General features: G+C 49.5%; 54 protein-coding genes and 3 pseudogenes (1 of these 57 running past the window's edge). 14 read left to right on the top strand and 43 right to left on the bottom strand.

The annotated features are described in order from the left end of the window. A protein-coding gene (locus tag AC0LWT_RS08280) for a nitroreductase family protein (RefSeq protein ID WP_474680762.1) crosses the window boundary here: on the top strand, positions 1-626 show its 3' portion. Its footprint begins 37 nt before the window's first position; only the last 626 of its 663 coding nucleotides appear in the window; its start codon lies beyond the left edge, outside the window; its stop codon occupies positions 624-626. A gap of 128 nt (positions 627-754) precedes the next feature. Here the strand turns inward: AC0LWT_RS08280 and AC0LWT_RS08275 are convergent. Beyond that, positions 755-916 (bottom strand): annotated as a pseudogene (locus AC0LWT_RS08275) (ATP-binding cassette domain-containing protein); the annotation flags it as partial. Between the two features lie 180 nt (positions 917-1096). Between AC0LWT_RS08275 and AC0LWT_RS08270 the strand changes: the two are divergent. Further along, on the top strand, positions 1097-1759 hold the full coding sequence (locus AC0LWT_RS08270; protein WP_474680761.1) for a nitroreductase family protein: 663 nt from the start codon (positions 1097-1099) through the stop codon (positions 1757-1759). A gap of 51 nt (positions 1760-1810) precedes the next feature. On the opposite strand, the gene cntE is transcribed toward AC0LWT_RS08270, so the two are convergent. The 5 genes from cntE to AC0LWT_RS08245 form a co-directional block, all read right to left on the bottom strand. Then, positions 1811-3019: a staphylopine family metallophore export MFS transporter CntE gene (gene cntE / locus AC0LWT_RS08265; RefSeq protein ID WP_474680760.1), complete on the bottom strand. Its 1209-nt coding sequence runs from the start codon at positions 3017-3019 to the stop codon at positions 1811-1813. 359 nt (positions 3020-3378) lie between these two features. After that, positions 3379-4353 (bottom strand): alkaline phosphatase family protein, encoded by a 975-nt coding sequence (locus tag AC0LWT_RS08260; protein ID WP_474680759.1) that lies wholly within the window; start codon positions 4351-4353, stop codon positions 3379-3381. A gap of 24 nt (positions 4354-4377) precedes the next feature. Further along, on the bottom strand, positions 4378-4962 hold the full coding sequence (locus AC0LWT_RS08255; protein WP_474680758.1) for an undecaprenyl-diphosphatase: 585 nt from the start codon (positions 4960-4962) through the stop codon (positions 4378-4380). After that, on the bottom strand, positions 4959-6404 hold the full coding sequence (locus AC0LWT_RS08250) for a HAMP domain-containing sensor histidine kinase (RefSeq protein WP_474680757.1): 1446 nt from the start codon (positions 6402-6404) through the stop codon (positions 4959-4961). The genes AC0LWT_RS08255 and AC0LWT_RS08250 overlap by 4 nt, the downstream gene beginning before the upstream one ends. Then, on the bottom strand, positions 6401-7075 hold the full coding sequence (locus tag AC0LWT_RS08245) for a response regulator transcription factor (protein ID WP_474680756.1): 675 nt from the start codon (positions 7073-7075) through the stop codon (positions 6401-6403). The genes AC0LWT_RS08250 and AC0LWT_RS08245 overlap by 4 nt, the downstream gene beginning before the upstream one ends. Before the next feature lie 188 nt (positions 7076-7263). Here AC0LWT_RS08245 and AC0LWT_RS08240 point away from each other — a divergent pair, with 188 nt between their 5' ends. After that, positions 7264-7563: a hypothetical protein gene (locus AC0LWT_RS08240; RefSeq protein WP_474680755.1), complete on the top strand. Its 300-nt coding sequence runs from the start codon at positions 7264-7266 to the stop codon at positions 7561-7563. 26 nt (positions 7564-7589) lie between these two features. Here AC0LWT_RS08240 and AC0LWT_RS08235 read toward each other — a convergent pair whose 3' ends face one another. Beyond that, a complete protein-coding gene (locus AC0LWT_RS08235) occupies positions 7590-7853 on the bottom strand; it encodes an HPr family phosphocarrier protein (RefSeq protein ID WP_474680754.1) in 264 nt (87 codons plus the stop codon). A gap of 150 nt (positions 7854-8003) precedes the next feature. On the opposite strand from AC0LWT_RS08235, the gene AC0LWT_RS08230 reads away from it, so the two are divergent. Beyond that, on the top strand, positions 8004-8960 hold the full coding sequence (locus tag AC0LWT_RS08230; RefSeq protein WP_474680753.1) for an SPL family radical SAM protein: 957 nt from the start codon (positions 8004-8006) through the stop codon (positions 8958-8960). A 107-nt stretch (positions 8961-9067) separates the two neighbouring features. Beyond that, positions 9068-9829 carry a delta-lactam-biosynthetic de-N-acetylase gene (pdaA, locus tag AC0LWT_RS08225; RefSeq protein ID WP_474681036.1) on the top strand — a complete coding sequence of 254 codons (762 nt, stop codon included), beginning with the start codon at positions 9068-9070 and terminating at the stop codon, positions 9827-9829. A 168-nt stretch (positions 9830-9997) separates the two neighbouring features. Here pdaA and AC0LWT_RS08220 read toward each other — a convergent pair whose 3' ends face one another. From AC0LWT_RS08220 to AC0LWT_RS08190, 7 genes are all read right to left on the bottom strand, one after another. Then, positions 9998-11227, bottom strand: coding sequence for an MFS transporter (locus AC0LWT_RS08220; RefSeq protein WP_474680752.1), 1230 nt, complete (start codon positions 11225-11227; stop codon positions 9998-10000). Positions 11228-11321: 94 nt separating this feature from the next. Further along, entirely contained in the window at positions 11322-12572 is a 1251-nt protein-coding gene (locus tag AC0LWT_RS08215; protein ID WP_474680751.1) for an ATP-grasp domain-containing protein, read from the bottom strand. A gap of 2 nt (positions 12573-12574) precedes the next feature. Continuing rightward, complete coding sequence (locus tag AC0LWT_RS08210) at positions 12575-12994, bottom strand: NUDIX domain-containing protein (protein ID WP_474680750.1); 420 nt, start codon at positions 12992-12994, stop codon at positions 12575-12577. 17 nt (positions 12995-13011) lie between these two features. Then, positions 13012-14316 carry a type III PLP-dependent enzyme domain-containing protein gene (locus AC0LWT_RS08205; RefSeq protein WP_474680749.1) on the bottom strand — a complete coding sequence of 435 codons (1305 nt, stop codon included), beginning with the start codon at positions 14314-14316 and terminating at the stop codon, positions 13012-13014. Between the two features lie 18 nt (positions 14317-14334). Beyond that, entirely contained in the window at positions 14335-15057 is a 723-nt protein-coding gene (locus AC0LWT_RS08200) for a P-loop NTPase (RefSeq protein WP_474680748.1), read from the bottom strand. Then, positions 15054-16088, bottom strand: a complete 1035-nt coding sequence (locus AC0LWT_RS08195; RefSeq protein ID WP_474680747.1) for a phosphotransferase — start codon at positions 16086-16088, stop codon at positions 15054-15056. Before AC0LWT_RS08195 ends, AC0LWT_RS08200 begins: the two co-directional genes overlap by 4 nt. An 18-nt stretch (positions 16089-16106) precedes the next feature. Further along, entirely contained in the window at positions 16107-17330 is a 1224-nt protein-coding gene (locus tag AC0LWT_RS08190) for an ATP-grasp domain-containing protein (protein WP_474680746.1), read from the bottom strand. A 387-nt stretch (positions 17331-17717) separates the two neighbouring features. Here AC0LWT_RS08190 and AC0LWT_RS08185 point away from each other — a divergent pair, with 387 nt between their 5' ends. The 3 genes from AC0LWT_RS08185 (at position 17718) to AC0LWT_RS08175 (ending at position 20745) form a co-directional block, all read left to right on the top strand. Beyond that, the gene (locus tag AC0LWT_RS08185) at positions 17718-18578 is read left to right on the top strand and encodes a class I SAM-dependent methyltransferase (protein ID WP_474680745.1); all 861 of its coding nucleotides are present in this window, start codon (positions 17718-17720) and stop codon (positions 18576-18578) included. After that, positions 18571-19602 carry an asparagine synthetase A gene (locus AC0LWT_RS08180; RefSeq protein ID WP_474680744.1) on the top strand — a complete coding sequence of 344 codons (1032 nt, stop codon included), beginning with the start codon at positions 18571-18573 and terminating at the stop codon, positions 19600-19602. Before AC0LWT_RS08185 ends, AC0LWT_RS08180 begins: the two co-directional genes overlap by 8 nt. A gap of 114 nt (positions 19603-19716) precedes the next feature. After that, the gene (locus AC0LWT_RS08175) at positions 19717-20745 is read left to right on the top strand and encodes a S66 family peptidase (RefSeq protein ID WP_474680743.1); all 1029 of its coding nucleotides are present in this window, start codon (positions 19717-19719) and stop codon (positions 20743-20745) included. A gap of 85 nt (positions 20746-20830) precedes the next feature. Here AC0LWT_RS08175 and AC0LWT_RS08170 read toward each other — a convergent pair. Together AC0LWT_RS08170 and AC0LWT_RS08165 are read right to left on the bottom strand one after the other, a co-directional pair. Next, a pseudogene (locus tag AC0LWT_RS08170) lies at positions 20831-20964 on the bottom strand (NCS2 family permease); the annotation flags it as partial. 519 nt (positions 20965-21483) lie between these two features. Further along, positions 21484-21618 (bottom strand): helix-turn-helix domain-containing protein, encoded by a 135-nt coding sequence (locus tag AC0LWT_RS08165; RefSeq protein ID WP_474680742.1) that lies wholly within the window; start codon positions 21616-21618, stop codon positions 21484-21486. 341 nt (positions 21619-21959) lie between these two features. Between AC0LWT_RS08165 and AC0LWT_RS08160 the strand changes: the two genes are divergently transcribed. After that, a complete protein-coding gene (locus AC0LWT_RS08160) occupies positions 21960-23204 on the top strand; it encodes an ISNCY family transposase (protein WP_474680741.1) in 1245 nt (414 codons plus the stop codon). Beyond that, a pseudogene (locus AC0LWT_RS08155) lies at positions 23168-23332 on the top strand (ISNCY family transposase); the annotation flags it as partial. The gene AC0LWT_RS08160 and the pseudogene AC0LWT_RS08155, both read left to right, overlap by 37 nt. Positions 23333-23628: 296 nt before the next feature. Here the strand turns inward: AC0LWT_RS08155 and AC0LWT_RS08150 are convergent. From AC0LWT_RS08150 to AC0LWT_RS08075, 16 genes are all read right to left on the bottom strand, one after another. Beyond that, complete coding sequence (locus AC0LWT_RS08150; RefSeq protein ID WP_474680740.1) at positions 23629-24573, bottom strand: glycoside hydrolase family protein; 945 nt, start codon at positions 24571-24573, stop codon at positions 23629-23631. Between the two features lie 39 nt (positions 24574-24612). Beyond that, entirely contained in the window at positions 24613-25437 is an 825-nt protein-coding gene (locus tag AC0LWT_RS08145) for a carbohydrate ABC transporter permease (RefSeq protein ID WP_474680739.1), read from the bottom strand. Next, positions 25434-26318, bottom strand: a complete 885-nt coding sequence (locus tag AC0LWT_RS08140; RefSeq protein ID WP_474680738.1) for a carbohydrate ABC transporter permease — start codon at positions 26316-26318, stop codon at positions 25434-25436. The genes AC0LWT_RS08145 and AC0LWT_RS08140 overlap by 4 nt, the downstream gene beginning before the upstream one ends. 11 nt (positions 26319-26329) lie before the next feature. Then, on the bottom strand, positions 26330-27622 hold the full coding sequence (locus AC0LWT_RS08135; protein WP_474680737.1) for an ABC transporter substrate-binding protein: 1293 nt from the start codon (positions 27620-27622) through the stop codon (positions 26330-26332). Positions 27623-27745: 123 nt separating this feature from the next. After that, a complete protein-coding gene (locus AC0LWT_RS08130) occupies positions 27746-29260 on the bottom strand; it encodes a response regulator transcription factor (protein ID WP_474680736.1) in 1515 nt (504 codons plus the stop codon). 19 nt (positions 29261-29279) lie between these two features. Beyond that, positions 29280-31118, bottom strand: coding sequence for a cache domain-containing sensor histidine kinase (locus tag AC0LWT_RS08125; protein ID WP_474680735.1), 1839 nt, complete (start codon positions 31116-31118; stop codon positions 29280-29282). Positions 31119-32379: 1261 nt separating this feature from the next. Then, the gene (locus AC0LWT_RS08120; protein ID WP_474680734.1) at positions 32380-32751 is read right to left on the bottom strand and encodes a hypothetical protein; all 372 of its coding nucleotides are present in this window, start codon (positions 32749-32751) and stop codon (positions 32380-32382) included. A gap of 109 nt (positions 32752-32860) precedes the next feature. Then, a complete protein-coding gene (locus AC0LWT_RS08115) occupies positions 32861-33643 on the bottom strand; it encodes an SDR family NAD(P)-dependent oxidoreductase (protein ID WP_474680733.1) in 783 nt (260 codons plus the stop codon). Between the two features lie 27 nt (positions 33644-33670). Beyond that, positions 33671-34609 (bottom strand): DMT family transporter, encoded by a 939-nt coding sequence (locus AC0LWT_RS08110; protein WP_474680732.1) that lies wholly within the window; start codon positions 34607-34609, stop codon positions 33671-33673. 184 nt (positions 34610-34793) lie between these two features. Further along, positions 34794-35633, bottom strand: coding sequence for a 1,4-dihydroxy-6-naphtoate synthase (locus AC0LWT_RS08105; RefSeq protein WP_474680731.1), 840 nt, complete (start codon positions 35631-35633; stop codon positions 34794-34796). Further along, positions 35630-36289 (bottom strand): futalosine hydrolase, encoded by a 660-nt coding sequence (locus AC0LWT_RS08100; RefSeq protein ID WP_474680730.1) that lies wholly within the window; start codon positions 36287-36289, stop codon positions 35630-35632. Before AC0LWT_RS08100 ends, AC0LWT_RS08105 begins: the two co-directional genes overlap by 4 nt. An 89-nt stretch (positions 36290-36378) precedes the next feature. Further along, positions 36379-37224 (bottom strand): carbohydrate ABC transporter permease, encoded by an 846-nt coding sequence (locus AC0LWT_RS08095; protein WP_474680729.1) that lies wholly within the window; start codon positions 37222-37224, stop codon positions 36379-36381. A 15-nt stretch (positions 37225-37239) separates the two neighbouring features. Then, positions 37240-38142, bottom strand: a complete 903-nt coding sequence (locus tag AC0LWT_RS08090) for a carbohydrate ABC transporter permease (RefSeq protein WP_474680728.1) — start codon at positions 38140-38142, stop codon at positions 37240-37242. A gap of 100 nt (positions 38143-38242) precedes the next feature. Next, complete coding sequence (locus tag AC0LWT_RS08085; RefSeq protein WP_474680727.1) at positions 38243-39505, bottom strand: ABC transporter substrate-binding protein; 1263 nt, start codon at positions 39503-39505, stop codon at positions 38243-38245. A 201-nt stretch (positions 39506-39706) separates the two neighbouring features. Then, positions 39707-41305, bottom strand: coding sequence for a response regulator (locus AC0LWT_RS08080; RefSeq protein ID WP_474680726.1), 1599 nt, complete (start codon positions 41303-41305; stop codon positions 39707-39709). Then, the gene (locus AC0LWT_RS08075; protein ID WP_474680725.1) at positions 41302-43083 is read right to left on the bottom strand and encodes a cache domain-containing sensor histidine kinase; all 1782 of its coding nucleotides are present in this window, start codon (positions 43081-43083) and stop codon (positions 41302-41304) included. The genes AC0LWT_RS08080 and AC0LWT_RS08075 overlap by 4 nt, the downstream gene beginning before the upstream one ends. Positions 43084-43430: 347 nt before the next feature. Between AC0LWT_RS08075 and AC0LWT_RS08070 the strand changes: the two genes are divergently transcribed. Beyond that, positions 43431-43733 carry a hypothetical protein gene (locus AC0LWT_RS08070; protein WP_474680724.1) on the top strand — a complete coding sequence of 101 codons (303 nt, stop codon included), beginning with the start codon at positions 43431-43433 and terminating at the stop codon, positions 43731-43733. Positions 43734-44099: 366 nt separating this feature from the next. Here the strand turns inward: AC0LWT_RS08070 and AC0LWT_RS08065 are convergent, their stop codons facing one another. From AC0LWT_RS08065 to AC0LWT_RS08050, 4 genes are all read right to left on the bottom strand, one after another. After that, the gene (locus tag AC0LWT_RS08065; protein ID WP_474681035.1) at positions 44100-44720 is read right to left on the bottom strand and encodes a serine/threonine protein kinase; all 621 of its coding nucleotides are present in this window, start codon (positions 44718-44720) and stop codon (positions 44100-44102) included. 220 nt (positions 44721-44940) lie between these two features. After that, on the bottom strand, positions 44941-45963 hold the full coding sequence (locus AC0LWT_RS08060) for a metal ABC transporter substrate-binding protein (protein ID WP_474680723.1): 1023 nt from the start codon (positions 45961-45963) through the stop codon (positions 44941-44943). A 36-nt stretch (positions 45964-45999) separates the two neighbouring features. Then, on the bottom strand, positions 46000-46908 hold the full coding sequence (locus AC0LWT_RS08055; protein ID WP_474680722.1) for a metal ABC transporter permease: 909 nt from the start codon (positions 46906-46908) through the stop codon (positions 46000-46002). Continuing rightward, positions 46854-47561 carry a metal ABC transporter ATP-binding protein gene (locus AC0LWT_RS08050; RefSeq protein WP_474680721.1) on the bottom strand — a complete coding sequence of 236 codons (708 nt, stop codon included), beginning with the start codon at positions 47559-47561 and terminating at the stop codon, positions 46854-46856. The genes AC0LWT_RS08055 and AC0LWT_RS08050 overlap by 55 nt, the downstream gene beginning before the upstream one ends. A gap of 295 nt (positions 47562-47856) precedes the next feature. Here AC0LWT_RS08050 and AC0LWT_RS08045 point away from each other — a divergent pair, with 295 nt between their 5' ends. From AC0LWT_RS08045 to AC0LWT_RS08035, 3 genes are all read left to right on the top strand, one after another. Continuing rightward, positions 47857-48867, top strand: a complete 1011-nt coding sequence (locus AC0LWT_RS08045; RefSeq protein ID WP_474680720.1) for a CobW family GTP-binding protein — start codon at positions 47857-47859, stop codon at positions 48865-48867. A gap of 68 nt (positions 48868-48935) precedes the next feature. Then, entirely contained in the window at positions 48936-49865 is a 930-nt protein-coding gene (locus AC0LWT_RS08040; RefSeq protein ID WP_474680719.1) for a permease, read from the top strand. Between the two features lie 18 nt (positions 49866-49883). After that, positions 49884-50891, top strand: coding sequence for a TIGR03943 family putative permease subunit (locus AC0LWT_RS08035; protein ID WP_474680718.1), 1008 nt, complete (start codon positions 49884-49886; stop codon positions 50889-50891). A gap of 40 nt (positions 50892-50931) precedes the next feature. On the opposite strand, the gene rpmG is transcribed toward AC0LWT_RS08035, so the two are convergent. The 7 genes from rpmG to AC0LWT_RS08000 all read right to left on the bottom strand — a co-directional run bounded on the left by rpmG (position 50932) and on the right by AC0LWT_RS08000 (position 57024). Then, positions 50932-51081 (bottom strand): 50S ribosomal protein L33, encoded by a 150-nt coding sequence (gene rpmG, locus AC0LWT_RS08030; protein ID WP_474680717.1) that lies wholly within the window; start codon positions 51079-51081, stop codon positions 50932-50934. Positions 51082-51116: 35 nt separating this feature from the next. Then, positions 51117-52349, bottom strand: coding sequence for a GTP-binding protein (locus tag AC0LWT_RS08025; protein WP_474680716.1), 1233 nt, complete (start codon positions 52347-52349; stop codon positions 51117-51119). Positions 52350-52367: 18 nt separating this feature from the next. Further along, positions 52368-52862 carry a Fur family transcriptional regulator gene (locus AC0LWT_RS08020; protein WP_474680715.1) on the bottom strand — a complete coding sequence of 165 codons (495 nt, stop codon included), beginning with the start codon at positions 52860-52862 and terminating at the stop codon, positions 52368-52370. Between the two features lie 30 nt (positions 52863-52892). Beyond that, positions 52893-54098, bottom strand: coding sequence for a GTP-binding protein (locus tag AC0LWT_RS08015; RefSeq protein ID WP_474680714.1), 1206 nt, complete (start codon positions 54096-54098; stop codon positions 52893-52895). 193 nt (positions 54099-54291) lie between these two features. Next, positions 54292-54780: a L,D-transpeptidase gene (locus tag AC0LWT_RS08010; RefSeq protein WP_474680713.1), complete on the bottom strand. Its 489-nt coding sequence runs from the start codon at positions 54778-54780 to the stop codon at positions 54292-54294. A gap of 193 nt (positions 54781-54973) precedes the next feature. Beyond that, complete coding sequence (locus AC0LWT_RS08005; RefSeq protein WP_474680712.1) at positions 54974-55906, bottom strand: manganese-dependent inorganic pyrophosphatase; 933 nt, start codon at positions 55904-55906, stop codon at positions 54974-54976. A gap of 131 nt (positions 55907-56037) precedes the next feature. Continuing rightward, positions 56038-57024 (bottom strand): polysaccharide deacetylase family protein, encoded by a 987-nt coding sequence (locus AC0LWT_RS08000; protein ID WP_474680711.1) that lies wholly within the window; start codon positions 57022-57024, stop codon positions 56038-56040. Positions 57025-57671: the final 647 nt, after the last annotated feature.

Here is a 57671-nt window from a genome sequence, read left to right as displayed (position 1 = left end):
AACTTTTTTTCGATGTAATTCAAGGCCGTCGATCCGTCCGGAGCTATGATCCCGATGTGAAGATTTCGCGCGAGGAATTGACCGAAATATTGCAGCAAGCGACGCTGGCTCCTTCAGGCGCCAACCTGCAGCCGTGGCGCTTTCTCGTCATCGATTCGCCGGAACTGAAGCAAAAGCTGCTTCCGATCGCGTTCAATCAGCAGCAAGTGGTCGAGGCTTCGGCCGTCATCGCTGTTCTCGGGGATTTGGAGAGCGTCAAATTGGCCGAGAAAATTTACGGCCAGGCGGTCGAAGCGGGTTACATGCCTGCGGATACGGCCAAATCGTTCGTCGAGCGCTATAACGCCATGTTCGCCAGCATGCCGCCTGAAGCTATTCGCCAAGGCGCTTTGATTGACGGCGGACTGGTATCGATGCAGCTCATGCTTGTCGCTCGCGCCAAAGGCTACGACACCGTCCCGATGGCCGGCTATGACAAAGCGAAGTTCGCGGAAGCTTTTGCCATTCCGGAACGTTACGCTTCCGTTATGCTTATCGCTCTCGGCAAAGCGGCGAAGCCCGGTCATCCAACGGTAAGGCTGCCAATCGAAGATGTAGCCTTCTTCAACGAAATGCCGAAGGCATAACAATCAACGCATCCCTACGCTGAAAAGCACCCCTAGTAATAGACTCTGGTTAAACACCCGGGTGTTTTCTAACCGATGACTATTATAGGGGTGTTTTTGCTGCGGGACTGTGATGCATCATGGCGATGACCGAACGATTCTTTTAAATCTTTCAGATGAAGCAATATTTGCTTTTGCACGATCATGTCCAAGCTGCTGACCGGTTCGTCCAGCACAATCAATTTCAGCTTAAGCTCGATCGCCCGCGCGATATTGACGCGATGCAGTTGGCCGCCGCTCATTTGCCTGGGCATCTACCGCATATCAACCGCTTGGAGGCCAACCGTCTCTTCGCTAAGAGACTCGATAATTATCGGAATTGACAGTCAGAAACGCGGACGCTATACTGTACTTATATATGTAACAGTTTGGCAATCTTTTTTTACACTATACTGTGTGAATTTACGCACAGAATACAGGAGGAGAAAACCATGTCCGTTTCACAACCGACTCAAGCGTTGGAGCAGCAACTTTTTTTCGATGTAATTCAAGGACGCCGATCCGTCCGGAGCTATGATCCCGATGTGAAAATTTCACGCGAGGAATTGACCGAAATATTGCAGCAATCGACGCTGGCTCCTTCATCCGCCAACTTGCAGCCATGGCGCTTTCTCGTCATCGATTCGCCGGAACTGAAGCAAAAGCTGCTTCCGATCGCGTTCAATCAGCAGCAAGTGGTCGAGGCTTCGGCCGTCATCGCCATTCTTGGGGATACGGAGAGCTTCAAATTGGCCGAGAAGATTTACGGTCAAGCGGTCGAAGCCGGTTACATGCCTGCGGATACGGCCAAATCGTTCCTCGAGCGCATTAACGAGGGGTATTCGAGCATGCCGCCCGAAACAATTCGCCAAGTCGTCTATCTCGACGGCGGGTTGATATCGATGCAGCTCATGCTTGTCGCCCGCGCCAAAGGCTACGACACCGTCCCGATGGCCGGCTATGATAAAGCCAAATTCGCGGAAACTTTCGCCATTCCGGAGCGTTACGTGTCCGTTATGCTTATCGCTCTCGGCAAAGCGGCGAAACCCGGCCATCCGACGGTAAGGCTGCCAATCGAAGATGTAGCCTTCTTCAACGAAATGCCGAAGGCGTAACACAAGCCGAAGACACATACGTCTTCGATATTCGATCGACAACCGGCAGACTCACGGGGCCACCGCCTTTTGCCCGCGATAAAGCAGGGTCAGCACGAGCGAAGCCGCCCCGATGCAGGCTGCTGTGCCCAGCATTGCCGGGTAGGAAAATTGGTCGGCGATCAGGCCCATCACAAAAGCTCCCGAAGAGGTTCCGAAATCGGCCGCGGCAATGAACCAACCGATTGAATAGCCGCGAACCTGCTCCGGAACGACAAAAGTAATGTAAGTCATGAGCGTCGGGTACAGCAAAGACAACGCCAGCCCGTTAAAAACCGCAGCGGCAAGCAGTACAGGCGTGGAAACCGATAGCGACAGCAGTGCCGGCGATAGCGTAAAGCAGCTGATGAGCGCAACGAGCAGCCATTTCGGAAACGATTCGGAGGAAGGAATGTATTTCCGTCCAAAAAAACGGATCACGATCAGTACCGCCGTTTCCGTCAGAAAATAGAGCGGAGCCGAGTGTATCCCCCTGCCCTCCAAATATAAAGGCAGGAATGTGGGCGCCACACTGAACACAATCGACGCCAGAAGCATGACGAGCGATGGAAACACAAGCGCCCTGTTCGCTCTCCTTTTACCGCTGCCGGCTTGGAGAGCGGCCTCTGCCTGCCGCTGTGATTCCACCTGCGGCCCCATTGTCCGGTACAGCCGGAAACCCATGATAATATTGACCAAGCCCATACAGGCGAACAACAGCAGCATGGACGTCATCGATACCTCATTTTTCATAAATAAAACCAATGCGGGCACGAATGTATAAGGCAGCATGGACGAAAGCGAAAGCAAAGAAAGCCCCTGTCCCCTCACTTTGTCGGACAAAAGGTCGATAATGAGCAGGTGAATCGTCATGGAAAAAAAAGCGAGTATCGCACCTTGTAGAGCTCTCATGACGGCAAACGCCCACAAGGTCTCGAACGTGTAGCTGCCCAGCACAATGGTATTCAGCACAAGCGCTGCCAAAAATATTTTTTTCGAGCCAAAACGATCGACAACAGCGCCCGCAACCGGACGTAAAAACATGGAGACGAACATATAGGCCCCCATAATGATGCCGATCTCCGAACGGCCCGCGCCAAGCGCCTGCGAAAAAAACGGCAGCGCAATGATCAGCATATGGTTTGTCGCATAAAACAGAAAGGCAACCGCATACAGCCACACGGCCCGGTTACTGAAGGGGTTTTCTTTGAATCCCGTTTGTTTCAATTCAGGTTGTTTCAATTCCGTTCGACTCCTATTCGCTGCTGGTAACTGCCGACAATCTGGAATTCCAAAGCATTTTCGTATATTCGTTGGCAGGATTCGACAAAATTTGCTCCACAGCCGCTCTCCCCTGCGGAATCCCCGATTGTCATATGTAAATTTCGATAATGATTATCATAATCATCGAAATCGATTCTATAACAAAACGTGTCCATATTACAAGAGTTTTCTGTTTTCGATAACAAAACGCAAAAAAGAGCACCCTGGAAGCAAAATTTTCCGCTTCGGCGGCGCCCTCTTTTGACTGTTCTACGAAAACAGGCTGAGAAATCCCTGGCCTCGTGCTCTCTCCTCTTAGTTTGCCTCTACTTCATTCCTTACGGCAGCTTCCATATGCCTTGAATGGCGGACACGTCTGCCGTGGCGCCCATGTACGGAAGCCGGTACATGTCTTCGAGCGTACGCAGTACGTTCAAATGCGTAATTCGCTGATCGTATTTCGCGTTCTTGATCATCGGGCCGACCATAATCGTCGGAATATGATTATCTTTGGAGGAATCGTCTTCATCCCAGGTGAGAATGAGCATGCTGTTGTTGGTTTTGGCCCATTGCACATAGCCGTCGAGATGCTTTTTCAACCAATCGTCCGCTGCCTGGATCGTGCCGTCATGCATGTCATGATCCAAGTTCGGGATGACGAACGAGACGGTCGGCAGCTTGCTGTAATCGGCGGGAAAGCTTTCAAGCGGCATGTTGGCCTCTTTGGGCACGTTCGTAAAGTTCACCCAAGGGCTGTGTTTTCGCCCGTACTGCTTGTGCGTGCATGCCGTTGAACCGACGGAAGGCAGATCTTCCGAGTAGCCTCCGAATGTGTAATTGGCCTGAAGCAGCTCGCTGGCGAGGTTAGGCGTCTTGAAGGTATGGCCGCAAGAATCGTCCTTAACCCCCTGATTGGAGCCGGAAAAGAGAACCAAATAATTCGGCTGGCTCGGATGTGCGACAGCATAAGATTGGGTGAAAAAAGCCCCCTGCTCGGCCAACGAGTTGATATAAGGCGCGGACGTATTCCCCAGCAGCTTTTCATAGGAGTGGTTCTCTTCGACCACGATCACAACGTGGTCCGGCTTAGCCGCGGCCGCACCTTGGGCCGGTGGAGCCGTGGGCTGCGCAGGCTGAGCAGATGCCGTGGGCTGCGCCGGTTTGACCGGCTGCGGCGTGTTCGCCGGAGCAGCCGTCGCCGTTTGCTCCGGCGCCGTAGCGGCAGGCGCGGATTGCCCGCCCTTTCCGGCTCCGGCGGGGGAACAGCCGGCGAGCAGCAGGATGACCGACAGCAGCCAACAAATAGCTTTCATCTCAATCGGGCCTCCGTTCTTGATTTACATTTTGGAAGAATGGGAAGGTTGATCGTTCGCTCCCAGGAAAGGGAAGCATTTTCGATAAAGCTTTAAAATGAACTGTACCACAGGCTCGAGAAGGCGTTCCGCGCGAATCACGGCGAATGCCGCCAACAGGGCTATGACAGCGCCGCCGGCAATGTCCGCGGGGTAATGGACGCCGACAAATATCCGGCCCAAGCCGATCACAACCGCCAACGCCAGCAGGCCGATGCCCCACTTCCGGTTGGTGCGCCATATGGCAAAAGCAAGTGAAAACGAGGCCAGCGCATGATCGCTCGGAAACGAAGAATCGGCCGCATGCGGGATTAACGAATGCACCGCGGCATCAGCCATAAAAGGGCGCGGATGTGAATATACGGTGCCGATGATTTGCCCGAACAATAAGGCCAGCATTGCCGTAAACAAAGCAAAAATCGTCGATTTTTGATTCCCTTTCAACCAATATACAATTAGCAGCGCGGCCACAAGCCAATGCGCATTTTGCGAAAATACGGCCGCAAACGTATCGAGCGCGGGAAATCGCCCCGTCAGCCCGTAAATCATTTTAAAAATCACGTCGTTCATGATGGTTCCCTGCTTTCTTTATAAAACGTAATGGTGATCGCCGTGCCTTCATTTTCGACACTGGAAATGAGAATTTGGCCCTGGTACAAATCAACCAGCTTTTGCGCAATCGACAGTCCGAGCCCGGTCCCTCCCTGTTCGCGGCTTCTCGCTTTATCCACCCGGTAAAACCGGTCGAATACGCGGGGCAGTTCGTCTTGCGGTATGCCGATGCCATGATCTTTGACGCTGAGATGTACGGCGCTTTTGCTTACGGTTCCTTGAACAAGCACCGATTTGACATCGGCGGAATATTTGACCGCATTGTCGAGCAGTATGAGCAAAATTTGCTCTACATGCAGCGCCGCGACAGGCAATCTCACATCTGCGAGCTCCTCCGCTTCAACTTTAAAAGCAAAATCCGGATATAAAGCCGCAAAACTGTTAACCGTATGAAGAACGACCGGCTGCAGCAGGGCAGTTTCCGGTTGAACCGCCAATCTGTTCGTTTCCGCTTTCGTTAAAGCCAGCAATTCCTGAACGATCCCTTTTAAACGGCGGACTTCCTGAAGCGACGCTTGCAAAGATTCGTCCAAAATCGCGGGGTCCTGCTTGCCCCATCTGTTTAGAAGCGACAAATGGCCTTCCAGAATCGTAACCGGTGTCCGTAATTCGTGCGATGCGTCCTCGACAAACTGCTTTTGTTGATTAAAGGATTGTTCCAACTCACTCATTAATTCGTTGAACATTTGCGCCAGCTTGGAGAACTCGTCCCCGTTCCCGGAGTGATTCACCCGTTCGTGCAGACCTTTTTTCTTGACGTTTCTAATGGCCGCCGCCAACGCCGCGACAGGCCGCATGAATTGTCCGGCTAGCATAAAACCGCCGATTCCGCTTATGAGAAATGCCAATAACCCGCCGATCACCATAACCCAGACCAAACCTTTGTTAAAATGATCGAAAGTTTCAAGATGATTGGAAATTTCTATCGTTCCTTGAAAATGGCTTGTCAGCAGCGGCTTTCGATATACCAGCACGTGATCGTCGTTGATTTTCAACTCCAGCCTTTCCGGGACGGCCGCGCTTTGGGGAACAATCCAGTCCGGACTGAACTTGTCCGTTAACGATATGACCGGATTCGCATTGCGGTCGAGGATCCGGATCATCTGATTGTTTTCCAGCAAATTTTCAATAAAAGGAGCCGCATCCTTTACGGTTGCATCGTTCAATTCCGCTTTTCTTTCTTCAAAATAACTGTCCAGCTGCGACATGGATTGCTGCATAAAGCCTTTTTCCTGAGCGAGCATCCAGTTATTCAATACAAGGTACTGGGCAAAGTTATAGCTGCCGAATAACAAAAAGATGAGCAGAGTCGACCACAAGCTCAGCTTCCATTTGACCGGCAACCGGGAGAGCCGCTGCCGGATCCGCTGAATGACAGAAGGGTGTCCGAAAATGTTCATCGCATTACGTATCCCAGGCCGCGGACGGATTGTATGAAGCTATCCGCTTTATTTTCATCGAGCTTGTTCCTTAAATATCTGACGTACACGTCAACGACATTCGTTTCTACCATCGTGTCATGTCCCCATACTTTGTCGAGCAGCATGTCCCGCGTCAGCACCAGATTCGGGTGCCGCAGGAACATGACCAGCAAATCGAATTCCCTTTTCGTCAGCTCGACCGGCTGCTGCGCTTTGCTAACCGTTCTGGCATCCAGATCGACGCAAATGTCGCGAAACGACAACATGGAATGCAGGCCGCTTTCCCCTGCCTCCGCTCTGCGCCATACGGCCCGCATCCTTGCGAGCAGCTCTTCGATCGCGAACGGTTTGGGCACGTAATCGTCGGCCCCGCTGTCCAAGCCGGATACTCTGTCGACTACGGTGTCTCTGGCCGTCAGCATGATGATCGGCGTTCGTTTGACTGCGCGGATGCGCCGGCACACTTCGATTCCGCTCAGTCTGGGAAGCATAATATCAAGCAAAATCAAGTCCCACTCCTCTTGCAGCGCCAGCTCCAACCCGCTCTGCCCGTCATAAGCGGCCTGGACATGGAACGATTCATGCTGCAGTTCGAGCTCGATGAACCGAACCAAATTTTTTTCGTCTTCAATCAGCAAAATCCGTTTCATTACAGTCTCCTTTGATCTCCGCCCTCATCACTATAATGCAAATAGATGAAAATATGATGAGAAACCGGCTCTGATATTTTGATGAACGGCCGATCGTTTTATGCAAAAAAACCCCAAGCGGCCTGGGGCGTTCATGTTATAATCTGTATACTGCAACCATAAATCGCATAAAGGTGGTCTAATTATCGATGGCTTTCGGAATTACAAAAGAAGAGCTGCGGCGCTGGAAAGAAGCCGTGAGCCGCGGAGAAATCGCCTATCTTACCCACTATTGGCTGGACGACCGGTTTGCCGGCATTCGCACGGTTACGAAGGTCGGCTGCTCCGATCTGGACCGTTTGGCCAGGTGGTGCTCAGCCTACGATTTAGACCCCCGCTACATTCACAACAGGCCTCCTTACCCCCATTTCGACCTGATAGGTCCGAGGCAAAAGGAAATTTTGCAGCTGGAGAACAAGTGGGATCACATCGCAAGATTCAAATTGTGATTCCCCTCCCGGCTTTTCCGCCGCAGCTACGCTTTGTTTTCAAACCAGCCGTGTACAAAATTCAGCGCTTCCTCCTCATCCTTGCCTTTGGTCAGAAGACGAACCGTCGTACCCGATTTAATAGGCAGCAGCAGCATGCCCAGCAAGCTCTTGACATCGACCGTATGCTCGGTGTTGTCCGTTTGAAAAGTAAGCGTTATATCTGAAGCAAAATGGTTGGATATCGTCGATATTTCGGTCAGGTCATTGCGCTCCATGTCCGAATGGATCATAAATTCATGTACTCTCATTGTCTGCAACCCGCGCCTTCTCATAAAAATTTGTTTCCAATATATTCGATTATACGGAATTAATCTTGTACTTCAAGCATTGTCTTCCGGGAAATATTTTGCTACAATAAACAGAACATACATTCGTATTCCTTGGAAGGAGAGGCCGTTTTGAACAGACGCCGCGTCCAATATGAATCCGTTTCATGCAAAACCGTGCTGAATGAAGTGAAAGCTCCTTCCATGCCCTTTGACTGGTCGATCAATCCTTACCGCGGCTGCCAGCATGGGTGCAGCTTTTGCTATGCGCGTTCCACGCATGCTTTTTTGGGCAAAGAAACCGACGATACGTTTCAAAACCATATCTTTTTGAAGTCCAACGCTGCGGAGGCGCTTGACAAACAATTGGCCCGGCTGGCCCGACAAAACGGCGGAGCCGGCAGCCTTATCGCGATCGGCACAGCGACAGATCCGTACCAGCAAATCGAAGGCAAAGCGATGCTGACGCGGGCTTGTCTGGAAGTGCTGGCGAAGTACGATTTTCCGGTAAGCATTACGACCCGCTCCCCCTTGATTCTCAGGGATCTCGATTTACTGAAATCCGTGCCGATCGTTTCCGTTAATATCAGTTTGAACACATTGGATCATGCCATATGGAAAAACATGGAGCCCTCGACCCCTTCGCCCGCCAAACGGCTGGAAACCGTCCGGCAGTTAGTTGAAGCGGGAATTCCCGCGGGCATCTTCATGGCCCCTATTCTTCCTTTGCTGACAGACCGTGCAAGTGACATCGAAGCGCTGATCCGCAGCGCGGCATTGCATCAAGCGAAGTTTGTCATGCCCTCGTATTTGCGGCTCAGCACTTCCGAAGTCAAAGTGTGGTTTTTTCAAACGTTGCAGAACCGCTATTTCGATTTGGTGCCGCAATACGGCAAGCTTTACAGCGAGTCCTCCTCTCTTCCGAAATCGTACAAGGAGCCGAACATGCAGCTCGTTCAAGCTTTATTGCACAAGTACGGTTTAAGCAATCAAGAACCCCGTTATTCTGCAGCTGCAGCTATCCCTCCCCGCAACAATGGCGGGCAGCCTCCGGTTCCCGAGCAGCTCTCCTTTTCTTTTGCGGATTAGGCCGGGCAACATACATAAAAACAGGCTCCGAAGAGAATTATGACAGTAGGTGAACAAACAAGACTGCATCCAACAAGAGGAGTGAGGCTAAATTGCCGCTTAAACGAATGTGCGTCTTTCTGACGGCGCTGCTCATTTTTTTCGGACAGGCCGCAACCATTCATGCGGATGGTACGTACCATTTCGGTTTTAAGAAAAGCAAAAACGGTTCCATGCCTTCCATCGATGAAGAAGGATTTAAACCGCTTTTACAAAAATATGGAGCTGTTTTTACCGGGGATACTTCGAAAAAAGAGCTTTTTCTGACTTTCGATAACGGCTACGAAAATGGGAATACTCCGAGAATTCTCAATGTTTTGAAAGAAAAACAAGTGCCCGCCATTTTCTTTGTTACAGGCCATTTTATTGAAACCCAGACCGAGCTGCTGAAGCGAATGGTCGACGAAGGGCATATCGTCGGAAATCATTCCTGGGGGCACCCCGATATGAGCCAAATTTCCGCAGCCCAAATCGAGAAAGAACTGACTAAAGTGCAAACGGAAGTACAGGCACGGACCGGCCAAAAAGAGATGAAATATTTGCGGGCGCCAAGAGGCATTTTTAACGAACGGTCCCTTGCGGAAAGCAAAAAGCTGGGGTATATTAACGTGTTTTGGTCGATCGCCTACAAAGATTGGGACACCCGCAATCAAAAAGGCTGGCGGTTCGCTTACGACAGCGTCATGTCGCAGCTGCATCCCGGTTCCGTCATTCTGCTCCATTCCGTCTCCAAAGATAACGCCGAGGCGCTTGCCAAAATTATTGACGACGCCCGCCAGCAAGGCTATGAATTCAAAAGCATGGATCAAATGAGCATCCATTTCCCGTAAATTGATCACCCACCGCGACCGTATTGACGATGCAAAACAGCGCTTTTGCATCGTCAATACGGCTTTTTGCTGTCGCTTGATATACTGAGTCTGCATCTGCCTATTCCTTTGTTTTGTGCGACTTATAACATCACAAAATTGCAGATAATTTTTTCATTTAACCCTACGTTAGACTGTCAAGCGCTGATTTTGAGCCAAATAAACTTTAGAAATCAAGAACAAACCAATAACTCCTGTAAGAAAAATATAAAATGCAATATAGTTAGGAGTTAAGACCGCACTAATTATTAAAGTTGATTTTGATAGCAAATTGCCAATTTTATTGGAAAATCCAGCTACTGCTGAATAGGACCCTCTTTTATCTTTAGGAATAATTCTAATCCTTTCTGCGTTGTAAGCAGGGGCATATATCAATTCTCCAATCGTTGCAATTACCATTGAAGATATCAATACATAGACATTAGTTGATAAAATCATGATTGAATACCCTGAAATATATAACAAAACACCAATAATTATTGAGTGGTATGGACTCATATTTCGCGAAATTCGTGAAAATATAAAAGTCATACTAATAACGATACAAGTATTCAACACCATTAGAATAGAAAATAATCTTGCCCCATCAATTGAAAAACCGTAGAATACTACTGTTTTAAAATCCTCTTTTAGTCTAACAATTATGTAAGAAGACATGGATAGCTCGGCCATGATAATAAATGCCAACCCTAACACTAAATTTACATATGCTTTATCCTTATATACTTCTTTATAACTGATCAGCGTATTTTTTAAAAATGATTCATGGTTTTTATGAATTGTATTAATCTTTATATCCTTTAAAAAAAATTTAATAACAATGCTATTTACTAATAATACAACCGTAGCTACTATAAACAATTCTAATTTATAATAATTATATAATGCCCCTCCTATTGTAATCCCTAAGGCCATTGACAAATTATTAATCCAATATTGGATTATAGAATATTCCTTTCGTGTGTCTTCAGTGATAGATTCTATAGTGATAGCGTCTTGAGCCGGTTTCATAATACCATAGATTAGTTGACTACATATGTACAAAAGAGAGAATAAAGTAATTAACCTCTGTTCAGCATAGATACAAATAGTCATGGTTAAAAATATAACTACGTTTACATAAGAATTAATTAAAATGATTCTTCTTTTTGATAAGACGTCACTTATATGACCACCGATCAGGGATGCTAGAAAGTTAACTATTACTCCAATAAGCAAGTAAATGCCAGCAGATATAACCCCTATATAAGCAGACAAATATAAGGACATAAACGGAATTATACTAAACATAATAGAATTTTGTAAAAAACTTGTTAAAAGCCGAATTTTTAAGTTATGATTTAAATTTGCACAAATCAAAATAAGCCTCCTAACATCCTTTTGAAATATAGTAAAATATAACTAAAAAAGAGGTTCAAAAAGCGCACTTTTGTATTGTGCGCTTTCTTCCTGTTCATTGCGAGTGCTCAAGACATTCAAACTTGATGTTATTTTCTATATAAGAAATTGTGTCAATCAATTCTTCATCGCTTTCCCATGTGAAATAAATTTGACATATACTATCGAAAGGATCGAAGGATCGACGTTTATTTTTTGAACCTATTGGTTTGAATGTAATATTAATTATATTGTTAGGTAAAGTATTCATCCCTTGTACGTTTTTAATTGTGTATTCTTTGAATCTAGGAACTGGAATTAAAGATAATGTAAAATTACTTCGATTTTTCAGACAAATTTTTGGTATATTTTCATTTAAATCTAGAAGATAAGCATGTTTATGTAAATCAAATTCATAAGCATATTTATATAGATTCACAATATTGCCACCTGGTGATCTACCAGCTACTTCTAAGAAAATGAATTTATTTTCATAATAAATGACTTCCAAATGAAAAACTGTATCTTGTATATCAAGTTTTTCAAAGCACTTTATAGTGAATTCTTTGGCTCTATTTATTAACTCATTGTCTGAAACTACTGCAGTGGATAAAACATTATAATTGTGTACATAATCATATGCTGTCCCTATCTTTTTACAAACCATAAAATTTATTACTTCGCCATTTTTTATAATACCATCGAAGTGCATAATAGAGCCGCTAATATATTGTTCAATACAGATCTCAACACCTTCTTCCAAAAGTTGGTTTATGTGGTCGATTGCTTCTTGATACTCTGAAACAATATTTACTCCATGGCTTCCAGCTTGATTTGAAGGTTTAATGACAATCTTCTTATATTTATTTATGAATAGCTCAGCTATTGTTTGATAATTCTCTTTTGTGATTTCTGCAAAATCTGCAAGCGGGACAGAATTTTTCAATCGTTCTTTCATTTTTACTTTATCTCGCAGAAAAATAGCGTTAGCACTAGCCAAACCTTTATTTATATTTAGAATACCTCTTAATCTTGAAGCGATCACGACTGTTGCTTCATTTGTTGATATAATAGCTTCTACTTTTCCAAATTGTTTAATTATTTCTTTCGCAATCTCGAGAATACTATCGAATTTATTTTCAAAACAAGAGACATCAAAAGCATCATTTGTATTTATCTCATAAAATTTAATAGAATTTTTTAATTCATTTGATAGCTGTAAGATGTCAAAATTGGAAGTGATTAAATAGTAATTATACTCATTATAATCCAGATATTCTTTGACTTTATGAATATTACCCAAAATTAATATATTCTTTTTGTTCATTTTTAAATTTTCCCTTGTTTTGCTATTTTAACACTATCAACTAAATAAAACGGACAGTTCTCATTGTTTATAATTTCATCAAAAGCCATCCAAATCAATTCAGAAAGCTCATCTTTATCTTTAACCACAGCATCTCCTGATAACCACTCACATGAAAATACTATATTGATTACGTTTATTCCTGATTCTGTGACAAAAGAAGTATTATTAACATATTTAAAATTACTTACTTCCAATCCTGTCTCTTCCATTATCTCTCGCTTTAAATTATTTTCTAAAATATCTTTAGAATTCCCTCCCTGTTCTACCGTACCACCAATTAAAGAGAGTTTGCCTCCAGCATGTTCTTCATTCATACTTCTTCTACCTATCAATACTGTATTGTCTTTAATAATTAGTCCTTCTACATTAACAGCAAACATAATAATCCCTCTTTTCTCTAGATATCGTATCCATAAGCTAACTTAAAAAGTTGACGGAAATGATTGTAAGAAAATATATTATGGACTTTATTGTCTTTAGAATAATATATTTCGGGTAATTTAAAAGCCCAAAGTTCACTATACACTGAGGTATATGCTCCACAGTTCAACACAATTATTTTATTTTCAATTAATTCGCTCGGCAATTCAACACCTTTACATAAATGAGTGGGAGCGCATGTAGCATCGCCTATATTATAGCGTTCCCAAGGTTGATCCTTATCATCTAGTTTATATGGGATTGTATAATATTCAATATTAGGCACTGGTATTAGAATATTAGAGCCTATATCAGTTATTTTCCAATTCGTACCACCATTCTTTTTTTCACTTATAATGGATGCTAATATTACTGCCGCATCCGCCATAATATATCTCCCTGGCTCTAAAATGAGTTCATAATCATAGGGTAGGCTTTTCAATTTTCCGTATGCAATTGTCGCTAAATCATTAATATCAATTTTATTATTTTCCATAAGAAATCTAGTTTCAACCCCCCCTCCAAGATTAATATACTGGAAAGAGTAATCGAACTCTCTATGAACATGTTCTAAGAAAGACTCTATACTAGATAAATAATCTGAATATAAACTGTGGTCTTTTAAGTGACTCATTAAATGAAATTGAATACCGATTATGTCTAGATTACTATTTGTTTCTTTAAACTGCTTTAAAATTTCCATTGCAGTTATAACATCCATACCTAACTTCGAGCTAGGTTTAATCATAACTTCGTCGTGAAAAAAACTCCCAATGTCAGGCAGGACTCTAAGACCTATAGAAATTTTTTTTCCCAAATCTATCGAAAGGGAATTGATTCTTTCAAGATCATATACATTATCAATAAAAATTAACTTACTGTTCTCTAATTCTTTTAATAATTCTTCTTTTGATTTTCCTAAGCCGTTACAAATTATTTGGTTGCTTTTAAATCCATTTTGGAGAGCGATCTGTAATTCGATATTACTCATAACCTCAACACAACATCCAACGCTTAAAAGTGTTTCGATACACATAGGTATATAATTACATTTCATAGCAAAATGGATGCTAACATTTTGAAAATATTTATTAAACGCGTTATAGATTGAGTGATAATTATCTTTTATTCTTTGGTCAAAATAAATCATGGACATAGAGTTATTATGTCCTAATATTTCGTGAATTTTTTTACCATAAAGAGTGATTTCGTTCTCATCATCATATTTTGCGTAATCAAGTGTAGTATGTATATTGAGAATTCGTTTTTTATTAAAGTCCATCGATCCCCCGACATTTCGTTATAATATTTTCACTATCTTTAACAATTCGTTTTCAATATTCGACTCTATGTCCTCAAAAATGCTATCAATATAATTTAATTCGAACGGTAAAACTACGTGGTTTCCTATAGAATACTCACATAATATATTGCTCTCATCTTGTTTAAAAATACTAATCTTTTCATTGCAGTGTGGACAAGTAAAACTAGACATATTTTCAACTAAAGATGTAATTGGTATATTAAGTTGCCTAATCATATTTAAACTTCTTCTTACATCAGCTTTAGACATAGCTTGAGGAGTTGTCACCATAATAACCCCATCAATTTTAGATTCCTGTATTAAATTTATTAATACATCACCTGTTCCAGGGGGAGTATCGATTATTAAATAATCAAGATTTCCCCACGCTACATCATTTAATAATTGCTTAATAATACCTTTTAGTATAACCCCCTTCCATATAAAAGCTTTATTTTTCTCTACAAACATCCCCATAGACACAATTTTTAGGCCATTATTATGATAGGGTACCATTTTCCCATCTTTCACAAGAGGCGGATTACTAATACTAAAAATGTTTGTAATACTAGGTCCGTGAATATCTAAATCTAATAATCCAACTGCATATCTTTGTTTATTTAATACAAAAGCTAATCTAGAGGCAATTGTGGACTTTCCTACTCCACCTTTTCCACTATTCACAACATATATTTTTTTTATACTATTTATTTTACTCAATTGTAGAGCTCCTCAATTAAAACGTTATTTTCATACTGAATAAATAATTTAATTTTATCAATTAACAATTGATTTAATATGAAATCCTTTCTAATTAACCCTAAAGTGACCAATTCTAAAAATACAATTTTAAGCAAACCAGGAAGAAAATATTTCTCTAATTCAGATAAATCAGAGAGATAAGTGTATGCTTTAAAAAACTCTTTAGCATATAGGAAATTATCGCTGCTGTATAAATTTTCTGTAAAGTTAGTACTGTCATTTTTATAGCAAATTACTCCGAATGAAAGAATAGCTTCAGATAAATCACGTATTCTAGGCCCACAATCAATATTATCAAAATCCAATATCCCCAATACTTCATCATTTGATGGATGAAATACTAAGTTCCATTTATTGAAATCACCATGTAGAATTACATCTTTCAAAGTATGAAAACCATTACTTGAAAGGTCATTATTAATTCTATCAATAAATTCTAATAAATATGTTTTAAAATCTGAATACTCACCAAAATCTATGATGTTAATTTGATCCTCAATAATTTTGAAATAATCAGTTTTATTATTCCCTACAGGAATTTCTGAGTTTATTTTTGCTAATGAGAAAGCAGCATTTCTAGCTTCTTCAATTCTCCCAGTAAAACGCTTTCCATTTAAATACTCAAAAACAACAAACTTTTTATTATTCACGTTAATATGGTAGTTTCTTTCTTTGTTTTCAATGATTTTTGCCATGGGGACATTTTTATTATATAAGTTTAATTGATTATTAATAGAAAACTGCAAATCATCCTCACTATCGCAATACCAAGGAATTTGCTTCAGGAAATACTTTCCATTTGTTGTTGTGAATATCATTTTTTTAGAGGTTTCAGATCTCACTTCTAGTAAGTTTGCATACTCTCCATCTAATATAATTGGTTGAACTGCAATAAATTCTCCGATATCGTAGTATTGCTCCACAATTTTTATCAACGAATCATCAAAATCATAAAAATCAATATTGAGTATTTTTTCTTGAAATTTCATTATATTCTATTACTTCCTCTACGTAACTTTTATTTTTAGTTCATTAGTGGTATCCTCTTCAATAACTATAGATGATAGAAATAACTCATTAAATTCATTAAGTTTTGCATTTATTTCATTCATTGAATTTCCTTCGACTGCTATGGCTACTACGCATTCTATACTTATACTAGGATTATTTGCATTATCCCCTTCATGTAAATAATAATCTTTAAAAAACACCCCTTCCGGATAACCTATATCTTTCAACTTCTTAATTCTCCCTACTTTTGGTGGAGGAATTAATATCCAACCGGCAAGTTTATTATTTTGATCTTTAACATTGACAGGTAGATTACATTGGCTCTTTATCCATTCTTCAAGTAAATTTACGCCTGTTACTTTTTCAAAACAATCATTAATTCTTCCTCCACCAACTCGAGAGGCAATTTCACAAAAAACTATCTCATCATCATTTGTATAAAAAAGTTCTAAATGGTAGACGATTGCTTGCTCACTTGAAGAAAGATTATCTAAGATTTTTAATGCCACATCATTCAAACGGCTAAAAAGAGGATGAGAATAATTCAACATAACCGAGCCCAAAAATTTATTTTCTTGATATGCTAAGCAGCCATTGATGTACACGGATGGCCTACTAATTAACAATTCTCCATGTTGATAGATACCATCAACATGGTACATGTCACCTTCAATAAATTTTTCTATCATCATATCTTTATCTAGACCATTTTCTAGTACTTTATATAACCTTTCTTCCGAATCAACAATATATGTATTTAACGAACCTGCTCCTAAAATTGGTTTTATAACAACAGGATAGTCATGCTTATCTATAAATTTTTGGACATCCATAAAACTTTCTATTTTTTTGAATTCCGGTGTCTTTACTACTGATTTCAAATTTTTCTTCATTTTAATTTTATTTCTGAATAATTCTGCCTCCTTGAACTTTTGTCCATATAGATTATACTCGCTTCTCAGTTCACTTAAGGGTAATAAATCTCTTTCAGAAGTCGAAACTAAATATATATTTTCTCCATACTTTTGTTTTTCTTTTATTTTCTTCTGAAGAAAATGAAAGGAAGAAAATTTAAAGTCGCTGAATGTAATTTGTTTATCAAAGTCACTGTATTCTTTACCATGCTTTTCTCTATTAATGAGTATAATGTCTTCATTATTTAACCATTTTTTGTAATCTGTCATTTTTCTTTCTATTCTATTAAATATCCATATCTCCATTTCTATACTCCTTACGGGTTTATTATAATATCATTAAATTTAGGCATTAACTGGAAATCCCCGTGTCTTCATGTTTTAAAATCTACAAAATAGACCTTCCTAATTCTTTTACACTTCTCATCTTCACTCCACCTTCTTCTTACCTGCATAGATACATTAATATCGACTGGCATTATTTAGAATATACAATAATTCATGTTTTTTCAAAAATCAAGAATTATTTGTTATTTTCAGGAATAATTCATGTTGACATATTGTAAATACTGGAATAATATCATCTAAGAATATTCTAAAACTTTACAATTCCTCAAACACCTAGGTGATTATAAGATTATAACTTGAGAAAGGACTTACTCTATGCTAAACCTATCTAATGATCCTCTTTCAATGTCGTACGTAGATTTATTATCTTACATTGAAGAAGTAAATCGATGCCCCGGCGGGAAGCGGACCATTAACAATATCCTGTCCAAGTCTTTATTACCCAACGATCCGAAAATATTGGAAATTGGTTCAAATACTGGATTTACTTCTATAGAAATCGCTAAACTATTGAATTGCAAAGTAATTGGAATTGATGTAAACCCTCAAGCTGTCGAGAAGTCTAAATTCCTCTTATCTAAAGAGCCTCAATTCGTTCAAGATAGAGTTTCATTCCAAGTTGGTGATGCGGCAAACCTCCCTTTTAATGAAAATCAATTCGATTTAGTTGTAACTGGAGGAGCCAACACATTTATTCCAGCAAATGATCGTGAGAAGGCTTTATCAGAATACAAACGGGTACTTAAGCCTTATGGGATACTATCTGTAACTAACCTTTTTTACCACAAACCCGTTCCGGGCAAAGTTCTATCGGATCTAAAAGAAGTGCTTGGGTTCGAAGTTAAACCATGGACCAAATACTACTGGCTAGATCTACTCCTTTCATCCGGCTTAGAGCTTTACACGTATCAAGAAACCGAGATGCAAGCGCGTCCGGAAGAAGTATTACTTAAATATACATCCAACATAATTGATAACTCACCGGCGCTAACTGGTATCGATAGTGCACAAAAAGATAGGTTTAAGAATCGTTGGTTTGAGATTATGAACATATTTAATGAGAACCATCGTTACCTTTCATTTATGTCCGTTCTTTTACGCAACCAATATATAACTGAGCAGCAAGAACTTTTCTTAGAAAAGGGTGCTATTGATCCTTGGAATCTAGATAATCTTAAAATGTGGGAGGTAGACAACATTGAATAACGTAACTAAAACTAAACTATTTCCACCAAAGTCTTGGAGAAATCCAAATAATCATTACAAAGAAGCACTTAAGAGCGAGTGGTATGAAAAACTTGTCATATTGCAGGATGAAGTCAACCATTCTTCTTGGGAATTTTTTAGAAAAAAAGGAATCCGCACGGTAAGTCTCCCAATTACAACTGGCTCGGTTACTAGTCCTATGGGCTTGGGAAGTGACTCCTTACCGGTTAAAGTAAACTTGGAAGGAATTGACACCTATCTATCGGATTCGATGCAATTCCATCTTGAATATCTTTTAAGATATTTAAAGAATGGCGTTCACTATATCATGCCTTCCTTTAGAGGGGAGCAGGCGGATGAGCGCCACCTCTGTCAGTTCTATCACAGTGAGGCTGAAATTGTTGGCGGTCTTGAAGACATCATTAGCTTAGTCAATGAGTATATTTATCAGCTATGCACAGACCTATTAACTAAAATTCCTGAATTAATTCTAGAATTTGCCGGATCATTGGATCACCTTCAAGAAATTATTCAAAAGGATAAGAAGATACCTACTATTACATTTGAAGAGGCTGTTAAAGTTCTGGAAAACAAATCGGAATATATCCAACATCATCCTGAAGGTTTCCGCACGGTTACATCTGCCGGCGAGAAACATCTCATTCAAATGTACAATGGAATGGTATGGGTAACTCATTACGACTACAAGTCAGTTCCTTTTTATCAAGCAACAGATATTTCTGGGCACTATGCAATGAATGCTGACTTATTATTTGGCATAGGTGAGGTTGTAGGTGCTGGAGAACGACATACATTAGGTAAAGACGTGAGGTCGTCCTTACAATTGCATGAGTTAGATGAGAATGAATATGAATGGTACCTCTACATGAAAGATAACTATCCAATGAATACAGCTGGTTTCGGTTTGGGAGTAGAGCGTTTCCTTCTCTGGCTGACACAGCAAGATGACATTCGAGACTTCCAGGTTATTCCTAGATTTAATGGGGTCAATATTACACCTTAATGTGAACCGGCATACGCACACACTAAAAAGGAGGTAAACGATTACCTCCTTTTTAGTGCTTTATACTTAAAAAATCTGTACATTCAGGCTATCTAAAGAGGAGTCTACCATATCATGCACACTATTTTACCACCAGCTCTAGAAAAAGGTGACACGATCGCACTTTTTTCCCCGAGCAGTGCAGGACCAGAAAAATTCCCCCGACAATATGAATGTGGGAAAAGAAGTTTACGAGAACTGGGCTATCATCTATCAGAAGTAAAAAAGGTGGAGAGCGAGAACGATTACCGATCGGCTAGTCCCTATGACAGAGCAGAACAACTGCATCATATGTTTCGAGACCCAAACATTAAAGGAATTATATGTACGATAGGCGGATATAACACTATTGAAATGCTCCCTTACGTTAATTTCGAGCTTATCAGAGAGAATCCAAAATTTGTTTGTGGATACTCCGATAGTAGTGTTTTATTGAATGCTATTACCTATAAGAGTAATATTGTTACATTTCATGGTCCTATGGTTATACCAAATTTTGGCGAATACCCTAGCCCGTTCGATACCACGATTGAATATTTCCAAGCTATGTCTCAGCAAAAACTTCAAATTCCCCACGAATTTGATTACCCTAAAGAGTGGACTGATGAATTCATAGAATGGACAGGCTCTAATTGGGGAACACGTCCACGGACTCTTTATAAAAATAAAGGCCCAATATGGTTACAAAAATCGTTAACCGTAGAGCAAGGCATTTTGGTCGGGGGAAATACGGATAGCCTAGTGAATATTATTAATACTGACTATTTTGAAATTCCACAAAACTCAATATTATTTATAGAGGACACTTCTGTTTCGTTAGAAAAATGGGCTATGATGATTTGGACGCTTAAAATTAGGGGGATTTTTAAAAAGATCAAGGGTCTCCTTATAGGAAAAGTTGAGGGAATGCCCGCTGTTACAAAATTAAAAATGAAGAATATCATTTTAGAAGTTCTACACTCAGAAAACATCAATATTTCTGTAGTAGCTGAACTAGACATTGGACACACATCTCCAATGCTAACCCTACCTATCGGATCTACGGTTGAAATAGATTCAATAAGTGGACACATAAGACTTATCCGTTTATGTGCGACAATATAATTACCTATTAAATTCTTTTATAGAAATGAAAAAACCGCCCAAAGAGCGGTCAGAATAATGAGAAAGGCCTAGTCTTTAAGCCTTGAACGCTCACCGTGACCGCCGTGAGATCCCTCTACCGCCGACGGCAACACCCAAGCTGGACTCGATGTACGCTGTTGTCGGGCTTGTTCCGAGCAGCGCTCCCGCCGTTGTGCCCAAAGCATCCTCGACCAGAGCGCTCCACGAGCGCTAGATTTAGAAAAGTCCAGAAGGTAAAAATAGTCCCTTTCGAGATTGCCCCCGCCACCCCATACCACGATATTTTCGCTGAGTCAGCTTTAATCTTTTAAGCCGCTCCAACTTCATAAAATTCAAAGACTTAATTTCATCTGGTATTACCTGATGGTTAACTCTATAGCAGACTATGAATTTATTCTCATAGTATATATAAGATGCGAGATTTATTCTTGGTTCTAAGATATACTGGAGCCCGGCCTCCATTATATATTGCTTTTGAAAACCATTGCTCCTGTATAGCTTGAGGACAAGAATAATAAGTTGCCTGATACATGATGCCAAGCTCAGTCACTACTGCGAATCTAGTAAAAAACTCCGAATAAGTAATATGGATCACCTCTTATCTCTTGATCAGATACATTAACACCAAATAGTTCATTCTTAAGTACAGGCTCCTAGTCTGTATTGATAAGCCAATTCAGATCGCACTTAAATGCCTTTCTAAGGGCAAGGATGGTTTCATAAGAGGGGAAGGCCATTTCCACGCTCAATATCGCTTAGAGTACCCTGTGAAACGCCAATGCGATCAGCAAACTCTTTTTGGTTCAATTGATTGGTTTTCCGGATGTATTTGACCTTTTCTCCTAACTGCATCTATAGCCCCTCCTAAATACAAAGAACCCCGAAATTATGAAATCCATAATTTCGGGATTCAAATACATTGATGTAGTTTCACAGTCTAATACTTTATTATTCAGTCTAAAACATTATTATTTGCGGACACCAAAATGAACCATTTTACGAAAAAAACCTGCACTTTCAGTTACTACTTAGTTTCCCCTGAAAAAGTCGGGGGTTTTGCGCAAAATAATAAAAGGAATTCGTAACCTCGAATGGAATTAGTTATTGTCCAGATAACCAAATCCCGAGGGGCGAATTCCCATGTCTATGAAGTTCAACATCCCCCTCGGAAATCCTTTTTTTAGGTGAAGAAAATGTTGAGACTTCGTGACGAACAAATGACCCTTTGGGATGCAATTCTACCGGAGGCGGTCAGGAAACTGCCGACTGAACTGGCACTGATTGATGAATTGCTTGATGACGAGTGCTTTATGCAGCCCTTTGTTGACAAGCATCCGAGTAAATCCAAGATGGGACGACCAACGTATCCAATCGAGGGATACCTGCGCCTTATGGTGCTGAAACGCAAATACAATTTGGGCTATGAATCTCTCATCAAAGAGGTTGGCGACAGCATTACCTGGCGTCTGTTCTGCCGAATTGCCATTGATAAACCGATGCCCGATCCCACAACACTCATCTATACCCGAAAGCGTTACGGTGAAGAGATTGTTGAAGAACTGAACGAAGCGCTCTTGGGGAAGCTGAAAGAAAAAGAGATTCTAAAACACCGTAAATTTCGTACGGACACCACGGTAGTCGAAGCGGACATCCATCACCCTACTGATGCCACCTTGCTGCAGGACGGTGTCAAGGTGATCACCCGTCTCATGCAAAAGGTTCGTAAAGTCGCTTCTCACGCTGCGCAAGGTTTCGAGGATCGTACCGCTGAAGTTAAAGAGAAAATCCTATCCATCGCCAAGGTACTTCGCCGTCGTACACGCGAGACTTGGGAAGAAGTCGATCAGATTACTCAGAGCGTCATTGAGACGACGGAAGCGGTGGTTAGCCAAGCGGCCAGCGCCATAGAGAAGCTTCAAGACAAGGGACGTCAGGCGATTCAGCAGACGAAGCAATGTTTGACGAACGCTGTGGAATTAACCACCAAACTGATGAACCAAGCCAAGCAAGTCGTCTCTGGAACGCGCATTATTACCGAACGGATCGTCAGTTTTTTCGATCCGGAAGCCAGGCCGATCAAAAAAGGCAAACTCTCCAAAGGGACCGAGTTCGGCTACAAAGCACGCATTGACGAAACGGAAAGCGGCTTTGTTACTGGCTATGAGGTGTATGAAGGCAATCCGTCCGATGACGATTTGCTTGTACCCACCGTGGAAGCCCACATGAAACGATTTGGAAAAGCACCGAGTGCAGTGGCGACCGACGCGGCTTTTCCGGCAAAAGAAACGAAACTGCATGAACGGAATTGGGCGTCGGACGATGCAGCTTACCCCGAAAAGGCAAGAAGGGCCAGGCACGAGGCGAACATGAAAATCAACATTGGTTTAAAGACTTACAGCACTACCGTGCAGCCGGCGAGGCGAAGATCAGTCTGCTGAAGCGAAAGTACGGTTTGAGCCGCAGCAGGTATCGGGGCCTTGCTGGCTCTAAAATCTGGGTCGGGTTCGGAATTCTGGCCCATAACCTCCAAAGAGCAGCAAAAGTGCTCAAAATGGAGGCGAAATAAGGGATACATTGGAAAATGGTCCCGAAGAAAAATCTACGGGAGAGAGTAACCTTATCAAAATCGACTTTTTCAGGAGTAACTAAGTAATAACCACTTTATGCGAAAATAGAACGAAGTAGGCCTGATTATTTTCATTCTGTGGGGTGACGTCCACGACGTAATGGGAGTTTTCGCAGGTTTTTTCCATGCCAAACCGCCTTGCGCCCCCTCACTTCAGCGCCGCAACCCGTGCGGAAAGGTATGGGTTGCGGAAGAGCGGCTGCGCTCCTCCGACGAAGTTACTTTTGTGCAAACCCCTAGCCCGTTGCTTCCTCGCCGTTCAGCCGCAGTTCGAACTGTTCGTCCCGGTCGCACAACAGCACGCCGTCCTTGACGTCAAGCCTCGCGACCTGAATGGACGTTCTTCTTTCCCGGTAGGTACGCTCGGGCTCGAAGCGGCCGTCCGCCTCTATACGCTCCGGATGCGTAAAGTAAAAAATGTACGCCTCGTCGCCCTGGACGACTACGTCCGCATGCAGCCCGATAACCCGATCGTCTTCCCGGGTTCCGGGCTTGTCGAGAATAAGGCCATTGCGCTCCCAGTGCATCAAATCGCCGGATTTGTAAACGCCCTGCCCTCTCCACTCGTCGACGATCATCCAATAGGCGTCTTTAAAACGGAACACATTGGGCCCTTCGTGCGGCCGTCCCGTGATGACGGGTCCGACTACAGTCCAATGGTACAAATCCGGGCTATCCGCCGCATAGGTTGCAGATTGATTCGCCTCGTCCTTGTACCACATCCGGAAACGCCCGTCCGGCAGCGGGTACACGCAAGCATCGATGACGCGGTCGGAGCTGAGCGGCAGGACAGAGCGGAACGTCCATTCGATCAAGTTCCAGCTCGTATAGTGCACGATGCTGCGGCTATGGCCGGGCCAGTTATCCGGCACTCCCCGGATGTAGCTGACGTACATATGATAAACGCCCTCGTGCCAATAAATTTCCGGCGCCCAAAACGTATTGCGGCCCCATTCGAAATTGAGCCCTTCCAGCGTTCCCCTGTACAGCCACGAAGCACCTCCGTCCGCAGAAGAAGCTATGCCGAGGTCAGTGCCGTGAATCCAGGCGTAATCCTTTCCCTCCGCCGAAGCTCTACGGTTCGTGTACACCATCCACCATTCCTTCGTTTGCCGGTTCCAAATGAGTACCGGATCAGCAGCCCCGTCATAGATCGGATCGCGAAATAAAGGTGCTTTCATCTGCGTTAGTGCCCTCTTTTCATCGTTTTTATGATTAGCTTAACCTTTGACCGCTCCCCCGACAATACCCTTTACGATTTGCTTTTGCATAACGATAAAGAAAATAAAGATCGGGATCAGGGCAATGACCGTCAACGTCATGAACATCGGCCAGTTGACCGAAAATTCGCCCTTCGCTTTGTAAATTTGCAGGACGAGGGTAGCCTTGCTCTGCGAATTGAGAAACAGCATCGGAGCTAAAAAATCATTCCAGATCCACATCGTCTGATAAATGATGCTCGTCACCGTAATCGGCTTAAGCAGCGGCAAAATGATGCGCCAGAAAATGCCCCAAACGCTGCACCCGTCAATGATCGCCGCCTCCGTCAGCTCGCGGGGAATCGTCTTCATGTAGCCCATCATCAAAAAGAAGACGAACACCGAACCGCCCATATAAAGCAAAATCAGCCCGGACAGCTTGTCGGTAAGATGGAAGCTCGTCATCAGCTCGAACAAAGGAATAAGCGTCGTCTGGAACGGGATCAGAAATCCCGCCAGCAAATACGTGGTGATCCATTTGTTCAGCCGGTTCGGATTAAAAACGACCGGATACGCCGCCATAGCTCCGATCAGCACCATCAGCAGGACGGAAATGACCGTCAAAATCAGGCTGTTCTCAAAGCTGCGCAGCAGCGGCGTTTCTTTAAATACTTTCACATAATTGGTGAAATCCAGATGCGAAGGCAGGCTCATCGGGCTGCGGGCCGTTTCCTGCGTGCTTTTCAACGTGTTGACGATGATCAGGTAGAACGGGAAAAAGGTGATAACCCCTACCGGCAGCATCAAAATGTCGAGCAGCCACACTCTTTTGTTCGATGACGTCATTGGATTTTATCCTCCCGCTTTTGCATCCACGTCACCTGGATATAAGTCAGAACCAGAACGATGAGGAAGAAAATAATCGACATCGCCGAAGCGAGCCCGTAGTTCGTTTCCGAAATTCCGCGAAGCACGATCACTTGCGTAATCGTGTACGTCTCAAAACCCGGGCCACCCTTCGTCAGGGCAAACGGAATTTCAAACACTTTGAGCCCTCCGGTTAGCAAAAGCATGACGCTCACTGTCATGCCGGGAGCGAGCAGCGGCAGCGTAATGTGGCGGATTTGCCGCCAGCGGCCCGCCCCGTCGATAGCGGCGGCTTCGTAATAATCCTTCGGTATGGACTGCAAAAAGGCAAGGTACAGCACGGCGTGCCAGCCTGTTCCCGCCCATACCGAGACGACGACCGTCGACAGCTTCGCCAGCAGCGGGTCGGACAGCCAAGGCTGCGGGCCGGCATGAAACAGTTTGCCCAGCACCGTATTCACCACGCCGGACGAGATCGGGGCCAAAATAAATCCCCAAATATAAGCCAAAAGCAGCCCGCTTGGAATGGAGGGAAAGAAAAAAATAGCTCTGTACACATTTTTCGAAAAAAAGTTTTGATCCAGAATCAAGGCGAGCGGTATAGCCAGAATCGTAATCAGAACGGTAGTAGCAATCGCGTAAAAAAGCGTATACGACAGTCCCGACACAATGGCGTCGTCGACAAAAATTTTCGTATAGTTTTTCAGCCCGATGAAGTTGAACGCTTTGGTGTAGCCGTTAAAATCGGTCAAGCTCAGGAAAAACGACTTGATCAACGGATAAATCGTAAACAACGTGTAGACAAACAAAATCGGCAGCAAAAAAACTTGATATTGAAACTGTCGGATGAATTTGACCACATCTGCCTCCTTTATTTCTTATCCATTTCTTTCATCTTCTTGTCGATCGATTTGGCGGCATCTTCCGGCGTGATTTTGCCTACGACCATGTCCTGGGTCGAAATCGTCATCTGGTTGCGCAGCGCCTCCTGATTGCGGGACCAGGAAACCATCGGCAAATAAAACTTGCCTTTCAATAAGCCTTCCTTGTACGCTTTCTCGATCGAAGGATGAACTTTGCTCTCGTATCCTTTTGCGGTAATGATCGCTCCGGTGCCTTCTTCGAACTTTTTCAAGCCTTCCGGCGAGGCCAAGTAAGCGATGAATTTCAAAGCTTCGTCTTTATGCTTCGTCTTGCTGTTCACGGCAAACCCGACGCCCGGCGCTCCGGCATAATAGTTGCCGCCCGGCTTCGGCCCGGGAATCGCCATCATGCTGTACTCCAGATTCGGATTCGCCTGTTGAATCGTATTGATGCTCCAGGGCCCGCCCGAGAACATGGCGACGTTGCCCAAAGCGAATTCGTTGACGATTTGATCGCCTGTCAAACCGATCATGTCCGCCGTCAAAATTTTGTTGTCGAGCAGCCCTGTTTTGAAAGCCTTCAGCGGTTCGGTCCAGCCCTGCTCGAACGTTTTTTCGCCTTTGAATATTTTGGCGTCGAAGTCGGGGTCCGTATTCAGTGTCATATTGGCGTACAGTCCGTCGTGCAGCATCGTGACATCCTGCATATTGTCATAGATCGGGATAATGCCTGCGGCCTTCAGCTTCTTGCAAGCGGCGATGAATTCATCCCATGTCTGAGGCTCCTGCTCGATTCCCGCTTTTTTGAACAGCGCTTTGTTGTAAAACAAGCCCCCGACCCAGCCCGTTTGGGTAAAAGCGTATACTTTCCCGTTTTTGCTGAGCATCGGCTTGTTGCCGTCGAGCATCGTTTGGGTGAACGGCTGATCGGTCAAATCGAGCGCATAGCCGCCGTCAATAATTTCGTTGCGGTTCTCGGCGGCGATAATAAAGAGGTCGGTCGCGGAATCCGACAGCAGCATCGTCTGCAGCTTGGCGATATAATCTTTTACCGGCGGCGCGGTTTGGAAATCGAAGGAAATGTTCGGATTTTGCGCCATAAAGCCGTCGATGACCGGCTTCATCTCCTTCTCGTTGTTCCAGGACAAAATGCTCAGCTTCATCCCTTTTTCGGACCCTTTGGCCGCACTTCCCCCGCCGCTATCGGTTCCGGCTCCGGTCCCGCCGCCGCTGCTGCAGCCGGATGCCATTACGGACAGGCCCACTAGTCCCGTCATCGTCAATTTCCATGCTTTTTTCATAAGCTTTCATCCCCCGTTTGCAATGTTTGTAAGCACTTACAAATCGATTGTAACTCCCGGCACGGTCTGGATTGAATTCATATCGTTGCACGAATCGTTGCCAATTGTTGCACGCTTTCATTTTCATGCCTCCCGGCTTTCCGTGTGTCTTGTCCGGTATTCCTTCGGCGTCAGCTCAAAATATTTTTTGAATGCACGGCTGAAATGGCTCTCGTCCACAAAACCGGTACGCTCCGCAATGACGTTGTTTTTCCAGTTCGTCTCTATCAAAAGATGGGCCGCTTTCTCCATACGGATTTTGGTGACGAAAGCCCAGTAATTCGTCTGGAACTGCTGCTTGAACATCCGGCTGAGCTGGTACTTGTCGATGCCGAACCGGTCCGCGACCGCAGTCAGCGAAAGATCCCCGTCGGCCCGGCATTCGACGTATTCCTTAATTTCGCGGACGATGCGCTCCAGCCTGGAGGCTCCGTCGCAATCCGTGCAAATAACGGTGTCCAGCCTCTCCCGGAGCAAGCTTTCAAGCTCGTCGATCCGCTTGCAGCCTCTCAGCTCGGCGGCAGGCAGAGCCTGATGCGCAGAAGAGGCGAACGGCGTGCCGAACAGCGCTTGGGCAGCGATCAAAAAATACCTGCCGCTTGCCTGGCAGGCGACGTCAGGCTCGACCCGCTCCTTGCGGAACCAGGCCAGCAGCTCCGTCAAATCGTTTCTCGCTTCCGCCGGCGTCAGCCCTCCCCGCGCTTTTTCCTCCAGCTTTTGCTCCAGGGCGCGCAGATGCTGTGAAGCGGATTCGCCGGCAAAACCGCGGCCGTCATAAACATGAACGGCGTTGGGCGCATAAAAGCTTAACCGGGCCGCTTGCCCGCTCTCGGCCAATCGGAGAGCCAGCTTCCCGGCGTCCGTCTCGATCGCGCTGCAGCCTATCGTAAGCGGGAGGTCTGGCTCCACCGCTTGCCACGCCCGCAGCGCCGCTTCGCCCAGCTCCCTGAGAGCCTCGGGGCTGAAACGCTTTTTCATCCCGATGCACACAACCGTTTTGCCGCCGGCCTGCACGGCATCGAACAGATGCAGCTGCCCTTCCGTCTCCGGGCCCGGCCGCCACCAATCCGCGACGGACACGGGCGCGCTGCAGGTCAACGTCCATACGGCATACTGGACAATGCCGAGCATTTGAAAGCGATCCTGCAGCATGGACAGCTCGCCGCCGGACAACGGAAGCTGCAGCTCCGCTTTTTCCAGGCAGCTTTTTATCGCCATGCGGGTTTCTGTGTAAATCTCCTGTACAAGCTCCCGGATGACGGCCTCCAATTGACGCGTATCCACGGGCTTCAGCAAATACTGCGAAACTTGCAGCCGCAGCGCATCCCTCGCATACTCGAAATGGTCGTAGGCGCTGAGGATGACGGTCTTCGGTTTTTTGCCCAGCGTTTGCAGCCGTTTCAGTGCGCCGATTCCGTCCAGCAGCGGCATGCGGATATCGATGAGCAGCAGATCGGGCTTGTAGCCCGCCGCACGGGAGGCCGCCTCTTCGCCGTCGTATACATGCATGACGTCGCTGATGCCGAGCGCCGCCCAATCCATCATTTTATCCAAAAAAGTGTGAAGCGACGTTTGATCGTCCGCAATCATCAGTTTCATTAGGCACACACTCCTTAATTTATGGCCGAAACGGCAGCACCACATATACGCTCGTAAACGAATGTTTGACACTGCTGCGGATGCGAATGCCGTATTCCGCTCCGAATTTCAGCTTCAACCGCTGATTGACGTTATATAATCCGATATTGCCCCCGGACGATTCGGTATTGGCCAATTGAACGGCGAGCGCCCTTAATTGATCCCGGGTCATCCCTTTTCCGTTGTCCTTCACTTCGATCAGAACGCCTTTTTTCACCGGCACGATGCGGATGCTGAGCTTCGCGCTGCGCGGATTTTCCTCGAATCCGTGAACGATCGCATTTTCAAGTATCGGCTGAATAATTAATTTCACGGTCTTGCTTGCCAGCAGTCGCGGTTCCGCAATACGCGTATCGATGGCGATGCGGTTGTCGTATTTGCGGTTGACGATAAAAAGATAATCGTTCGCGTTCTGAAGCTCCTGCCGAAGTTCGACCGTATCGTCGGAACGTTTCATGGAATACCGCAGCAAATTGCTGAGCGAAAGCACCAGATGGTTGGAATCCTCCGTGTTGCCGCAAACGATTTCCGTTTGCAGCAATTGGAGCGTATTGAACAGGAAGTGCGGATTGATTTGCGATTGCAGCGTTTTGAGCTCCACTTCCTTCATCGCGATTTGAGCGACGTAATTTTGCTTGACCAGCAGCTCGATCCGGCCGACCAGTTCCTTGAATTTGTTGCCGATCACGTTCAGCTCCCGGTATTTATAGTTTTTGGAGACAACGAACAAGCTGTCCTCTCCCGTGTTGTCGACGGTGGTTAGCAGCCGTCTGAAAGGACGGGCGATATGGATCGTGATGAGGATCGAGGTAAGCGCATTCAGAATGAGAAACAAATACAAAAATCCGATCAGATTCGCTTTGAGCTGCGACGACTGCAAGCTGATTTCCGACATCGGAATCGTAGAAATCATGCGCAGCCCTTTGACAGCCGTCGTGTGGTAAATGACAAGCTGCTCCTTCCCCTCGATCGTCGAAATAAAACTGCCGGAGTCTTCCTTATAAATGCTGCCGATACCGGGAAAATCCAGCGTCTGGCCGATTGCGTCCTTGCTTTTGTGAACCATGATCGTCCGATGCTCGTCGACTATAAAAATATTTTCGTTTTTTTGATACGAATTGAGCTCGAACATTCCGTTGATTTTGTTCAAATCGAGGTTCGCGACGACAGCGCCGACCGTCGTTCTACCCGAATCCGTGACCGGAATCGCAATCGATAAAGTCGGCTGATTGTACTTGGACACGCTCGTCGTCAAATAATACTCTTGCTTGTGCAGCCCCAGCGTTACAAACCCTTTGTTCGGATTCGCCGCCACCGCCTCCCGGAACCACGGCTGCCGAGTGAACGGATAGTCCCAGCGCAGCGTCTTGCGCCCGTCCAGATTGTTGACGTATCCATTTTTGCCAAGAATCAAAATATCGCTGATCAGCGACTGGAACGACGTGACGCCGAACGCCAGATCGGCAATGTTGCGCTCGTGCTGGATGCGCTCTTCGGCCGACACTTTATCGCCGTAAGCCATCAAAGTGATGACCGAATAATGACCGGCCAGCAGAACGAGCGGGCGGGTCGCTTCATCGAAATTGAAGCTGAGCCCCCTTGCCGCCTGCTCCATCAGCTTATAGCTCGATTGGGTCATCTCCCGCGTCAACGCCGCCGTCGAATCGCGCACGGACAATAGGCCGAGAAGCGCAAGCAGCAGCACGTTCGTCCCCAAATAAGATAAAAGAATAGTGCGGATAATCGTTCTTTGCAGCAGCGAGCGAAACAAAAAAACGATCGCATCATGGAAGCTGATGCCGCGAAGCTTAGCTATCATCGTACTCACCCCATTTAATTAATAAATATATTAACTTATATGCATTTTTATTAATATGTTTATCATAAAAGCTGCCCCCCCATTTGGCAACTATGAAAAAGGGAGATGGGAAAGCCAACATGCGAGTGAGAATCGAACACATCCATCTGGAAAAATGGATGACCAACAGCACTAGCTGGGCGTGGGAAATCTACGAATGACAAGCATCAGCAGCTCGGTGTGGAAAACCTGCGTATGACAGACATCAACAGCTTGACTACAATCTCCAGTTGGGCGTGGGAATTCTGCATACGACCACCATCTCCAGCTTGGCGTGGGAAATCTGCATACGACCATCATCTCCAGCTTGGCGTGGGATATCTGTATACGACCATCATCTCCAGCTTGGCGTGGGAATTCTGCATACGACCATCATCTCCAGCTTGGCGTGGGAATTCTGCATACGACCATCATCTCCAGCTGGGCGTGGGAATTCTGCATACGACCATCATCTCCAGCTGGGCGTGGGAATTCTGCATACGACCATCATCTCCAGCTGGGCGTGGGAATTCTGCATACGACCATCATCTCCAGCTGGGCGTGGGAATTCTGCATACGACCATCATCTCCAGCTGGGCGTGGGAATTCTGCATACGACCATCATCTCCAGCTGGGCGTGGGAATTCTGCATACGACCATCATCTCCAGCTGGGCGTGGGAATTCTGCATACGACCATCATCTCCAGCTGGGCGTGGGAATTCTGCATACGACCATCATCTCCAGCTGGGCGTGGGAATTCTGCATACGACCATCATCTCCAGCTGGGCGTGGGAATTCTGCATACGACCATCATCTCCAGCTGGGCGTGGGAATTCTGCATACGACCATCATCTCCAGCTGGGCGTGGGAATTCTGCATACGACCATCATCTCCAGCTGGGCGTGGGAATTCTGCATACGACCATCATCTCCAGCTGGGCGTGGGAATTCTGCATACGACCATCATCTCCAGCTGGGCGTGGGAATTCTGCATACGACCATCATCTCCAGCTGGGCGTGGGAATTCTGCATACGACCATCATCTCCAGCTGGGCGTGGGAATTCTGCATACGACCATCATCTCCAGCTGGGCGTGGGAATTCTGCATACGACCATCATCTCCAGTTGAGCGTAAGAAATCTGCATACGACCACCATCTCCAGTTGGGCGTGGGAAATCTGCCTGAAAGCCTGACGGTTGAGAAACTCGCACACAAAGCGGGATCGCCCGGCAGCCTAGCTGCCTAATTGCCTGGCTGCGCGGAGAAAGCCTGCAAAAGTGCAGGTTTTTGCTCGTTCGCACGCTGAAAACGAAAAATTCCTGCAATTGTGCAGGCTTTTTGCCGCGCACAGGGGCTCAGATTCATTTTCATCGAAAATTCCTGCACTTTCGCAGGCTTTTCGCCAAAATGAATCATTTCCTCAGAAAATTCCTGCACTTTCGCAGGTTTTTCCCCTGACCTGCCTGCCAAGCCGCCTCGTGACCGCCCGCCGTGAAACGCTACACCCCGCGCCGGGAGAGGCGCATTGGGAAAGAGCCGCTGCGCGACGCCAGCACCACCGTTTTGGGTTGGCCGTGCAAAAACGCCCTGGTGGCGCTGGAATACCTCTATCATGACGCCGGATCGCCGATGTGCATCGATTTTTCGCTTGCCAAAGCCCAAATGCAAAAAAAACCCGTTACCGACGAAAACGTTTCTTTCGATAACGGGCTTGATTATACAGTTAAAGAGCGGCGCCTTTGCCGCCGTCTACATTGACCGATGTTCCTGTTACGTAAGATGCTGCATCCGAAGACAGGAACGTAATGACTTTGGCGGCCTCTTCCGCATTGCCGATGCGGCCCAGCGGAATAGCGTGCCGCGGGTCGCTGGCAAACTGCTCCCACGTCAGCTCGGGAGCCTGCTTCTTCCACCATTTCTCAATCTGGTCGCTGCGAATGGTGCCGATGCATACCGTATTGACGCGAATCCGATCGGCCGCGAGATCCTTGCTCATCGCATTCGTGAGCGCCAGTCCGGCGGCGCGGCTTACCGATGTGGGCAGCGACGATGCCGGCGGCGTTTTTGCGGCCGAGGTCGTAATATTGACAATCGAGCCGCCGCCGGCTGCGCGCATGTAAGGCACCGCATACCGCGAGCAGTTGATGGCTCCGAACAGTTTCAGATCAAGATCGTTCCGCCAAGAATCGGTTGACACCAGCTCGAACGGCATTGCCGACGAAGTGCCGGCATTATTCACGAGTATGTCGAGGCGCCCAAAATGCTCCGCCGCCCGCTCCACGGCTCGCTTGCAATCCTCTTCGTTGCTGACGTCAGCCTCGACGAAGTAAACCTCGCCGCCGCCCGCTTCAGCAATGCGCGCCGCCGCTTCCCGCAGCTGCTCCGCGTTCCGTGCGCAGATCGCAACGCGGGCGCCTTCCAGTGACAAAGCCAGAGCCGTCGCGTATCCGATCCCTTTGCTCCCTCCCGTAATCAACGCTGCTTTGCCTTGCAAACCTAATTCCATCGCGTTTAGCTCCTCTTTTGGCTTATTTTAGACGGGCGTGCTCAACTCGGCGCCGTCTGCGTTGCGAACGGCTTTCTCCCGCGGCTTCTCCAGGCTGATCCATATAAGCCCGAGCGCAATCAAAACCCCGCCGGCGATCTGCCCGGTATTGATTTGCTCATCGTACATCACAACGCCGGTGACAAGCGCCGCAGCCGGGACGACGTAGCGGAAAAAGTTCCCCCGCGCCGCGCCCGCTTTCAGCATGCAGCTGTTCCATACGACAAAGGCGATGAACGTGCAGAAGAGCACATTGTACAGAACGACGAAAATGTCCAGCGTCTGGATTTGGCCCCATGCCACCTTGCCCCAGCCCGTCAGCGTAAAAGGAGTCAGAAAGACGACTCCGAACAGAATGTACCAACTGCTGACGCGCAGCGGTGAATACTTTTTCATCAGCGGCATGCAGGCCAGATTCGTTAATGCGCCGACTATGCTGACGCCGAGCGCCAGCAAATTTCCGAGCATATGCTCGGATTTGAAATCCAGGCTTTGTTCGCCGCCCGTAATGATCAGAACGACGCCGGCCATGGCGAACAGACCTCCAAGCAGCAGCCTGCGGGTAATGGCCTCGCTCGTGAAGAACGGCGTGAACAAAGCGGCGAAAATCGGCCACGGAGCCACGTTCAGCAGCGAGGAATTGGCGAGCGTCGTAAATTTGATCGAGTACATAACCGCCATTTCAAGCACCGTAATCGCAAAAAAGCCAATAATCATCAGCTTCCAGATGTCTTTTCGCTCTACGCCGACCGACTTTTCCTTCACTTTCAAAAACAGGAACAACAATGGAACCGCTAACGAAAAACGCAAAAAAGTGGACAGCTCCGGTCCGAAAGTCCCCATCGCCAATCTGGATACCCCGAAATTGACTCCCCATATCGCGGAAACCAAAATAAGTCCCGCATAAACCAGTATGCGTGCGTTCATCTTTCCCCATCCATCCATTCTATCGATTGTCTCTCTTTATCCGCTGGCGCACAACTTATCGCCGCACTCCTTCATAGTGTACGATGCGCGTCGGCTCCTGTCTATGAGAGAATAGCCGCACGGCGGCGCGAACAACCCCTGCCGATGTTCGGCAGGGGCTGTTCCATGTTCCAAGGCATGTTTATCACCGCAGCGCCGCCAGATCGAATTTCGGCACGAGGCCTTCCTCCGCCGCCCGGCTGAGCAGCGCATGCACAGCCGCATAGCCGCTTTCTCCCAAGTCCGCGGTAAACTCGTTGACGTATAAATCGATGTGGGCTTGCGCGACGTCCGGAGACAGCTCCTGCGCATGCCGCATCACGTACTCTTTCGATGCCTCGGGATTCGCCCAGGCGTACTTGACCGAGGCGCGAATCCAGCTGGAAATGAAAGCCGTATCCAGCGACCTGCGGGCGATGATCGCCCCGAGCGGAATCGGCAGGCCAGTGTCTTCCTCCCACCAGCTGCCCATGTCGGCCACGAGGCTCAGCCCGTACGACGGGTACGTGAAGCGCGCTTCGTGGATGACCAGGCCGGCGTCGATCAGGCCGTCCCGCACGGCAGGCATAATTTCGTGGAACGGCATGACCACGATCTCGCCTACGCCGCCGGGCACGCGCTGCGCCGCCCACAGGCGGAACAGCAGGTAGGCCGTCGATCGCTCGCTGGGCACGGCTACCCGTTTGCCGGCCAGCGCCGCAGGATTGCCGGCGCTGCTCTCTCCACCGCGCGTCAGCACGAGCGGGCCGCAGCCCCGGCCGAGCGCGCCGCCGCAAGGCAGCAGCGCATACTCGTCCAGCACCCACGGCAGTGCGGCGTACGAGATTTTGAGCACTTCCGGTCCGGCGCCGCTGGCCGCCAAACCGTTCGTGATATCGATATCCGCATAAGTGACATCGAGCTGCGGAGCGCCTTGGATCAAGCCGTGAGCCCAGGCATGAAAAACAAAAGTATCGTTCGGACAAGGTGAATATGCGATTTTCATGATAAAACCTCCTGTAATACCGGGCCGGCCGCTTCGAGCGCCGCCAGCGCATCGCCGATCCGCCAGGCGGACCGGTCGCGCGGCCCGACTGCATTGGAGATCGCGCGGATCTCCAGGAACGGCACGCCGCGGAACTCAGCGGCAGCGCCTGCGCCGTAGCCCTCCATCGCCTCGGCCGCAGCCCCGGGCACGCGCGCGGCCAACGCCGCGGCGGTCGCCGCGGTGCCGGTCACCGTCGACACGGTGAGCACCGGCCCCGTCCGGGCCGCCAGCCCGGCCTGCTGCAGCGCCGCGCTGAGGCGCTCGGCGAGGGCCGCTGCGACCGGCACGCGCGCGGAGCCAAAGCCGAGCTCGTCCAGGCTGACGAAGCCGTCCGCGGTCTCCGCGCCCAGATCGGCGGCGATGACCTCGCCGGCCACGACGAGCGAGCCGATCGCGGCTTGTCCGGCAAAACCGCCGGCGATCCCGGCCATCACGACAAGCCCGTATTCGCCGGCGGCGAGCGCCGCAGCCGTATTCGCCGCGGCTGCGGCGGCGCCGACTCCCGCCGCGATGACGTCAAACCGGCCGGCTCCGCGGAGACCGCGCAGGACGGCTTCCTTTTCCGCATCGACGGCGGTTATGACAAGTATGCGCTTTGCTGTATCGAACTCCATTTCCCCAAACTCCTTCGTGTACATCCTGTTAGTTCCCTTACACAAAGGTATCTCGTTCTGCACATAAAGTAAAGAGCAACAGCCTGAGCCTATCCCTTCAGCCCCGAATTGGCGATGCCTTCAACGAACCATTTTTGACAAATAAATACAACGATAAGCAGCGGTACAAGACCCGAAACGGAAGCGGCCATCACAAGCGGATAGTTCGTGCCGAATTCGTCCGAATAGTTCGTGAGCCCGAGCGGAATCGTGTACAGCGCTTTGTCCCGCAAAAAAATGAGCGGATTCTCGAAATCGTTCCAATGCCACGTAAACGTCAAAATGAGCAGCGTGACGAGCGCGGGCTTCGTAAGCGGCAGGCACACCCGCCAAAATATGCGGAAGTAACCGGCCCCGTCGATTCGCGACGCTTCCAGCAGTTCCTGCGGAATCGTGCTGAAAAACTGGCGCATCAAAAACGTGCCGAACACCGTAAAAATGCCGGGCAATATGAGCGCTTCATGCGTGTTGATCAAACCGAGCCAGTCAAACACGATAAACCTCGGCACCAGCAGCACCTGGGACGGAATAATCATCGTCGCCAAATAGAGCAGAAAAATCGCTTCGCGTCCGGCGAAATTGATTTTGGCGAAAGCAAATCCGGCAAGCGAGCTCGTCAGCAAACTGCCGGCGACCGTCAGCAGCGTGATTTTGACCGAATTCCCGTAATATACGTAAAAAGGCGTCTTGCCTCCCCATACCGTCTCGTAATTGTCCAAATGAAACGTTGCGGGAATCCACCGGACCGGGAAGGCGAATATTTCTCCCATCGTTTTGAACGACGCGGATATCATCCAGACGAAAGGAACAATCATCAGCACGCCCAAACCCAGAAACAGCAGCGTCATGCTCAGCTTTACCCAGATTGCGGCGCGCCCTATCGTTGCTTCCTGCATTGTTCTCCCCTCCAGCTACATGATGTGCTGCGATTTCTTCTGGCTCTGCCACTGCAGCAGCGTAACGATAAAAATGATGACGAATAAAACCCATGAAATAGCCGCCGCATAGCCCATTTTGTTATACTGAAACGCCATCAGGTAGATGTGATAGGAAAGCACCAGCGTGGCGTTCATCGGCCCGCCCTGCGTCATGACCGCGACCGCGCCGAACACCTGAAACGAAGCGATGACGAGCGTGACGGCGATCAGAAAGCTGGTCGGCCGGAGCATCGGCACGGTAATTTGCAGCAATTGCCGCAGCTTGCCCGCCCCGTCCATGCCTGCGGCTTCATACAGATCCCGGGGAATTCCCTGGAGCCCGGCCAAATAAATAATCATCGTGTAGCCGATATACATCCACACGGTCATGATCATGATCGCCGGAAGCGCCCAATGCGGACTCGCCAGCCAGCCCGGCGGATCGCCGATGCCGACGGAGCGGAGCCATTGGTTGATCGGCCCTTCTTTGGCGTTGTACATGACGCTCCACACGATGCCGACGGCGACGACGCTGCTGACGTAAGGCAAAAAAAACAACGTGCGGATCAATTGCTTCAAATACACATATTGATTCAGCAGCACGGCAACGATCAGGCCGACGACCATTGCGGCAGGGACGGTTACGGCTGTAAACACGACCGTGTTCGTCAGCGATTTCGCGAACCAATCGTCCTCCGCCATATGGGCGAAGTTGCCCAGACCGATCCATTCCAAACCTTTTAACCCCTTCAAATAATCCCACTCCGTAAATACGAGAATCATGCTGAACGCAATCGGCACCAGAACGAAGCAAAGAACACCGAGCAAATTCGGCAAAATAAACAAGTAGCCGGCCAAGTTCTCCTCCATCCGGCGCCGCTTCCATACACGACGCATAGGCGTCCCTCCAGTACTATTCGCGCAGCCACCGGCTTCCGCCAAGGTGAAAAAAAGCGCCTTCCAGTCTCTTGACCAAAAGGCGCGATGAGCTGCCTGATTATTTTTTGGCCGTTTGAATCGCTTTATCCGCGCGCGTTTTTGCCGCTTCGACCGCCTGGTCCAACGTTTGCGCGTTCATGACGTATTTCTCGGTTTCTTCCTTCAAAATCTTTTTCAGCTCCGGCAAAGCCGTCAAGTTGGTCCGGTCCACAAAGGTGTATTGTGCGGACAAAAACGATTTCAGCGAGTCCATGTCGAACAGCTTCGCGGAGTCGCCGACCAGCAGGCTGACGACTTTGTCGGCATCGGCCTTTTTGTTGACGGGGAGCCGTCCGCCGGCAACCATCGGCATGCTGCCTTCCGTTACGTACCAGCTTATAAATTTGAATGCGGCGTCAGCGTTCGGCGTATTTTTGTTGATAGAAATATAATCGCCCATGCCGCCAATGTTGTTGTTCGTGCCTTTCTGGAATTGCGGTTCAGGAGCAAAAGCGACGGAAAAATCGCGGGGGAAACTTTTCACGTCCTTCACATAGCGGATCAGGAAGTTGCCGCCGTAGACCATCGCCGCTTTGCCGGTGAGCAGCTCATTTTGGATCGCCAGCTTGCCTGCGAGCGCATCGGCCCATTTGACGGTCAAGCCTTTGTCCTCCATCTGCTTTTGCAGTTCCATCCCTTTGCGTACGGCGGCATGGTTGAAATTCGACGAGCCGTCCGCCGCAAAATAAGGGTCTTTCGGCTGCGCAGCCGTCAAACTGTATTCCGCGATCGGATCGAATCCGGGGTTGACGAAAGCGCCCTTGCGGTCGCCTTTGTTCAGCTTCCCGGCCAGCTCCGCGAATTCGTCCCACGTCCAGCCCGCCGCCGGCACTTTGGCGCCGATTTCATCGAGGGCCGCTTTGTTGAACAGCACGCCGTTAATATTTTTCGTCGCCGGCAAATAGTGCAGGCCGCCATCGATCTTTTTCACATTGGCGCTGCCGATAATGCCGTCCAGATCGAAATTTTGCTTGGCGATGTAGTCATCCAGCGGCTTTGTAATTCCCGCCCGGACGCGTTTCACGAGCCGGTCGTCGCCGTAGCTGATGAAGATGTCCGGCGTATCCGACTGGGAAATGAGCGCGGTGTCGAGCTTCGTGTTGCCTGCATCGTCATTGACGTAACGCACATACTGGATCTGGATGTCCGGGTTCGCTTTATTCCAGTTCGCTACGACGTCGGCCGGACCGCTTTCTTCGGGAACGCCGCCCCACAGCTTTAACGTAACAGGCTTCTTCGCCTCGACAGTAGGCTGCGCCGACGGTTCCGCACTGGATTTCACCGCTTTTTCTCCTGTGCAACCGCTTACCAACAAGGATATCGAAAACATAGCCGATAACCAGACTGCCATTGACCTTCTCATATTCGGGCTCCCCTTTTCACGCTTTAATTTTTCACCTTCATGAAGTTGATTTTATTGTAGAGGATCGGCCTGTTTGCAGGAATGGCATTTTCTCAGCGAAATCAGGCCATTTGTAAGGTGTTAGTCGCGCTGCAAAAACAGCTTTCTAAACTCGGTCGGGTGCATGCCTTCGATTTTTTTGAACAGCTTGCTGAAATGATTCGGATCGGCATACCCTACCTTTTCCGATATTTCATATATTTTGAAGGCGGGATCTTTTAGCATTTCCCTTGCTTTCTCCAGCCTCACGCGGGTCATGTAGTCGATGATCGTCTCTCCGGTTTCTTTCTTGAACAATCCGCTTAAATAATTCGGGGCAAAACCGGCTTCCTTCGCCAAATCGGGCACTTTAAGCGGCAAATGGTAGTTGTGCCGGATGTTTCGGGCTATCGCTTGTATTTCCGGCTTCCATCGTTTGCCTGCAAGATGTTTGACATATTCCACATAGATAGGAATCCAGCCCTGGAACCATTGATGGATCTCTGCGAGGGATTGCGCGCGGCGGACTGCACGGTGGGGGTAGATGTGCCGGTAAGGGGGAACGGAGTACAAGTCTCCGCCATGCTTTTTGCAATAGGCGCCGAGCATGTGCAGCAGATTCATCCAACGCTCCCGCACGGCTTCCGGATGGAGCGGCGGATGCCGCGGCAAATCTGCGACCGAATCGTCCAGCGCGCGGATCATGTCGGCCGCCTGATGCCGGTCCAGCATGCGCTCCCATGCGGCTGCATCCCAGAGCTGCCCGGACGCTGCGCCGGCGAACGGCTGCAAACGCTCCGACCAAAGCACGGTGCCAGGGCCTTCGTAAAACCGGTGCTCGAGCGCACGCGCCGCTTCCGCCGCAATGGCCGCCACCTGCCGGATATCGCGGCATTCCGGCGAAATGCCCATGCTCAGCGATAGACGCAGCAGCGTGGCAATGGCGCTGCCCATCTCTTCCGGCATGACCGGATGAAAGCGCTCTTGAAGAATCGCGTATTGGCCCGCGTCGATTTGCACAAGCTCGCCTTTGCCGTACTTCTTCATAATCTCCTGCAAAATGTTCGTCACGCTGTAATTCAGCAGCCGTTCGCTTTTGAACGTATTGTGCTCGACGACTTGATCGTAATCGTCAATGACCGCATACACCAGCCGGTATGCATCGTGCAAACCCGGAAGGTCGAACTCCGTCCAAATTTCCCGGATTTCTTTGCCCGAGCATTGCTGGGTCAGCAGGTCGCGCAGCCGGTTTTCTTTCACTTCCCGGCCGTACTGCTTCATTTTGAACGTCTGGTACGATTTGTCTATCGCATCCTGCCGCTCGTCGATCAGCTCCCGCTTGACGCGGTCCAGCTTGGCCAGCAGCTCGGTCGGCTCCATGGTCAGCTTCAGCATGTAATCGGAAGCCCCGCATTGCAGCGCTTTTTGTACATATTCGAAATCGTTGTGATTGCTGAGAATGATCACCTTGGCCGAATCGCCGGACGCCTTGATTTGCTGGAGCAGCGCGAGGCCGTCCATCTCCGGCATGCGGATATCCGTGAGCACAATATAGTAAGGATAAGGCCGGAGCAGCTCCAGCGCCTCGACTCCGCTGGCGGCTTCGCCGATCAGATCGAATCCGTGCTCCTGCCACGGAATCAGGCTTTTGAGGCCGACTCGGATAAATATTTCGTCGTCGACGATCAGAAGGGGGATCATCGGACGCTCACCTCGCTTTGCAGCGGAATATGGATGGCGACTTCCAGGCCTTGCCCGATTCCGCCGCCGACCTCTATGCCGAATTGCCGGCCGAAAAACCGCTGAATCCGCTCATGCACGTTGTGCAGCCCCACTCCGCTGAATTTGGCGTGCGGCTGTTCCATGCTTTCCTGCACCTGCTTCAGCTTCTCGGGCGGCATCCCCATCCCGTTGTCGGTAACGCGCAAGATGACACGGCCAGCCTGCTCCTCGGCGGCAATGCGAATATGAAGCTGCTGCCGGCGGCCGTGGATAATGCTGTTCTCCACGATCGGCTGCAGCGTAAATTTCAAAATCGCGTACGTCCGAATCCGCTCGGGTACATCAATATGCAGCACGACATGATCGTGGTATCTCATCTTCTGGATATTCATATACATTTCCAAATATTCCAGCTCCTCTGCGACGGAGATCAGCTCCCGGTCATGCCTCATGGAAAATTCGAGCAGCCGGCCAAGCGTCGTAATCATGTGACTGACGTGCTCGTCGCCAGACAGCATAGCCCGCCATTTGATCGAATTCAGCGTATTGAACAAAAAGTGGGGATGAATCTGGGCCTGCAGCGCCTGAAACCGCGCTTCCTCCCGCTGCCGTTGTTCGTCCGCAGCCAAATCGAGCGATTGCTTCAGCTGCGCCGTCATCTTGTTGAAATAAACGCCCAGCAGCGAAATTTCGTCTCTGCCCTTAACTTCCACCTTCGTCTCGAAATCCCCGGCGCCAAGCCGCTTCATGGAATGCGCCAGCAGCCGGATCGGCTCGGTAATCCGAAACATGAAGTAAACGAAAATCAAGGTGAATGCGATAAACCAGATGAGCATCCATGAAAAAGAGCGGTCCGTTGCGCCCTGCAGTTGGGCGTTGAATTCCTGCTGCGGCATAAGCTGGAGCACCTTCCATTTGAACTCGGGCAGCTCCGCAGCGTTCAGCAAAAACGTTTCGCCGCCCAGCGTCAGCTTGTTTCCGGACATCGCGGACAAGCCGCCCTGCAGCGCCTGCAGCTCTTGCGGTGAAATTTCGCTGCTGCCGGCAAGCAGGCCGCCCTGTTCGTCAATGATGAACGTTTTCATCGATAGGTCCGATTGCGCCAAAGTGCCGAGCAAGGAATCCGTCGGTACCCCGATAAACACAATTCCGTAACCGCCCGACGTCCGGTCTCCCATGACAACCCGCGTAACGACGGTTAAATCCCGAATCCGGTTTGCGTCGCCGTCATGAATCCAAGTCCGGTAAGACAACTCCCAATTCGGCCTGCCGTTCAAAGCAATCGTCCGCTGATACCAGCCGGCACCGGCAAACTGCGCGAAATCGGCGGTGATATCCGGCGAGAACCATGTAGAATGCACGTACCCGCGAAAATCGATCAATGCCATGAATGCATGGTCGTCGACCAAAATATCCCTTGTCGACTGCAGCTTTTTTTGCAGCTGGGTCAGCCGTCTGGACGCCTCATACCGGCGGCTCCAGTCCACATCCGAGGTTAAGTACTGCATCACCTCGGAATCGTTGACCAGGAGCGTCGACGCTCTCAGCATCCGGGTCGTCAAATCCGATATGGCCGCGGCTTTTTGGCTGACCAATTCCTGGTTCGAAGCAATCAGCTTTTCTTCAATGATTTTTTCCGAATAGGAGCGGTAGTTGAAAAAAATGTAAGTATAAGGAAGGAGGATAAATAAGAACAAAGTGAGCAGGATTTTATCGCGGAGAGAAGAAACATGCAGCTTGTTGACCCATTTCCTCATAAGCGCAAGCACCATACTTTCCTAAGGGGGTAAAGTTTGCGATTTATTTAATTTCACACCTTATTGGTTCCCTCCGTTTCATTATATGGGCGATTGTTTATTTCGGCGCAGCTCCCGGCTCCTGGCGCGTAGTGTTGCGCTGCATGACGGCGGCCGGTCGAGCACAAACGCTTACATTTGTGTTTTCAATTGTCATCGGCTGCCGATGCAAACCTTGGAAAACTTGCGAATCGCGGGCGGCGCAGCCGCAGGCCCCACACGGCTGCGGATTGCAGCCGCTCTTTCTCAACTAGCGCCTCTCATGCCATCGGTTGCTGCGCTGAAGTGGGAAGGGGGCACAAAGTGGCTTGGCAGGGCGAAAACCTGCAAAAGTGCAGGTTTTTTCCGGAGAAGCGGTTCGTTTTGGTGAAAAGCCTGCGAAAGTGCAGGAATTTTCGATGAAAATGAATCTGAGCCCCTATTCGCGGCTAAAAGCCTGCACAATTGCAGGAATTTTTCGTGGCAAGGGATCAAGGACGCAAATTCATGTATTTTTGCAGGTTTTCTTCGTGCAACCAGACAGATTGTGCAATCGGATCGGGCGCATGGGTTTCTGGCAGCCTGCCCAATTGCAGGCTTTCTCCGCATTGCCAAGTAGTTGCTGCCTCTAGTGTGCGAGATCCAGGATTTTACAGCTTTCCTTCTCGCAACCTTACAGATTGTACGACCGGCTCTGGCGTGTGGATTTCTGGGCAACCTGCCCATTTGCAGGCTTTCTCCGCACTGCCAAGCAGTTGCTGCCTCTAGCGTGCGAAATGCACTGGTTTCCATCTGCTACGCTTGTAAAGCTTGAAACTGCAGCAGCAGATCTGATTTTTTTCATTCTGCGGGGTGACTATCCCCGGCGTTACGGGAGTTTTTGCAGGCTTTCCACGAGCTGCCGGCGATGCGCCGGGTCGGGTTCCGCACTCAGCGCATCTGCCGGACTCCATAACTGTGCTATGATCAGCCGCCTGCGAATATTCCTCCCTCCCCTTCTATCTCATGACCTTCTTCCATTTCCGGTACCCTCTGCGCAAGAAATTCAACATAAAGTCCGGAAACGGAAGACGGCTGATCCACGGGAAATAGAAACGGTCGTATGCCTTTTTCAAATCGTCCCACATCGTACAGGGCTCCCGCTTCAAAAAATCCGAAACGTCGACTACGATGCCTCTGCCGTCTTTCATCATGACGTTTTTCCCGTGCACATCGTGCGGGAACAGCCCTTTGCCGGCCGCATAGGCCAAAGCCTGATCGATGTCGCGGATCACCTGGCGCCGAATCGGAATCCCTTTGCGCATGCAGTTATATAGAGTGACGCCCGTGAGACGCCGCAAAATCAAAAAGTTGCGTCCTTCATAGATGCACTCCGAATAAGCCGGATGCCGGCCAAGACGCCTGTATACCTCGGCCTCGTCTTCGAGTCCCGGCCGGCCGGGCGCATATACTTTGGCCACCCAATCGGGAAAGTCAGGGTGGGCCAGCACGGCCGCGTAGTTTCCGGCACCGAGCAGCCGCCACGGCTCAGGGACATGATAGACGGCGATCGGCTCGTCGGGCTGCTCGCTGGCTATGCGCAGGTGAGGCAGCAGCTCAGCTTCGATGCGTGCAGCCATCGGCCCTGCAATTATGTGTGCCGCAGCCGCACTCGGGAAGTTGCCCTTAGATTCCACCATAAACGTTCGAATCTCTTCCTCTCTCCAAAAAAGCTCGGCGGTCTTCAGCCGCTCGCATTCATAATTGCACACGTTGTCCCCTTTGGTCAACTGGGTGCCGTCTGCCGGCAAAAGAAAAAGGAACTTCGATCCGCAGGCGGACCCAAGTTCCTAAATCTGTTTACTCGTTCAGCGCTTTTTGCAGCGCCGCCAAGTTTTGCTTCATAATGCCGATGTAGTCCAGCTTGTTTTTCTTATCCTCGTCCGTCAAACCTTCGAGCGGATTCAACACATCGGTCTTTGCGCCGATTTCTTTGGCGATCGTTTGGGCGATTTTCGGATCGACCAGCGTTTCGAAAAAGATCGTCTTGACCTGACGCTCCTTGGCAAACTTCACGATGCCCGCCATTTTTTCCGGGGACGGCTCCTGCTCGGGGGATAGTCCGGCAATCGGAACTTGCGTCAAGCCGTACTCTTTGGCCAAATAACCGAAAGCTGCGTGCTGGGTGACAAAATCTTTATGCTTTACGCCGCTTAGCCCTGTTCGATACGATTGGTCAAGCTCTTTCAGCTTCGCTATGTAAGTATCGGCATTTTTCTTGTAGTCGTCCTTGTGGGCGGGATCGGCTTGTTCGAGCGCCGCCTCGATGGCAGCCACTTCCTTTTGGGCCAGCGTGGGACTCAGCCAAACGTGAGGATCGAGAACTTTGCCGTCCTTCGCCTCCTGCTGCTTATGGTCGTCCGCGTGTTCCCCCTCGTCCTCGTCGGGCAGCCCTTCCATCAGCTCGATCCCTTTACTCGCCTGCACAACTGTGCGCTTATCGTTCGCGGCGCTCTCCAGCGCCTTGTCGACCCAGCCTTCGACGATACCGTTATAGACGAACACGTCAGCTTCCTTGATTTGCGCCATATCTTTGGCGCTCGGCTCCCAATCGTGCGGCTCGGCGCCGGCCGGAATGAGACCGATGACATCGGCATGGCTGCCGACGATTTGCTGCGTAAATTCGACCATCGGGTAAAAGGTCGCGACAATTTTTAACGGCTTGCCGCTAGCGGCAGCGCTCGGCGACGGCGCGGAGTTCGTCCCCGCCGTAGGCGGACTGGCGGCTCCTGCTCCCGTTTGCGCCGTATTGCTGCCGCAGCCTGACAGCAGCAGCGCGGCAGCAGCCGCCGTCATCATCGTTTGTTTCCATGTTCCTTGCATGTGTATTCCTCCTGAACTTATATGAAATGTAAGAACTTATTGAATGGTTGAATCCTTGGCATAGCGGGTCGCCGATCTTGAAACAGCCGGTTCCGGGGCAGCGGGTTCAGCGGCAGCCTGCCGGCGGTTGATGCGCTTGCCCAGTTGGAGCAGCAGCTTTTTGATGCCTATGCCGGCGATCAGAAAAACGAGCAGCACGATGGCGATCGTTCCGCCGGGAGGCGTGCTCAGCTGATAGGAAGCCGTCAGGCCGGAGAAGACGCCGATCAGGCCGATAGCCATAGCAAGGCCGATTGCGGCCGAGAAGCTCGGCGCAAGGCGAATCGCCAGCGCGGCAGGCAGCACGATCAGCGAGGAGACGAGCAGGACGCCGACGACCGGCATCGCCGCCGCCACGATCATCCCGGTAACGACGCTGAACAGCAGCGATATGCGCTTCACCGGGAGGCCGCTTGTCTGCGCGGTTTCCTCGTCAAACGTGATCTGGTACAAAGGCCTGCGGAACGCGTAGAAAAAACAGCCTCCGATCAGCGCGACCGCGCACATCAAGGCGAGCTCGGTCCCGTTCACGGCAACGACCGACCCGAACAAGTACGACGAAAAGTTTTTGTTGATGCCCTGATTCAAGCTCATCAGCACGACCGCGCCGGACAAGCCGCCGATCATGATGATCGCTATCGAAATCTCACTGTACGTTTTGTAGGACCTGCGCACATATTCCACGACGACCGCGCCGATTGCCGCCACGGCAAAGCCGGTCAAAGTCGGGTTCAGATGCAGGTACGCTCCGGCCGCAACGCCGGCCAGCGAGACATGCGAAAGCATGTCGGCCATGAGCGCCTGGCGGCGGAGCATCAGGTACACCCCCAGCACCGACGCCAGCAGGGCGATTATCCCACCGGCACAAAATGCCCGCTGCATGAAGTCGAAGTGCAGCATTTCCATCCGCCGTCCTCCTTCTTTTCAAGCTCGATGATGCGGTCGAGGTATGCGCGGACTTCCGGCAGCCCGTGCGTCACCATGACGACCGTAGTGCCGTGCTCCTTCACCTGACGGTGCAGCAGCTCATAGAAAGCGTACCGGCTGTCCTGATCCATGCCCGTCGTCGGTTCGTCCAGCACGAGCAGATCCGGCTCCTGCGCCAGCGCGCGGGCGATGACGATGCGCTGCTTTTGCCCGCCGGAGAGCTCGCCGATCTTGCGGCTGCGCTGCCCCCACAGGCCGACCTGGCGCAGCGCCTTTTCCGTCTGCCGGTGATCCTCGTTCGTCAGCCGGCGAAGCCACGAGCCTCTGGCGTGCCTGCCCGACCGCACGAACTCGACAATCGTGCTCGGGAAGCCGCCGTTGAATGCGGCGATTTGCTGCGAGACGTAGCCGACAACGAGCTTCTTTCCCGCCCGGTTCGACGGCGCCAGGTACGCTTCTCCGCTCCAGGGCTGCAGCAGCCCAAGCATAAGCTTGAGCAGCGTCGTCTTCGAAGCGCCGTTAGGCCCCGTCACGGCGACGAATTCGCCGGCAAATACGTCGATGCTGGCCTCTTCCAGATAGGGTACGTCCCGATAGCCGAACGATACTTGTTTCAGCGATGCTAGCAGCATAAGCTCACCTCTTTTACATGTAATTATTACGATTAAACTCGAAAAAGAAAATCGAGCCGACTCGATATTAAATAGTAATTATTACGTATTAGATCATAGCAACGTCCCGTCTATTCGTCAATGCTTTTTTTCCGGCTTGCAGTGGCGCGCGTCTCGCGCAGCATTTGCCAAGCAGCCTGGAGCTGCTGTATGATCACATTATGCTAATAGTAATCATTACTTTTTAATAGCATGTTCCGCCGGTTTTCAGAATAAGTATGTGACAAAACATCAACCACGTTCATGGAGGAACCCGATGAAAATTCCTGTTTTCGTATTAAGCGGATTTTTGGGGAGCGGCAAGACGACTCTGCTGATGCAATTGTTGAAAGAAACGAGAAACCGCGGCTTGCGGCCGGGCATCTTGATGAATGAACTCGGCAGGCAGGACGTGGACGGGAACATTGTGGACGAGGCTGCCGGGCTGGCGGTCGAAAAGCTGCTGGACGGCTGCGTATGCTGCAGCAAAAAAGAGGAATTGGCCGGAAGCCTGAAGCTGCTGCTCGGGCAAAAGCCCGATGTCCTCTTTATCGAGCTGACGGGCGTCGCCAACCCGGAAGAAATCGCCGACGCGCTGACGGAACCGGGTCTTCTGGGCGTTGTGACGCTGAAACAAATCGTCACCGTACTGGACGCCGAGCATGTGCTGGAGTACAACAGCATTTTCTCCTCCGACAGACAGCTTGTCGCCACGCTGCGGAAGCAAATAGAGGCGGCCGATCTGATTTTGATCAACAAAACCGACCTCGTCCCGCCTGCACAGCTGGCCAAAATCGAAAAAAGCGTTCGCAAGCAAAACGAGAAATCGCTCATCGTCCATACCGTGTGCAGCCAAATCGACGTCAGCCCCTTGCTCGCCAGCATCGCCTCCCACGAGCCCGCTCCGCTGTCCGTCCGGCCTTTCCGCATGCTCAAATCGGTAACGGCTGTTAAGCGTGAGGCAGAAGACCACGTTCACAAACACGAGCAAAACCTCTCCTACTCGCGCGTGCAAACCGTCACACTGCCCTGGCACACGGCCGAATCGGTATCCAGGCAGAGGCTGGAACAGTTTCTCGCCAGATGGAACAAACAGCTTTTACGGGCAAAAGGATATGTCGCTTGCGGGCCGCAGGGGACGATGATGCTGATGCAATTTGCCGGAAAAAGAACGTATTGGGAGCCATCGCAGTTTGCCGGCGATCCTTATGTCGTCTTCATCGGCATCGATCTGAACGCTGCGCTGCTGGAGAAAGAATGGTCGCGACTGTTTGAAATTTCCTCCTGAACCCGTCTATACGAAGGCCATTCGATCCGTTATAATAATCGTAAATATTATTATTTAGAGGTACATATATGCTGCAGGCACTCCAACTACCCGCTTTCCTCGACACAACCAACCTGCAAACGTTCAAAACGATGTTTATCAGCATTATTTTGGAAGCTATTCCCTTTGTGCTGCTGGGCGTCGTTTTATCTTCCATTTTGCAGGTATTCGTATCCGAGAAGCTGATTCAAAAAATCGTCCCCCGCCATCCGGCGCTCGGCATCCTGTTCGCCTGCCTGATCGGCATCGTTTTCCCGGTTTGCGAATGCGGCATGATTCCGGTGGTCAGGCGGCTGATTCAAAAAGGAATGCCCGTCTACGTCGCGGTCGTTTTTATTTTATCCGGCCCGATTCTGAATCCGGTCGTCTACGCCGCTACTTACATGGCCTTTCGGACGCACACCGATCTGGTGTATGCACGAATGGGCCTGGCTTTTCTCGCAGCCGCCTTCATCGGCTTTGTTTTGTACAAAACGGTCAAACGCAGCCCGCTGCGCACGAGCATGGCCTCCTTCCAGCCGGAAGAACCCGAACCCGAGCGCCAGCCGAACAAGATAACCGCGACTTTGGCCCATGCGGCCGAAGAATTTTTTGAAATGGGCAAATTTCTTATGTTCGGCGCCATGCTGACAGCGCTGATCCAGACGTTCGTCGTCCGCGAAAGTCTCGTCGCCATCGGACAAGGCCCCGTCATCTCGCATTTGTTCATGTTGGGCTTTGCGTACATCCTGTCCTTGTGCTCGACTTCGGACGCGTTTGTCGCTTCTTCATTTTTGGGCACGTTCTCCAAAGGTTCGCTGCTTACTTTCTTGGTGATCGGCCCGATGCTGGATTTCAAAAACACGCTGATGCTGCTCTCGGTGTTCAAAACGAGGTTCGTCCTGTTCCTCAGCCTTTTGATCGCGGTCACGGTGCTGCTCGGCTCGCTGCTCATCGAACGTTTGTTTTTCATCCCATAATGACAGGAGAGGGATTCATTGGTACATCAGCATTCGCATTCCGGCTCGCTGGCGCCGCATTACTTGCTGCGGGCCGGCATTTTGCTGGCATTCGCCATGTTCATCGTCTATTTGACCAAAACGGACAACCTGGCCTACTACATCGCCCCCCGCATGCAAAGCTATGTCAAATATTCGAGCGTCGCGCTCTACTCCATCGCCATCTATCAGGTCTACCTCGGAATCGGCGCCTTGTGGGGCAAAAAGCAGGCCGATTGCGGGTGCGAACATCCCCCCTCGCGTTCGCGCTTGCGCAGTACGGTCGCTTATAGCTTGTTCGTGTTTCCTTTGCTTTTGGGCTTTTTGCTGCCCCATACCGCAATGAGCAGCGCACTGGCCGACAAAAAAGGGATGAATTTATCGACGGGCACGGCGGCCGCAGCGATCACCAAACAGCTGGCGGCAGCGGCCGAGAGCGACAAAGCGCTCGCCCCGCTCGCATCGGCTGCCCCTTCCCCCTCTCCGTCGGCGGCAGCGAATGCTCCGCAACCGCTCCCCGCAGCAGGCGGCGTGACGGATGAGCAGCTGAAAAAAATGTTCGTGGCGCCGGACGAGTATTCGGAAGATTTTGCGAAAATGGGAATGATCCTCTACAAGCGCGATCTGATTGCCGTGAAGCCGGAAATCTACATGGAAGTTTTGTCCACCATCGATTTGTTCAAGCAAAACTTTTTCGGCAAAAAAATCGAACTGACCGGATTTGTATACAGGGAAAAAGATATGAAACAGGATCAATTCGTCGTCGGACGGTTCGCCGTCTCGTGCTGCTCGGCCGACGCCTCGCCGTACGGCGTGATGGTCGACTTTCCGACAGCGAACCATCTGGACAAGGACACATGGGTGAAAGTCATGGGAACGATCGACAAAGGCAGCTATCAAAATAACGATATTTTTACGATCCATGCGACGAGCGTCGAAAAAATACCGGACCCGGGAACTCCTTACGTATATCCGAACTTCGACCCTATTCCCGAACTGAACAAATGACAACAAGCCGGAGCGGCCTGCTCCGGCTTCCTTCGTATCATTAGCGGGTTTCGCGGTGAAGCGTAACTTTGTTCAGACGCGGGCAAAACTTTTTCAATTCCAAACGTCCCGGCGTGTTTCGTTTATTTTTCGTCGTCGTGTAGTTGCGATCCCCGCACTCCGTGCAGGCCAGTGTAATTGTAACGCGCATGCGGTGTTTCCTCCTTTCCAAGCGGAATCCCGGTTTTACTTGCCCATTCCGGCCAGCAGCTCCTCCAGCTGCTCGTTCGACGCATTCGGCAGCTCGTCTGCGAACCGGCTCCAATCCATCCGCATCTCCGCATCCGTCAGCAAGCAGCGGTCCAGCGATTCGATCAGCGCAGGCTTATCCAGCCCGATGCCGATGAGCACGAATTTCGTAACGCGGTCGCCGAAAACCGGGTCCCAATCCTGCAGCAGCTCAGGCTCCTCGGCCAAGATGGAAGCTTTCTCGGCTTCGGGCAGCGCAGTGACCCAGAAGCCGGCCGGTCCGATCTGGATCGAGGGCCCCGCCTGGCTCATATTTTGCGCTAGGTCGTGCCGTGTCGCCAGCCAGAGCATGCCTTTGGCCCGCACGATTTCTTCCGGCCAATCGGCCATCCAGGCGGTAAACCGCTTCGTATGGAAAGGCCTGCGCCGTTCGTAAACGAACGAAGAGATGCCGTATTCTTCGGTCTCCGGCGTATGATGGGTGTTCTCCAGCTCCTGCATCCAGCCGGCAGACACACTCGCTTCGTCAAAATTGAACAGCCCGGTGTTCAAAATATCACGCGGATCGACTTGACCGTTCGCGGTCCGGATCAATTTCGCCCGGGGCTGCAGCTTGCGCAGCACCCCTTCCAGTTCTTGAAGCTCCTCTTCATCGACGAGGTCGCACTTGTTCAGGAGCAGCACATCGCAAAACTCGATTTGGCTGATCAGCAGATCAACGACGTCGCGCGTATCGTCTTCGCCGACCGCCTGCCGGCGTTCGAGCAGCGTCTCCCCGGAGGAGAAATCGTGCCAGAAGCGGTAGGCGTCGACGACCGTTACCATCGTATCCAGGCGGCAGTACCGCGACAAATCGATATGATGCTCCTCGTCGATGTAGGTGAACGTTTGCGCAACCGGCACCGGCTCGCCGACGCCCGTCGATTCGATGAGGATGTAATCGAACCGACCTTCTTTGGCCAGCCGCTCCACTTCGCGCAGCAAATCCTCCCGCAGCGTGCAGCAGATGCAGCCGTTGGACATTTCGACGAGCTTTTCCTCCGTCCGGGATAATCCTCCCCCTTCTTTGATCAGACCGGCGTCGATATTGACTTCGCTCAAATCGTTGACGATAACCGCCACTTTAAGGCCGTCGCGGTTGTTTAAAACGTGGTTCAGCACGGTCGTTTTACCTGCGCCCAGGTAACCGCTCAGCACCGTAACCGGAATTTTTGCCGTATTTTCACTCATGCCTTAGGTGAACTCCTCTCATTCCGATTTTCCCGCCGCCTGCCTGCTTTCGCGCCCCTCCGAGCAATCCGAACAGTAGCCGTACACGTCGAATTTGTACTTGACCGGCTGGAACTGCCCCGGAAGGTCCGCAAACAGCTTGTGCGGCTCATAATCGCGTGGAATCGTTTTCTCGCAAGAAACGCAAATCAAATGATAATGCTCAAAATGCTCGTGTCCGCTGCAGCTCAGCTTAAACCGCACGGAACCGTCCAGAACGAACTGCTCGATAAGTCCGATCTCCGCAAACAGACGGATATTCCGGTATACGGTGTCATAGCTGACACCCGGACACTTGTGCGCCAAATCCGTATACACGTCCATCGCCGAAGCAAAGCCTGGCGTCTCCAGGAAAAAGCAAAGCGCGAGCCTGCGCTGCTTCGTAATTCGGACGCCGCGATGCGAAAGCCTGCGAATCATCGATTGCAGCCTTTCCGATGCGGAAGCGTCATGATCCGTCAGCCGATTATTCATAAGCAGCCTCCTCGCCGCCGGTTAAATAGACTACGATCTGGGGAGCGGATCGGCAAAGCTCCGCCAATTGCGCTCGCTCATCTCCTGCTCGGTCAGCAGCGCCCGATCGAACAACTGCTCGATCTCCGGCTTGTTCAAGCCGATGCCGATAAAAACGAGCTTCGTCACTCTGTCGCCCCATACGTCGTCCCAATCCGGGGACTTGGGGTAATGTTCGCCGAAGTGGAACCGCCGCTCTTCCTCCGACAGCGCCGCAACCCACAAGCCTGCCGCAGTCAGCTGTCTGGAAGCACCCGCCTGCCCGAACACCATCGCCTGCGCATTTCTGGAGGCGATCCACATCAAGCCTTTGGCGCGAATAATATCGCCCGGATACCGCTCCAGACACTGCGCAAGCCGCTGCGGGTGAAACGGCTTTTTCCGCTTGTACACGAAGGAAGAGATGCCGTACTCCTCCGTTTCCGGCGTATGCGCTTCCTTTTCCAGCTCTTGAATCCAGCCTGCCGAACCGCTTGCCTCATCGAAATTAAATCTTCCCGTATGCAAAATCTCCTTCGGTTCGATTCGCCCATGGGAAGTACGGATCAGCTTCGCTTTCGGCTGGAGCCCGCGGAGCCCTGCTTCCAGTTTCTCAAGCTCCGTTTCGCTGACGAGATCGCACTTGTTTATAATCAGTACGTCGCAAAATTCAATCTGATTAATGAGCAAATCGACGATGCCCCGGCTGTCATCCTCGCCGGCTTCCTGCCCGCGGTCTTTCAGCTTATCCCGCGACCGGTAGTCGTGCCAAAACTGGGCGGCATCCACGACTGTAACCATGCAGTCGAGCTCGGTCAAAGACGAGAGATTGATGCCGTTCTCATCGTCGATGTAGGTGAATGTTTGCGCGACCGGGATCGGCTCCCCGATTCCCGTCGATTCAATCAGGATGTAATCGAACTTCCGCTCCAAAGCCAACTTTTCAACCTCGCGGAGCAAGTCTTCGCGAAGCGTACAGCAGATGCACCCGTTCGACATCTCCACCAGCTTCTCCTCTGTGCGCGACAGTCCCCCGCCGCCCCGCACAAGCTCGGCATCGATATTCACTTCGCTCAAATCGTTAACGATGACGGCCACTTTCAAACCGTCGCGATTGTTCAACACGTGATTCAGCACCGACGTTTTGCCGGCGCCCAAGTAACCGCTTAATACGGTTACAGGCAGCTTTTTATCCGGCACCCGCTGCGATTCCGCCATTATTCAACACTCTCCTTCGAGCGGCTTGACCCTGCATCCGGAACCAAGCATTTTTGTTTATATGTAATTATTACGATTATTTAGCAAAAAAGAAAAATCCGCCAACGGATTTTAATTGTAATAATTACTAACTGAAATCATACTATCGCATTTACCCTCGTTTGTAAATAGTATTTTTTACGATTAATCGAATCTAATCTTGAATAATAACTTTCGTGCCGACCGGAATATGTTTGAACAACCATTCTACGTCCTTATTCAGCATGCGGATGCAGCCGGAAGAAACGCTCTGGCCGATGGAATAAGGCTTGTTCGTGCCGTGAATTCCGTAACGGAAGCCGCCCGTATTAGGAACGCTGATGCCCAGCCAACGGGTGCCAAGCGGATTTCTCTTGTCTCCTCCCGGGATTTGCTTTCTCATATACCACGGATACTTGATTTTGTTGGCGATGCGAAACTCTCCTTCCGGCGTCAAGTTTCCTTTTCCCGTAGCGACCGAGAACGTAAACGGCGCACTCTCATTCACATAGACAAACAGCAGATGACTCGATTTATCAATTACGATGCATATGTCTTCTTCGATGGGATAAGGTTCGTCGGCATGAGCGGTTTTCGGTGCCGCTGCTCCTGCAATCATGAGTGCAAACGCCGCCAAGCTGAGCATACGTCTTATGGTGAGCATCCTATTCAGCCTACTTTCGCTTAACATTTTGCCGCTGTCCGAAGCTTTGATTAGTATGGTTGTCCGGCGGCAAATTCATTCCGAAAAAAGCCCGCAAATGAAGTTTAAGATAAACTTCCATGAAAATGCGAAGCGCAAAAAGCCCGCCATCCTTAAGGACGACAGGCTTGGGATATCCCTATATGCGCTATGCTTACAGCTTGTTGAAAATATCGGTCAATTGCGGAACGATTTGCGATTTGCGGGATACAACGCCTTTCAAAGTCGCTTTGTTATCGACCAATTTCACGTTATATGCCTGCTCGACGGCTTGCACGGAACGACCCAGGGCCAAACCGATGGAATCGTTCTTCAAAATATCAGTGACGACAAACAGGAATAAGTCCAGGCCTTTTTCCGCGATAATACCGTTCAAAGCGTCTTCAAGCTCCGCTTGGCGGGACAGAACGTCGTTCGTATCCACGGCGTTGACTTGGGCGATTTCCACTTTGTAGCTGCCCATTTGGAACTCTTTGGCGTCGAGCGAAATCAATTGAGCGATCGTTTTGTCGCTCAGGTCCGCTCCGGCTTTCAGCATGTCAAGACCGTAAGCCTCGGCGTTTACACCGGCGATTTCAGCCAGTTCTTTGGCTGCGGCCACGTCTTCTGGCGTGCAAGTCGGCGATTTGAAAAGCAGCGAGTCCGAAATAATCGCGGACAGCATAAGACCGGCGATATTTTTGTCGATGGCGATGCCGTTTTCTTTGTACATTTTATTTAAAATCGTCGCTGTGCATCCTACCGGCTCGGCGCGGTAGTACAGCGGACCGCTTGTTTCGAAGTTGGCGATGCGGTGATGGTCGATAACTTCGGCCACGCGAACTTGATCGATGTCCGAAACGCTTTGCTGCCGCTCATTGTGATCCACCAAAATGACGGTTTTCGTTTCGTTCGCAACCGTTTCCACCAAACGCGGCGCTTCAGCCTTGAACGTATCGAGCGCAAATTGGGTTTCGCCGTTAATGCTGCCCAGGCGCACAGCTTCAACTTGTTGGCCTAATTTCGTTTTCAGATCCGCGTAAGCGATAGCCGAACAAATCGTATCCGTGTCCGGATTTTTGTGGCCGAAAATAAGAATTTTTTCCATTCTAATGCTCCTTAATCGTTTTTGTTTTTAGGGTGAGAATCGTTATCTCTACATAGATTATAGCCGGATCGCATGTTACGTACAAGCTATTCCGTATTTTCCACTCGCTTTTAACGGCATAGGCTTATGAGTTACTGCTGCTTGCCGAGCCTTCTAATCCATATCTTCATACTGTTTTCGCTGTCCACATAAATGCGTTTGAGCTGAAAAGGGTCCTGATCCGGCGTCGTGCGCCCCTGGTTGATCGTAAACGCGTAGCGGTACCCCGAATCTTTCAAAATTTGCAGCGTCTGCTTGTTGAATTCTCCATACGGATAGCAGAACACGACAGGCTTGACCCCGAGGTGCTCCTCAATAAGCCTGCCCGCTTCCACAATCTCTTCTTTTTGCTTTTCGGCGGAAAGCCGCGGCAGATGCGGGTGCGTCATGCTGTGAGGTTGAATGTCCCAGCCTGCGGCCTGCATCGCTTTGGCCTGCTCCCAGTTCAGATAGCCGTCCTGGGAGACGGCGCCAGGCGACATAAACAACGTAGCCGGAAAACCATAACGCTCCAGCACAGGCTTCGCCAGCGTATAGTTATCGGCGTAGCCGTCGTCAAAAGTAAGCAGAACCGGCTTCGCGGGCGCGGCTTTTTTCTTTTCGAGGATGAGCATAAAATCCGCAAGGCTAAGCGGCGTAAAACCGTGCTCATGCAAGTATTCCATTTGCAAAGCCAGCTCCTTCTGGGGAAGCACCAGCGAATTGCCGGGTTCGTCGCCGATGCTGTGATAATTCAGCACGGGAATGGACACAGGGCGTGAATCGCTTTCCGCCCGTTCCGTGGCGGCGGCCGCGCTCTGTACCGCGTACACGCTTGCCACGACGGACGCCGGAGCAGGGCTGGCCGCCGCGAGTACGGCCGGCGTCTCACTCGGCGCCGGCTCGTTCCAGCCCGCCTCAACTATAGTTGAGGCGCTTTCCTGCCGGGGCTGCTCGTCCCCAATCGGAGGTGCCTGCAACTGGGGTGCATCGGCAGCAGTTCCGTCCGTATGCGAGCGTCCGGGCTCAATCAGCCGATAGAGGCCGATCACGGCGATAACGATGATTGCAGCAATTGCTGCCGCGTAGGTTTTCTTCATAGGACTCCTCCGGGATAGTACCATTTGTTATGTTTAATCCTATCCACAGAACTATGAAAATATGTCCCGACCCGCACGCGGCGAACACCAAAACGCAAGCGCCTTGGTTGGCGCGGCGCGCAATTAACTCAAGCGCCCCCGCTGACGCGGCGCAATTAACTCAAGCGCCCCCTCTAACGCGGCGCACAATAACTCAAGCGCCCCCGCTTGACGCGGCGCGCAATAACGCAAGCGCCTCCGCTGACGCGGCGCACAATAACTCATGCACCTCTTTCACGCGGCGCGCAAAAAGCCTGCAATTGTGCAGGCTTTCGCTCCCTTGATGCGCTTGCCGCGAAGTATTCCTGCAAATGTGCAGGCTTTTCCGCGTAAAACCTTGCTCAGACCCGCCGTATGCGGAAATTCCTGCACTTTTGCAGGCTTTCCCCTAAAACGGGGCGCTTACGATGAAAAAGCCTGCACTTTCGCAGGTTTTGCTAGCCGCATGCAGTTCCCCCAGCTGCCAAGCCGTTCCGGCCAGCACGAGCCATCTCCGGCGGCTCGCCCCCAATGTTGTCAGGTTAAGCGGTTATAGCCCCCGCCGCTTGGTCTTCGTGAATTTGTTAGCTTTTGTCTGTTTGTTCCGTTTGAAAGAGCGATCCTTCACT

This window comes from Paenibacillus sp. sgz302164, assembly GCF_056120505.1.
Note: the sequence above shows the minus strand (reverse complement) of the source record. Positions and strands in the feature narration are given on the sequence as shown.

Excerpts from the sequence above, each read along its gene's own strand:
- AC0LWT_RS08095 (WP_474680729.1), bottom strand. The coding sequence starts at position 37,224 with ATGCAGGAAGCAACGATAGGGCGCGCCGCAATCTGGGTAAAGCTGAGC.
- AC0LWT_RS08195 (WP_474680747.1), bottom strand. The coding sequence starts at position 16,088 with ATGAAATTTCAAGAAAAAATACTCAATATTGATTTTTATGATTTTGAT.
- pdaA (WP_474681036.1), top strand. The coding sequence starts at position 9,068 with ATGTGCGTCTTTCTGACGGCGCTGCTCATTTTTTTCGGACAGGCCGCA.
- AC0LWT_RS08010 (WP_474680713.1), bottom strand. The coding sequence starts at position 54,780 with ATGCTCACCATAAGACGTATGCTCAGCTTGGCGGCGTTTGCACTCATG.
- AC0LWT_RS08025 (WP_474680716.1), bottom strand. The coding sequence starts at position 52,349 with ATGAGTGAAAATACGGCAAAAATTCCGGTTACGGTGCTGAGCGGTTAC.
- AC0LWT_RS08240 (WP_474680755.1), top strand. The coding sequence starts at position 7,264 with ATGGCTTTCGGAATTACAAAAGAAGAGCTGCGGCGCTGGAAAGAAGCC.
- AC0LWT_RS08055 (WP_474680722.1), bottom strand. The coding sequence starts at position 46,908 with ATGGAAATGCTGCACTTCGACTTCATGCAGCGGGCATTTTGTGCCGGT.
- AC0LWT_RS08145 (WP_474680739.1), bottom strand. The coding sequence starts at position 25,437 with ATGACGTCATCGAACAAAAGAGTGTGGCTGCTCGACATTTTGATGCTG.
- AC0LWT_RS08150 (WP_474680740.1), bottom strand. The coding sequence starts at position 24,573 with ATGAAAGCACCTTTATTTCGCGATCCGATCTATGACGGGGCTGCTGAT.
- AC0LWT_RS08120 (WP_474680734.1), bottom strand. The coding sequence starts at position 32,751 with ATGATAGAGGTATTCCAGCGCCACCAGGGCGTTTTTGCACGGCCAACC.
- AC0LWT_RS08000 (WP_474680711.1), bottom strand. The coding sequence starts at position 57,024 with ATGAAGAAAACCTACGCGGCAGCAATTGCTGCAATCATCGTTATCGCC.
- AC0LWT_RS08115 (WP_474680733.1), bottom strand. The coding sequence starts at position 33,643 with ATGGAATTAGGTTTGCAAGGCAAAGCAGCGTTGATTACGGGAGGGAGC.
- AC0LWT_RS08060 (WP_474680723.1), bottom strand. The coding sequence starts at position 45,963 with ATGCAAGGAACATGGAAACAAACGATGATGACGGCGGCTGCTGCCGCG.
- AC0LWT_RS08050 (WP_474680721.1), bottom strand. The coding sequence starts at position 47,561 with ATGCTGCTAGCATCGCTGAAACAAGTATCGTTCGGCTATCGGGACGTA.
- AC0LWT_RS08130 (WP_474680736.1), bottom strand. The coding sequence starts at position 29,260 with ATGAAACTGATGATTGCGGACGATCAAACGTCGCTTCACACTTTTTTG.
- AC0LWT_RS08100 (WP_474680730.1), bottom strand. The coding sequence starts at position 36,289 with ATGGAGTTCGATACAGCAAAGCGCATACTTGTCATAACCGCCGTCGAT.
- AC0LWT_RS08260 (WP_474680759.1), bottom strand. The coding sequence starts at position 4,353 with ATGAAAGCTATTTGTTGGCTGCTGTCGGTCATCCTGCTGCTCGCCGGC.
- AC0LWT_RS08040 (WP_474680719.1), top strand. The coding sequence starts at position 48,936 with ATGCTGCAGGCACTCCAACTACCCGCTTTCCTCGACACAACCAACCTG.
- AC0LWT_RS08215 (WP_474680751.1), bottom strand. The coding sequence starts at position 12,572 with ATGAACAAAAAGAATATATTAATTTTGGGTAATATTCATAAAGTCAAA.
- AC0LWT_RS08005 (WP_474680712.1), bottom strand. The coding sequence starts at position 55,906 with ATGGAAAAAATTCTTATTTTCGGCCACAAAAATCCGGACACGGATACG.
- AC0LWT_RS08090 (WP_474680728.1), bottom strand. The coding sequence starts at position 38,142 with ATGCGTCGTGTATGGAAGCGGCGCCGGATGGAGGAGAACTTGGCCGGC.
- AC0LWT_RS08105 (WP_474680731.1), bottom strand. The coding sequence starts at position 35,633 with ATGAAAATCGCATATTCACCTTGTCCGAACGATACTTTTGTTTTTCAT.
- AC0LWT_RS08045 (WP_474680720.1), top strand. The coding sequence starts at position 47,857 with ATGAAAATTCCTGTTTTCGTATTAAGCGGATTTTTGGGGAGCGGCAAG.
- AC0LWT_RS08190 (WP_474680746.1), bottom strand. The coding sequence starts at position 17,330 with ATGGAGATATGGATATTTAATAGAATAGAAAGAAAAATGACAGATTAC.
- AC0LWT_RS08255 (WP_474680758.1), bottom strand. The coding sequence starts at position 4,962 with ATGAACGACGTGATTTTTAAAATGATTTACGGGCTGACGGGGCGATTT.
- AC0LWT_RS08065 (WP_474681035.1), bottom strand. The coding sequence starts at position 44,720 with ATGGCTGCACGCATCGAAGCTGAGCTGCTGCCTCACCTGCGCATAGCC.
- AC0LWT_RS08125 (WP_474680735.1), bottom strand. The coding sequence starts at position 31,118 with ATGATAGCTAAGCTTCGCGGCATCAGCTTCCATGATGCGATCGTTTTT.
- AC0LWT_RS08165 (WP_474680742.1), bottom strand. The coding sequence starts at position 21,618 with ATGCAGTTAGGAGAAAAGGTCAAATACATCCGGAAAACCAATCAATTG.
- AC0LWT_RS08210 (WP_474680750.1), bottom strand. The coding sequence starts at position 12,994 with ATGTTTGCTGTTAATGTAGAAGGACTAATTATTAAAGACAATACAGTA.
- AC0LWT_RS08080 (WP_474680726.1), bottom strand. The coding sequence starts at position 41,305 with ATGATCCCCCTTCTGATCGTCGACGACGAAATATTTATCCGAGTCGGC.
- AC0LWT_RS08245 (WP_474680756.1), bottom strand. The coding sequence starts at position 7,075 with ATGAAACGGATTTTGCTGATTGAAGACGAAAAAAATTTGGTTCGGTTC.
- AC0LWT_RS08270 (WP_474680761.1), top strand. The coding sequence starts at position 1,097 with ATGTCCGTTTCACAACCGACTCAAGCGTTGGAGCAGCAACTTTTTTTC.
- AC0LWT_RS08185 (WP_474680745.1), top strand. The coding sequence starts at position 17,718 with ATGTCGTACGTAGATTTATTATCTTACATTGAAGAAGTAAATCGATGC.
- AC0LWT_RS08250 (WP_474680757.1), bottom strand. The coding sequence starts at position 6,404 with ATGAACATTTTCGGACACCCTTCTGTCATTCAGCGGATCCGGCAGCGG.
- AC0LWT_RS08110 (WP_474680732.1), bottom strand. The coding sequence starts at position 34,609 with ATGAACGCACGCATACTGGTTTATGCGGGACTTATTTTGGTTTCCGCG.
- AC0LWT_RS08205 (WP_474680749.1), bottom strand. The coding sequence starts at position 14,316 with ATGGACTTTAATAAAAAACGAATTCTCAATATACATACTACACTTGAT.
- AC0LWT_RS08175 (WP_474680743.1), top strand. The coding sequence starts at position 19,717 with ATGCACACTATTTTACCACCAGCTCTAGAAAAAGGTGACACGATCGCA.
- AC0LWT_RS08075 (WP_474680725.1), bottom strand. The coding sequence starts at position 43,083 with ATGAGGAAATGGGTCAACAAGCTGCATGTTTCTTCTCTCCGCGATAAA.
- AC0LWT_RS08235 (WP_474680754.1), bottom strand. The coding sequence starts at position 7,853 with ATGAGAGTACATGAATTTATGATCCATTCGGACATGGAGCGCAATGAC.
- AC0LWT_RS08020 (WP_474680715.1), bottom strand. The coding sequence starts at position 52,862 with ATGAATAATCGGCTGACGGATCATGACGCTTCCGCATCGGAAAGGCTG.
- rpmG (WP_474680717.1), bottom strand. The coding sequence starts at position 51,081 with ATGCGCGTTACAATTACACTGGCCTGCACGGAGTGCGGGGATCGCAAC.
- AC0LWT_RS08135 (WP_474680737.1), bottom strand. The coding sequence starts at position 27,622 with ATGAAAAAAGCATGGAAATTGACGATGACGGGACTAGTGGGCCTGTCC.
- AC0LWT_RS08015 (WP_474680714.1), bottom strand. The coding sequence starts at position 54,098 with ATGGCGGAATCGCAGCGGGTGCCGGATAAAAAGCTGCCTGTAACCGTA.
- AC0LWT_RS08160 (WP_474680741.1), top strand. The coding sequence starts at position 21,960 with ATGTTGAGACTTCGTGACGAACAAATGACCCTTTGGGATGCAATTCTA.